Here is a 57,671-nt window from a genome sequence, read left to right as displayed (position 1 = left end):
CCTGCGCTATGTGCATATCGACATCGCGGGCAGTGGTGTTGACGGCGGCGACTGGCAACATGGCAAACCTTCAGCAGCTCCGGTCGCCAGTCTGGCTGCTGCCTATTTAGGTTAATCCGGAGTTTTGGCAGAACTCAGGCCGTCAGTTTGTGTCACGTACTGACGGCCAACGACTTTCCATTGAAATTGATTGTCGGCTGGGTTCTGTCTGTTTATGCTGTAGCCACATCCACATTATGGTCAGAGTCAGGTTAATGGACGAATGAGACTCCGCGAAACTCTTGTTATCTATATGTTTCCGTTGATGGTTTTGCCCACATTGGCGTTTGGCTATCTGGCATATCGATACAGTGAGTCATCATTTGCCCAGCAGGCGTTTATCAAAGTCGCCCAGCATCTGCAAATTCAGCAAAACAAACTCAACGTGTATCTGCGCAATCACCAGATGCATCTGCAGCATCTGAGTCAGACTGAGAGCACACTGGCGTTTTTGACAGAGCAGCCCGGCGCCGAAAAGTCACTGACAACCCAGCTGAAGCATTATCAGAAAGCATTCCCGGACGCTGAGCAAATCAGATTATTGCGCTTGAGCGGCGAACTGGTGTTTCAGTCGCCGGTCGCTGCAGCAAACTCTGTCGCGGCAGGCAGTCGTTTCCGCGCCGATTACTTTACGTCGTTACAAGGCATGATTGAAGATTCCGGTATATTTATCAGTCGGGAAAATGATCAGCAGGAGCTGAAAGTGATCCTGGCGCAGAAAATTTACCAGCTTGCCAACGATGCTAACGAAATCGACCGGCTTTGGGGATATTTAGTCGTCAACCTGAACACCGATGCATTGGATGAGATTGTCCAGAACCGCATGTTGACGTCGAATGTTAATTTGGTGGTCAGCGCGGGTGGCATCATTGCCTATGCGGACAAACCGAATCTGATCGGCAGTGCACTGGCACCCTCCAATTTCTCTCAAGTACAGCAATCAGTCGGTGCCGGTCAGTTACAGCACATTGTGTTACTCGGTAAACCGATGTTAGTGCTGGGAGCTGAGTTGCCCGGTAATTTTATGTTGGTCAGTGCTGTTGCCGAAACGGAGTTAATGGCAGTCTCTGAGTTCTTGCCGGTGTTGGTTTTTGTGCTCAGTATTCTGATTGCTATTGGCTTGCCATTGTTATGCTACTGGTTGTTAATTAAATATATTTTTGAACCGATCAAAGTACTGACGGAAGCCAAAACTGCAGTTGGCCGCGGCGATCTCAGCACCTTACTGACAGTAAAAAAACAAGATGAACTGGGTGACATGTTCGCGGCGTTTAATGTGATGGTGCGCCAGCTCCGGGTATACCGCGAGCGCGAACGCGCCTATAAACAGCAACTGGAAGAGAAAGTACAGAAGCGCACGCAGGATCTGGCACGCGCGAACAGCAATCTGGCCAGCGCTAACCAGCAACTGATCCTGGCCCGTGAGTCCGCTGAGCAGGCGAACCGGCTGAAAAGTGTATTCCTGGCCAATATGAGCCATGAGATCCGTACGCCGCTGACGGCCATTATCGGCTTCAGCGAACAGGCAATTATCGAACAAGATCATGAGCAAGTGACTGACTACCTGAAACGGGTGTTGCGCAGTGGTGACCATTTACTGAAGCTGATTAATGACATTCTGGATCTGTCGAAAATCGAAGCGGATAAGCTGGAGCTATCCTATGTCCAGTTTAACTTTCTGCAACTCATCGATGATATTTACCAACAAACGAAAAATCAGGCACAGGCCAAAGCGCTCGATTGTGTGCTTGAGCTGAACTATCCGTTGCCAGCGCAATTGCGTACCGATGAATTGCGCTTTCGGCAGGTATTGCTCAATCTGACCAGTAATGCGCTGAAATTTACCCAACGCGGCAAAATTATTATTCAGGTCAGTTACCAGTCCGGTGACGAGCTACTGGTGATCCGCATCAAAGACACCGGTATTGGCATGAGTGCCGAAGAGCTGACGAAGTTGTTTCAGCCTTTTGTCCAGGCCGATGCCACCGTGACGCGCAATTTTGGCGGTACTGGTTTAGGTCTGGTCATTTCGAAAAAACTGATGCAGCAAATGAACGGCGATATCCGTGCGGAGAGTGTCAAAGGGCTGGGTAGCTGTTTTGAAATTCTGATGCATTGTGAAACTCAGCAAGTCAGCCTGGTGGAACATTTTGAACCAAGCATTAATCCGGATGCAGTACAACCGGAATCTGACTGTCTGCCACAGCTGAAGATTTTGGTGGCAGAAGACAACACCGACAATCAGTTATTAGTCGCAGTATTACTACGCAAGATCAACGCTGAATTTACCATGGTAGCCAATGGCCATCAGGCGGTGCAAAAACTGTTGCTGGAAGATTTTGATTTGGTCTTTATGGATATGCAAATGCCGGAAATGGGGGGCGAAGAGGCCACGCGGTTAATCCGGCATGCCGGCATCGATGTGCCAATTATTGCATTGACCGCCAATGTGATGCGGGAAGATCATCAACGCTATCTCGAAGCGGGTTGTCAGGCGTTATTGGGTAAGCCGATAGTGCAGCACGACTTTTATGCGATGATCCGTAATTACACGCGCAAAGTACAGCAGCTGGAACAGGATTTAGCCGCTAAACTGGAGCAAGACCCGGCGATTATTGCTCTGAAGCAAGATTTTGCTGAACGTCTGCCGGCACAACTGGCGCAACTGGCGCAGTTGCAGCAAGACAATAATCTGGCGGGATTACAATATGAAGCCCATAGTCTGAAAGGCTGTGCCGGCAGTATGGGTTTTCCGGAGATCACTCAGTTGGCGGCTGAACTTGAATTGTCGGCAAAATCTCAGGATGCATTGGCCTGTCAGCTAATTATTCAGCGCATGCAGCACCAGCAGTTACAGGCGCCACACTGAAATAATGGAAGGTAGAATGACAGAGCATTTTCAGCTGCATCCGCAGCTGGCAGCTGATTCAGTATGGCTGGCTGATTGGCCTTTATGTCAGCTGCGACTGATAAATGACCAGCACTACCCCTGGTTTATCTTAGTGCCGCGGCGTGTCGGTGTGCGTGATGTAATCGATTTATCCGAGCTTGATCAGGACCAGTTGTGGCTGGAAAGTCGCACCCTGAGTATTTACCTCAAGACTGATTATCAGCCCGACAAACTGAATCTGGCGGCACTGGGCAATATGGTGCCGCAATTACATCTGCATCACATTGTCCGGTTTCAAAGTGACAAGAGCTGGCCAGCACCGGTCTGGGGAAAATTTCCGGCGCATCCATACAACACAACCGATCTGGCCGTATTACAACAAATCTGGTCGGAGCGTTCATCAGCAGCGAGGAATTTATATGTCAGCGGATAATGCATTATTGACGCTTCTGACCGAAAAACTGCGCAATAACGTGCTGGTGTTGCCAACGCTGCCAGAAATTGCTGTGCGGGTACGCCAGGCGGCAGATGATCCCGACATTAACCTGCATGCGATGGCAGAAGTGATCGCATTGGATCCGGCGCTCGCTGCACGGATGCTGAAGGTCGCCAACAGCGCCTTTTTAGGGCGCAGTATCAAGGTCAATACGTTAAATCAGGCGGTGACGCGGATCGGGTTGTTTCAGGTCAAAAATATTGCCACGGCTATGGCGCTTGAGCAGTTGTTTGTCAGCCAGCATCCGCAGGTGTTAGAACAAATGGCGGAACTATGGCGTGATACTATTGAAATTACCTGTATTTCGATGGCTTGCCTGAAGTTTTATCAGCAACAACATAAACATACGTCGCTGAACATGGACACTATGACGCTCGCAGCATTGGTGTATCAGATTGGCGCATTGCCGATCCTGAGCGAAGCTGAAAAATATCCGGCAGTATTTGCCGAACCGGCTTATTTACGTCATGCCATCCGGGATCTGTCGCCGAACATTGGCGTGGTGATCCTGCAAAGTTGGTCATTTGCCGATATTTTTGTCCGGGTGGTGCAGGATTGGGCAGGATTAGCGATGGCCGACCAACCTTGTTATACCGACTTTGTCCGGCTGGCTGCAATCGCCCGTCAGCAATATCCTCTGCGCAGCAGTGAGTCGCAGCTGTTAGACAGCTATTTACAGCAGGGGCTTATTCCAAAACGGGACTTTATGCACGAACCACAGATACAGCAGCATTATCAGGATGCAAAAACCATGTTTATGTAGTGGAATCGGCTGTCTGCAGCAGCGGACAGCCAGCCCTGCAGATTAGTTTTAGGCCTTAACCAGAGGTTGCACCTGGTCTTTAAATACTTGCAGCACCTGCGCCAGTTCATTGGCCATCACCAGCAAGTCAGCGTCAAGACGCAGTACCAAATCTTCCCAGCCCAGTTCGTCATTCTTGTTCGCCAGTAACTCTTCGAATTGCAGCTTTTTGATACTGCCGTCTTCACAGATCACCAGACTCAGCTGTTCCGGCTGCACCAGCTCTAGCTTAGTCACCAGCTTGTCTTCTAAGTGGCTTTGCACTTCGTCCGTCGTCAGCACGTGATTGCTGAAACGGACTTTGGCACCTTCTTCATCCGGTGCTTTTAACTCAGCGTCATGGCCAAGGCTAAAACCAGCGGGCAGCGCCTGATTGCTCAGCCATTGCTGCATCGATTGACTGAGCTGATTACTGTCAATCCACGGTACGGCTGGCAGCGATCCCAGCGCTTTGCGCAGTAGTGCCAGCAAATCTTCAGCGCGGCTGGCTGAGCTGGTGTTGACGATAAACCAGTTATTTTTTGCGTCATAGATCGCCTGAGTCACAGTCGAGCGGCTAAATGCCCGTGGCAACAAGGTCTGGATTAACTCTTCTTTCAGTGCCTGTTTTTCTTTGCGACCCAAAGGCCGGCCTTTTTCGGCCTCCAATGCATCTATTTTTGGCTGCAGCTCTTCATTGATCACGGCAGCCGGCAACACTTTTTCCTGCCGTTTCAACGCGAATACAAACAAGTGCTCGAGCTGGTGGGCGTATGATTTAATGCTTGGATGCAGCGGGAAGGTGAAGCCAAGTTTCAGTGCGTCCTGGCCCATACAAGGTGTGAATTTATGTTCCGCCAGCGCTGTATCTAGCTTTTCAATATTGAGGTTTAACGGTTCAGTAATTTGGTACACGCGCAGGGTTTTAAACCACATAGTCAGTCAGGTCCGGATCTCAGAAGACGGTCAGTATAACCGGAAAGTCCGGAGCGACAACCGGCAGACAGCACAAAGCGCACCTGCCGGATTGTCGATTGCTTAACGTTTAAGCACTTTTGGAAAGCGGATATGGTAGGCCAGACCCTGGCCTGGTTCGCTGCGGACCTGGATACTGCCGCCGAGGGTTTGGCGCACCAGGTTATAAGTAATGTGGGTGCCAAGTCCACTGCCGCCCTGATCACGTTTGGTGGTGAAAAACGGGTGGAATAACTTTTCCAGCTGCTCTGGTGTCAGGCCTTTACCATTGTCACTGTAATTAATGTCGACAATATTGCCTTCATCGATGACGGTGATATTGATGTTGCCTTCATCAATATCTTCAAAACCATGGATTAATGAATTCATCAGCAGGTTGGTAAAAATTTGCGAAATAGCACCGGCCGGGCAGCTCAGCACCAGGTTTTCCGGGCAATTGACTTCAATGTGATGTTTGGTCTTTTTGAAGTGCGGCTGCAGTGAGCGGATAATTTCTGTCAGATAATCCTGCAGCTGAATGGTGCGGATTGCTTCACTGGTCTGATCAACAGCAATTTGTTTGAAACTGGCAATCAGTTCTGAAGCGCGCACCAAATTGGCGTTCAATAATTCAGTGCCTTGTTTGGCTTCTTCAATAAAATGTTCCAATGCCTTGGGCGACAGGCTCTTTTCCTGATACGCGTGTTCCAGCGCTGCCAGCTTTTCAGCGAGGAAACTGGTGGCAGTGACACCAATGCCTACCGGCGTGTTCACTTCGTGCGTGATACCTGCAACTAAACCACCTAAAGCGGCCATTTTTTCCGACTGTACCAGTCGGTCTTGCGCCTGGCGTAAATCATTGACCAGTTTTTCCAGCTCGGTTTGTTTGTTGCGCAGGGCATCTTCAGTGTGGCGCCGGCGTTCAATTTCTTCACGCAGTGCCTGCTGTTTCACTTCGAGTTCTTGCTTTTGCTGTTGCAGATCCATCATCGCCTGACTCAGGCCTGACGTCTTCCGCGCCACTTCCTGTTCTAATATCAGGTTATGCTGGTCAAGCTTTTCGTTGCTTTGCAGCAGCTGCTTTTGCGTACTTTCCAGCTGGCCTTTGTAATCCTGCACCCGCGCGATCAGCCGGTTAAAGGCATCCGCCATTACCGCGAGTTCATTGGTGTCACCGTGCTGGATCTCGACTTTGGTATCTTCGAGGTTATCCAGCTCAAGATCTTCAATCTGCTGCGTTAATTCGGCAAGCGGTAAAGTGAGTTGTTTACGAAAGGCAATTAAAAACAGGATGATCAGAAATGTGGTTTTTAACACTGCGTTGCCGATCAGGAAATAAATACCGACTTTGATCCGGTCCAGCACTATGGTCCGGCTGGAGAATAAAGTTACATCACCCACTTGGGTGGCCCGGCCGGAGAATTCAAAAATCAGCGGAAAGGTATAGCCAAACAAGCCGCTTTGTTGCTCTGTCAGCCGCACCCCTTCTTTGACCAGCTGATTGCTGTAGCGCTCGCTGATGTCGACATACTGGCCGAGCTGCGTGATCACCGCGCCGCTGTCATCGCGCACAATAATGCCTTCAATCGATGGGATAGCTAACAGGCCGTCAGCAATAATCAGCGCTTGTTGGGTGTTCAGTTCCCAGATGGCGCGGGTAAGTGAGCCAGAGATGGTCTGTTGTAAGGTCGCCAGCTCACCGTTAATATGATTTTTGGTGTTGAAGTACTCGGCTACGATCTGGCCCAGCGTTACAACAAAGGTCAGGATGAAATAAACTGACAGCACTTTGGTCAGCAGCTTGCGCGAAAGACTTTTTTGTTGCATCTGACATCCTGTGAGTTCTGAACGCGCTGCTGCTTGTCGCAGAGTGCTTACCAGCACATGCTATAAAATTAGCTAAAAAAAACAATAATTAAAATACTTTACTACAGAATTTGTCCCTGTGTGTGCAGGTTGTAGTATCAGTAATGCGTGTAGCCGTCTGAAGCAGGCCAACTATAGTTCAAATCAGCCCGGTAGGAGAGCAGGGCGTTGGCAAATAGCTTCAACTCATTTTACACAGTGCGATGATCGGATGTTGCAATCAAAGGGGCAAGTGGTTATATTTTGCCCGTAACTTCAAATAATTATTAGAAATTCAGAGGCAGTTCTGCATGGCTTTGCCAGTCCTGATTTGTGACGATTCAATTTTAGCCCGCAAGCAAGTGAGAAAGAGTCTGCCAGAGTCTTTTGATGCCGAGTTCCAGACTGCCGGCAATGGCCTTGAAGCGCTGGCTGTGTTACGCAGCCAGGAAATCGGCTTGGTATTTCTGGATCTGACGATGCCTGAACTGGATGGTGTTGGTGTACTTGAGGCGATCAAAGCCGAAAGTATCGACTGCTTTGTCATCGTGATCTCAGCGGACATTCAACCGGAAATGCAAAAACGGGTGATGGAACTTGGTGCACTGGCGTTTGTACAAAAACCTGTGAACGAAGACAAGATCAATGGCGTACTGAAACAGTATGGTTTCATATGAATAATCTGGGCTTCAGCGAAGAGCAGCGCGATTGCCTGCAGGAAATCATCAACGTGGCGATGGGATTGGCCAGTGATAAGCTGGCGCGTTTCCTCAATACTTTTGTTCATTTGCAAGTACCTTCGATTGCCCTCGTTGGCGCTATGCACATCCCGGCTGAGTTCGAAAACCGCTATCAGGATGCTGAAGCGGCGCTGGTCAGCCAGGGCTTCTTTGGTAATGAAGGCGTACGCGGTGAAGCGATTGTGCTGTATAAAATGGAAAACGCACACAAAATCTCGGCGCTGCTGGGTTATGAGCCAGGGGACGTTTCAGAGATTGAGATGTTAACCGACATCAGCTCGATTTTGACGACGACCTTCTTAAACGGTTTAGCCAGCCAGATTGAAAACAGTTTGTCATATTCAGCGCCCAGAATACTGTCATCGCGGCATGGCAATGTCGCGGATGTACTGAAAAATACCTCGTTTCATTGGGAGCATGCGTTAAAAGTAGATATCAGTTATCAGCTGATTGATCATTCCTTTAATTGCGACATGATTCTGTTAATCCCGGGCGAAGCCGTGACCAATATCAAACATATCCTGGATCGGATCCTGGAAGCCTACTGATGTCGCATGCGATGTTGAGCAGTCCTATTCTCGCCGCCCTGAACAGCGGCGTGATTGTTATTGACGATGAATACAATATTCAGTACCTGAATGCATTTATCGAAAGACACGGCAACCTGCAGTTGGCCGGCGTGCTGGGTAAGTCGCTGTTCAGCGTGTTTGCCGACTTACCCGAAGCCTGGCTCAAACGTAAGCTGATGAGTGTGCTGGATTTAAAGACTCCGGCCTTTAGCAGCTGGGAACAACGTCAGTATATTTTTAAACTGCCTCATCTGCGGCCTATCACCAGCAGCAGCCAGTACATGGCACAGAATTGCACTATGCTGCCGCTGGAAACTGGTCAACATGAGCAACCATTGATTTGTATCCTGATTGAAGATGCCACCGATGCATTTGTTTATCAGCAGCATCTGAGCCGCACACTGATTGAACTGGAAAAAGCTAACCGGCAGGATGGTCTGACGAAAGTACAGAACCGCCGGTACTGGGAAGAGCAGCTGAAGCAAGAAATACATCGGGCGCAGCGTTATCAGCATTCGCTGAGTCTGATTTTGTTTGATTTAGATAAATTTAAAGATCTGAATGACAAATATGGCCATTTGGGCGGCGATTTTGTCTTGGTCGAGTTGTCGTCTTTTATCAGCAGCCTGTTACGTGATTCAGATTTATTCGGTCGCTATGGTGGCGAAGAGTTTGGCATTATCCTGCCTGATACAGGTCTGGAAGGCGCGGAAGAAGTTGCCGAGCGGATTTGCCGCGCAGTGGCGGACTATCCAATGTTATTTAATCAGCAAACCATCCGCACGACGCTGAGCATCGGCGTCGCTGAATTTGTGCCGAAGCAACATTTCCTGCATGATGATTTAATTCGTTGCGCTGACATGGCGTTGTACAATGCCAAACGTTCAGGCCGGAATCGGGTATGCTGTTATCAGGCCGGTGAAACCGATTATCACAAGAAGGCTAACTGACTTTATTTTGAACATATAGATTGACAGACGTCTAAAACAATGCGCATATAAGAACGCATGAAATATACCAATAATATCAATACAACCACCACGATTATTACCACCAGCCCTGCGGGGTAGGAGGTCGGCGGCGTATTGTCTTGATAAAAGGCCCGTGACCTCAACAGTCACGGGCCTTTTGCGTTTTATCTGAGGAGCAAAAAATGCGGGTGCTTAAGTTTGGGGGTTCGTCGTTAGCGTCGGTGGCGCGGTTTCTGGAAGTTGCGGCAATTGTGCGGTCGCAGCCACAGACCGAGCCGGTGGGACTGGTATTATCGGCGCCGCATGGCGTGACCAATTTATTGGTGGAACTGACTGACCTGGCCTTTCTCGGCACCGGTTATCAGGATGCTTTGCAAAGCTGGCGGCAGCGCTTGCAGAAAATGCAGGCGGATGCTGCGGCAGTGATTGATAGTGCCGCGCAGCAACGCCTGCATGCTGTGGTTGCAGCACAAGACGCGACGCTCAGCAACAGACTACAGGGTGTCGAGTTGCTGCACTATTGCCCGGATCATATCAAGGCACAGTTACTGGGGCTTGGTGAGCAATTCAGTGTGGCATTGATGACCGAGTTGCTGTTGGCGCAACAAGTCAAAGCGGTATTGCTCGATTCAGTGCTATGCGTAAAAAGCCAGGGAGATTATCTGAATGCGGTGGCGGATGTCGCAGCTTCAGAAATTGCCCTCGGCGCTGCGGTGAAAAAGCAGGCCGCGCAAGTTTATGTCTTAGCTGGTTTTGTCTCGAGTAATGCGCAGGGCGAACTTTGTCTGCTTGGCCGCAATGGTTCTGACTACTCGGCCGCCATCGTGGCCGCAGCGTTGCGGGCATCGGTCTGTGAGATTTGGACCGACGTAGATGGTGTTTACAGTGCAGATCCGCGCCAGGTGAAAAATGCCAAGCTGATTGACCATTTGTCTTATGACGAAGCGATGGAATTATCCTATTTCGGTGCCAAAGTGCTGCACCCGAAAACGATTGGGCCGCTGGCGCGTTATCAAATCCCTTGTTACATCAAAAATACGCTGAATCCACAAGCGCCAGGCAGTTGTATCGACAATCAAAACAGCGGTGACAGCCTGGTCAAAGGCATTTCCAGCCTGGAACATCTGGCGCTCATCACAGTATCTGGCCCAGGCCTTAAAGGCGTTGTGGGGATGGCTTCGCGGATTTTCGCCACGATGGCGCGCGAGCAGGTGTCGGTGAATTTAATCACTCAGTCGTCCAGTGAATTCAGTATCAGTTTCTGTGTGGCACAGCTGGATTTAACAGCCGCCAAACGCGCGCTGGAAGCCGAATTCGAACTGGAATTGCAGGGCAAGCTGCTGCGACCGTTGTCTATCCAGACCGATATGGCGATTGTCAGCCTGGTTGGCGATGGCATGCGCCAGCACCGCGGTGTAGCGGCCAAGTTTTTTGCTTCTTTGTCACAGGCGCGGGTCAACGTCGTCGCCATTGCGCAGGACTCCAGTGAACGCTCTATCTCAGCCGTGGTTGAACAGCAAAGTTGCCAGAATGCAGTGAAAGTCTGTCACGAAAACTTCTTCAGCCACGTGCCCAGTATCGACGTGTTTCTGGTCGGTTGTGGCGTGGTCGGCAGCGAATTATTAGCGCAGTTTGAACGTCAGCAGCAGTTCCTGCAAAACCGCAATGTGCGTTTGAGTGTGTATGGTATCGCCAATTCGCGGCAGTTATTGTTAAACGGTCAGGGCATCGATTTAGCCAAATGGCAGGACGATATGGCCACTGCGACCGCGCAATTCTCGCTGGCGGCTCTGGATAAATTTGTGCAGGAACATCACCTGACCAACCCGGTGCTGATCGACTGCACCAGTTCAGAAGCCATCGCGGCCCAGTACAGTCAGTTCCTGGCGGCCGGTTTCCATGTGGTCACGCCGAATAAAAAGGCCAACACGGCGAGCCTCGATTATTACCGCGAACTGCGTCAGGTCGCGCAGCGCAATCGCCGCCGTTTCCTGTATGAAACCACGGTCGGCGCCGGATTGCCGGTCATCGACACGCTGCAGGGCTTATTAAATGCTGGTGACGAATTGGTAGCCTTTGAAGGGATTTTGTCCGGTAGCCTCAGTTACTTGTTCGGCGAGCTGGAAAAAGGTCTGCCATTGTCTGAAGTTACCGCGAAGGCAAAAGCGATGGGCTTTACCGAGCCGGATCCACGCGATGATTTATCCGGCATGGATGTGGCGCGTAAGCTGCTCATCATGGCGCGTGAAGCCGGTCTGGAACTGGATTTGGCTGATGTCACTGTCGAAGGTGTATTGCCGGCTGATTTTGCGCCCGGTACTGATGTAGCCACTTTTATGGCCAAATTACCGGAGCTTGATGCCTGGTACGCCGACAAAGTCGCGGCGGCGCAGGCGGATGGCAAAGTGCTGCGGTTTATCGGTGAAATCGCCGACGGTCAGTGCAAAGTCGCGGTCAAAGCCTTAGATCTGGACCATCCGCTCGCCAAGGTCAAAGATGGTGAAAATGCGCTCGCGATCCACACCCGTTATTACCAGCCAATTCCGTTTGTGCTGCGTGGTTACGGCGCCGGAGCCGCAGTCACCGCGGCCGGTGTGTTTGGCGATGTGATGCGCACATTAGGCTGGCAGCAGGAGGTTTAAGCATGAAGTCGTATTTTGCGCCGGCCTCCACCGGGAATTTTTCGGTTGGGTTTGATTTATTGGGCGCAGCCTTTGAAGCAGTAGACGGTACATTGTTAGGGGATGAGTTACAGATCCTCGGCGAAGCCGAAGCGATGTCGCTGGAACTGGCGGGCCGTTATGTCCACCAGTTACCGGGCGACAGCAATGATAATCTGGTACTGACCAGTTTTTATGCCTTTGAGCAAAAAGTCGGCCGGGAGTTGCCCCGGCTGAAACTGCGGCTGGTCAAGCATTTGCCGGTTGGCAGCGGGCTGGGTTCCAGCGCCTGTTCGATTGTGGTGGCTTGTTATGCTTTTAATGACTATTTCGGCAAGCCGTTGTCAGACCGCGAACTGCTGGAACTGACTGCCGTCTGTGAAGGCGGCGTCAGCGGTGGCGTGCATTATGACAACGTCGCGCCGTCCTTGCATGGCGGCTTGCAATTGATGCTGCCGGAAAGCCCGTTGTTATATCGCAAATTGCCATGGTTTTCTCATTGGCAGGTGGTGTTGAGTTATCCGGGTACAGTGCTGTCGACCAAAGCGGCGCGCGCAGTGTTACCGCAGCAACTGACGTTAAAGCACAGCATTCAGTTTGCCGGCACCGTGGCGCGTTTTGTTGCTGCTTTGTATAGCGAAGATGAAGTCGAGGCTTTTGCGGCGCTTAAAGATGTGGTCGCGGAGCCGGCGCGCACGCCGCTGATCCCGGAATTACCGGCTATTCGCGCGGCACTGATGGCAGAGGGGATTGGTCATGTCGGCATTTCCGGCGCAGGCCCAACCTTGTTTGCGCTGTGTAGCACACCAGAACAAGCCGAATTCGCCCGGGATTATCTCAGGGCACACTATGAAAAAAATGCCGATGCGATGACGCATATCTGCCGGTTATCAAAGGCTGGTACACGCGCGTTGTAAAAAGACACTTGAACAATGAATTCAATGATTTAAGAGCAATGCTCCAGGAAATATTATGTTGTTAAGAAATATCAAAGTACCGGCCCAGCAGGTCAGTTTTTTAGACGCGGTGCGGATTGGCCTCGGTGAACAACAAGGTTTGTTTTTCCCGGCCAGTTGGCCAAAAATCGACGTCGACGCGCTGTTGGCGATGCCTTTTGCCAAACGCAGTGCGCATTTATTGCATGCGCTGATCGGGGATGAATTACCGCTGGCCGAGCTGGAACAAATGCTTGGCGAAGCTTTTTATTTCCCGGCGCCGGTGGCGTCGGTGACTGAAGAGATTGGTTGTCTCGAACTGTTCCATGGTCCGACACTGGCATTTAAAGACTTTGGTGGTCGCTTTATGGCGCGCGCGCTGCTCGCTGCGCAGCAACGTTCCAATGTCAGCCGCACGACTATCGTGACCGCTACTTCGGGCGACACCGGTGCAGCGGTTGCACACGCGTTTTATCGCCAACCGGGTGTGCAGGTGGTGATCCTGTTTCCGAAAGGCAAGATCTCGGTGTTGCAGGAAAAACTGTTCACGACGCTCGGCGATAATATCCACACGCTGGCCGTTGATGGTGATTTTGACCAGTGCCAGGCGCTGGTGAAAGAAGTGTTTAACGACCGCGACCTGGTTGGCCGGCTCAATATCAACTCCGCTAACTCGATTAACATCAGCCGGTTATTTGCCCAGGTTTGTTATTACTTCGAAGCCGTGGCGCAGTTAACGCCGGCCCAGCGCGAACAGCTGGTGATCTCAGTACCCAGCGGCAATTTTGGTAACCTGACGGCAGGGCTCATTGCCAAAACATTGGGCCTGCCGATTAAACGGATGATCGCAGCCACCAACGCCAACGACACAGTGCCGCGTTATTGGCAAAGCGGGCAGTGGCAGGTCAATAAAACAGTCGCCACTTTATCCAATGCGATGGATGTCAGTGCGCCGAATAACTGGCCACGGGTCGAAGATTTGCTGGCGCAAGGCGTGATCGAGAGATCGGCACTGGCTACGCAGGTGGTGGATGAAGAAGATACCCAGCTCGGTGTGCGCCAGTTATCACAACTGGGTTATTTGTCTGAGCCGCACGCGGCGGTGGCTTATCGCGCATTAAAACGCGAATTGCAGCCGGGTGAATATGGTCTGTTTCTGGGCACCGCGCATCCGGCTAAGTTTAAGGAATCGGTAGAAAATATCCTCGGCAACCCAATTGCGTTACCGCCTGCATTAGCGGCCGTCGCCGGTGAACCAAGTTTAGCGGGCGATCTGCCGGCCGATTTTGTAGAATTGCGCAAAGTGTTGTTAAGTCTGGAGTAAAAAGTGCAGTTGTCCTGGCAAGATGTGATTGGCGCGGAAAAAACGCAGCCGTATTTTCAGCAGACCGTTGAGGCAGTCAAACAGGCGCGGGCCGCCGGTACTGTGATTTATCCGCCGGAAGCCGATGTGTTTAACGCCTTTCGGTATACCGGCTTTGACCAGCTGAAAATCGTCATTATCGGTCAGGACCCATACCATGGACCGAATCAGGCGCATGGTTTGTGTTTCTCGGTGCGCCCCGGTGTTGCGGTGCCACCGAGTCTAAAAAACATCTACAAAGAGTTGGCGCTGGAATTTCCGGATTTTGTGATCCCGACACATGGGAATCTGGAAAGCTGGGCGCGCCAGGGCGTATTGCTGCTCAACACTGTATTAACGGTGGTGGCGAACGAACCCAACTCGCATCGTCATTTGGGCTGGGAAACCTTTACTGACAACGTGATTAAAGCCATCAGTGCCAAAGCAAAAGAACCAGTGGTGTTTTTGCTGTGGGGATCGCCTGCCATCAAAAAACAGCAATTGATTGACGGCAGCCGCCATCACATTCTGACCGCGCCGCACCCATCGCCATTATCGGCTTATCGTGGCTTTTTAGGCTGCGGCCATTTTGCCAAAGCTAATGCGTTATTGGCAGAAATGGGTAAAACGCCGGTGGATTGGCAGGTGTAAGGGATAGGTAACGGTGCATTACAAGCCATCCGCAACTTGGCTGCGCCGTTTAATTTGTTCTCTGCAGCCAACGCAGCAATAAAAAACCGGAGTTACCTCCGGTTTTTAACAGGCAAATCAGCGAGCGCTGTGTGAGCAATGTTCCAAAGTAAAAAGCCCAACCTGTGAAGGTCGGGCTCTTTACGTTAAATCAGTTGTTCAAACAGGTCGTCTTCTAAGCTCCAGTCGATATCTTCGAGCTCTTTTTTCAGACGCTGCCGCTCCTTCACGGCTTCGATCTCGCGCCATTTGCGCTTCACCGGCCGGCTTTTCGCGGCTGGTCGTTCCAACATAGTCAGTAAGTCGTCAAAGCTTTCCATACTTCACCTCGCTACATTGTTGTTGTTATTTTCAACAAAATTGATACCACATTTTTTGACAAAATAAAATACATTGATGACAGAAAAATGAAGCGCAGATGAAGCAAAAAATGCAGAGCGAACAATCAATTGAGGTCGTATGCCAGTCCGCGGATCTGACTGGCAATAAAGCTCTTTAATGCGTGGTCGTGCAGGCGCTGGCGGAGTACTGATCCTGGCGACGCAATGTCGTTTTGCTGCCGTTGCTTTCACGGATCACGATAGTGTCGACGCTGACACTGACAATTGGATTGGCGTCGGCAAAAGGGTCGACACTGCCTTCGGTAAACCAGACTAGTTTGTCCTGCCACAGGCCCCAATAGCCGCGATAATCCCGGGTAGTGCCACCGGATGCGTCTGTCACTGTGTAGCGGCCATTGGCATCCAGACGGCTGATGTAGCTGGTCTGGCTCATCAGTTCATTGTGTTGTGACCAAGTGCCAATGAAACGGCAATCAAGTTCGGGTAGATCTGCCATTGGGATACATTGGCCCAGTTGCGTTGGCCAGTCAGACGCATCAGTTTGAGTACTCAGCCGCTGCTGCAATTTTGAAATACAACTTTCGCTGAGTGGGCTGACTTCACCGCTGAAGGTGGTGTGTTGCACTTTTTGACCAACACCTGCCCCGAATACCACAAGCACAGTGATACGGATCGCCCATTGCAATACGGGCGCGGGTTCGTGACGCCGCGACAACATCCGGTAATACAGGCCAAGCAATAATAAGAGTCCCAGACCCGGGTAAAACAGCGGTGCCAGAGCCAGCGCGAGCTGCTGCCAGCGTGGCCATACCCAGTGTGTTGCTGGGCCGGTGTTGGCACTGCCGTGCGCTTTTGCTGCGACCTGTTGCGCTTGTCTGACCGGAACAGTGGCTGCTGGTGCGGCCAGCGGTGTAACCGCGGCACAGCTAGCCTGAAACCAACGGGATACATCAGTGCGGCGCCAGCCGTCGTAACCAACCAGCAACAGGCTATCATCGACACGTTTGGCCAGCACGGCGTGGTCCACCGCATATCGTTCTGGCAGACGTTGGACCTTGCCGGTACCGGGGTTAAACAGCACAAACTGTTGCTGCGCAAAACTCAGCCAGCAGCCGCCGGACAATTCGACCGCGTCGCGGCCCATCGGTGAGTCCATAAAAATGTAAGCCCATTGCTGCCGGGACGCCGACCACTGCCATTTTGGGATATTGCCTGATGGGTTACGTTCGAGAAATTTGGCCCCAAGCGCATCGGCGGCGCGCGAAGCGCCGGTGCTTTTGTCTCCCAGTGATAACACAGGCGCAGCTAAGCGTACTGCCACGCCGTTGATCAATTCGCCATGACGCTGATAAGGCACCTGGGGCGACCAGCGCCGGGTTTGCAGATCAAATAACTGAGCCTGTTGTGGGTTGATCATCAAAGCAGGACTGCCATCGTCCAGCGCAGCGAGGGCAAATTCGCTGCTGTCTGTGACGGCAAAAGTACCACAGGCCTGCCAGAGGGTCTGGCTGTTGTCGCTGCTCAGATAACAACGCAGCTCGGTTTGGTTGCTGGCGGGCAGATATGCTTGCAGCAGTAGCATGATCTGCTGGTCAGGCAACTGCAGTAGCTGTGCCGGACTTGCCAGACGCGCTGCCGGCGCCGGTAACACTTGCCAGTGTTGCGTGTCACTGCGCCAGATCTGTAAGCGCAGTTGATTGCTTGTCTGTTGCAGTGCCTGCAGCACATCGCCGTTGGCCAGCGCGAGCAGGCCCGATGCAGTCTGCGCTGATGCCGGCAACTGAAAATCGGTAACGAATTGCCAATGGGCTTTTTGCCTGAGAGGGGGCGGCGGCATTGTGGTTGCCGCGGTGTCGCCGGTGGACTGAGTCCCGTCCAGGTTAAAGTCGGTTAATTTTGCGCTATAAGGTGCAGTGAAACTGACGGCATACACTTCATCAAGCCCGCCCAGCCAATCGGCTTCCACTTCTGGCGACGGCAGTGCTTGCCAGCTTTGGCTGCCAGGCGCGAGATAATAATCCGCCACGATCAAACCGCCATTGCCGAGAGCAAACCAGGATATGGCGCCAAATAAGCGTTCATCCTGCCAGATATCTTGCGGATGGGGCGGTAACCATTCAAATGCCAAATCCTGCTGCCGCCAGCGCAGCAGCGTCTGGCCGTTTGGTCCGCGCTGCTTAAACAACAGGTCACCGTTGCTGCTGGTGATTGGTGTGGTTCGCCAATCGGAAAACTGAAAGCGGCTGCCGTCTTGTGCCAAAATGCCGGGAACCGCAGCAATGGTCTGCGCGCTGATCCGCCATAACCAGATTTGGTCATTGGCTGTACCGGCTCCCTGCCAGCCATAATTGATGTCCTCGTCAAAGGCAGGGCACAGTGTTGTTGCCTGCTTTTCCTGCCCGGGCTGCGCTGCATTTGCCTGGCGCATTTGCCCGGCACAGTCTGGCTCTGCAATATATGTGGCCCAATGACCGGCCAACAGCGCAACCGAACCATCTTCGCGTAGTTGCCAAAATGCGCCAGCCGGCAGTGGTTGGGCAGGGGGCTGCAGTGGATCTGCCGAATAACTGCTGGCCGGTGCCTGATATGACTGAATTTGTCCCGTAGCCGGTTCAAACCGGACGGCCCGAAAGCGGGTGTATTCTGTGATGTTGTACTCGTTGGCAGCGACGAAAAGCACAGAGCCATCCGGCTGCAAGCGCGCCTGTACTCGCTCGTCTGCGGCAAATTCAAGATTGGGCAGCTGTTGCCAGGTCAGATGCTCCGGGTCGAACAGCTCAACATGGTGACGTGCGCTTTGGCGGGCACTGCCGTTACTGTCACTGATACCACCATAAAGCAGCACCCGGCCATCCGGTAACACGACCGCTTCGCTGTTAAAATGCGCTGACAAAGTCGGGGCTGTTTTTTGCCAACGTCCGGTGCGTGGGTCCACCACTTCACTAAATGTGGTGGCCACGGATGTACCGGTCAGGCCCCCGCCGGCAACTAATAACCGGCCATCCGGCAGCTGGGCGACTGTGCTGCCGTTAGGGGAAACGCTGCGATCACCGCGCGGATAATGGCTGTAACTTTGTATTGCCGTAGCCGGCCGATCACTGGGTTTGTCTTGCAGTGCTAGCTGATATAAGGCGTCATTGCTGGCGAGTAGCCAGTGACCGTCCGGCTGCGCCTGCACTGACCAATTGCTACGTTGATTCGGTACAGGCTGGCTGAAAACCTGCTGCCAGTGCTCGCCATCCCAACGCAGTAACAACGGATTGGGTTGGTCATCGGCTGTATAACCGCCGGATAGCAATAACTCACCATGAAGGTTTTGCGTCAGATGACCGGCGGCAATGGGCAGCATCAGCGGCGGCAGTTCGGCGAAACCGTCTTTGATCTCGCGTAACAACAGGGTTTGCAGCAGCGGCTGCTGCTGCGCATTGCGGCCACCGGCGATCAGCAAACCGAACCGGGTTTGCAAGGCCGTATGATCAAACACTGCTTGCGGCAAGTCCGGCCCTTGTCGCCACTTTGGTTCACCGGATCGATACAGCCAGGTATCGCGCAGTGGTTGTAAATCAGCTCCCAACCCCCCTGCGACCAGGATCTGGCCATCGGGTAAACGCGTGGTGCTGTGTAAAGCCCGGGCAACCGGTAAAGGCGGCAGCAGAGTCACACGCTGGTCTTGCCATAATTCGACGCTGGCGAGCATACGCAGCTGCGGCAATTCCCGGTGCGCCGGTTGGCGGATGGCGGGGTCGACTCCGCCAATCAGCAACACGCTGTCATCGGGCAATGTGGTGCTGGTATGCAGCAATCGCGGCTGATGCAGCTGGCCAACCGGTTGCCATTGCTGACCATCTGCGGCATTTGTATCGTACAACCACAAGGCGGGATAGCCTTGATGCTGCTGAGCGGTTTTAGGACAAACACCGCCAGATAGTAAGATACGTCCGTCGCTTAATACGCTGACTTGCTGACGCCTTGGCGTCGCGATCACAGGTTCTGTCGGGCAGGTTGCAGCGGCGGTAAGATAAGTCAGTGGTTTGTCTGGGGTAAAAAGTACGGCGTTATCTTCCGGGGTGTCTAGCACCTGCCATAACTCAGCAGCAGACCAGGCTGGTGCTAAGTCTGCGCTGTAAACCTAGCCGTCAGTCAGGGGCAGCAGTTTGCCACCACCATTGATTGACAAGTTTTGCAGCGGGGTCAGGGTGACGCTGGCCAGTGACGGCCAACACCAGCAGGCGATCAGCAGAAGAATGAACTGTAAAATAAATTTTGCCAGAGACATAAGCGAAGGAATTGAACTATGACAGTTCAAGCTAGCATGTTACCGGTCCTTCGGCTATCAGCAGAATCGGAACAAATAAAGCAAAATAAGGCAAAAAGGTCTGCGGCATTTCGCTGCAGACCTGATGCGATCATGAGCCCTGTTTAAACCCGGTGATCAACTGCTCGGTAGAGCTGTCAAAGGCATGACTGGCAGTACCTGATAACACCTGATAAATCGGTGTCGATAGCTGCTTGCCAAGCTCAACGCCCCACTGATCAAATGAGTTGATATTCCACAGCACCCCTTGCACAAAGACTTTGTGCTCATACAGCGCGATCAGGGCACCAAGGTAGTACGGCGACAACTCTGGCAGCAGCAGCGTATTACTGGGTTTGTTGCCAGGTGATGCTTTATGCGGCGCCAGGAATTCAGCCTGTGCCTCAGAGCCACCTTGTGCCAGTACTTCGGCTTTGGCTTCGGCAATGGTTTTGCCCTGCATCAAGGCTTGTGACTGGGCAAAACAATGCGCCGCCAGGCGGTGATGATGGTCGGTCAGGTCATGTGAAACTTTCACCGGCAGAATAAAGTCAGCCGGCACCGCTAAAGCACTTTGGTGCAGCAGCTGATGGTAGGCATGTTGACCGTTGGTCCCGGCATCGCCCCAAATCACCGGAGCTGTAGCATCGGTAAGTGGTGCGCCATTGACGTCGACACTTTTGCCGTTACTTTCCATATCCAGCTGCTGTACATAAGACGGCAGCAAACGCAGATAATGGCTATATGGCAATAACGCCTGCGCCTGACAACCCAGACCATTGATATACCAGACCCCCAGCAGCGCCAGAATCACCGGTAAATTCTGCTCCAGCGGTGCATCACGGAAGTGAGCATCCATGTCGCGGGCACCAGACAACAGGTTCTCAAACTGTGCGACGCCAAGCGTCAGGCATAATGGGAAACCAATGGCAGACCACAATGAATAACGGCCACCAACCCAGTCCCACATCGGCAGGATATGCGATGCATCGATGCCAAATTCGGCAGCCGCTTTAATATTGGAAGAGGTGGCCCAGAAATGCTGCGCTATCGCGGCTTTATCGGCACCCTGATCAAGGAACCACTGACGCACAGCTAACGCATTTTGCTTGGTTTCTTCGGTACCAAATGATTTGGACGCGACAAACACCAGCGTCGTTGCAGGCTTGAGCGGTTTCACTACATCACTGACGACGGCGCCATCGATATTGCCGGCAAAATGCACTTTGACCGGGCTGTTGTTATAAGGTGTCAGAGCTTCCAGCGCCATCTGCGGGCCTAATAACGAACCACCGATACCAATCCAGACTAAATCGGTAATAGGCTCGCCCTGATAGCCGAGGTACTGCCGGTTATTCAGTTGTTCTACCAGCGCATACATCTGCGCGCGGCAGGCGGCGATTTGGGCCTGCAGATCTTCACCGTCCAGCTGCAATGGCTGGTCAGCCGGCGCGCGCAGCGCGACATGCCAGACCGAGCGGTCTTCGGTGTTATTAATTCTGTCGCCGGCAAACATTGCAGCCTGTTTCGCCTGTAGCGGGCTTTGTGCGGCAACAGCAAGCAATTGTTGCCAAATCCCTTGTGTGATCAGGTTTTTCGAATAATCCAGCGTGATGCCGAGCGCTTTGGCAGTAAAACGCTGTGCGCGCTGTGGGTCTTCAGCAAATTCCTGACGCAGGTTCAGCGGGGCTTTGGCAAGTGCTGCCAGTTCGCTCCAGACTGCAGACGACATAATAAACTCCTGTTAAAAGCGCCACGCTTACGCAAGCGCGGCTGTGATCACTTGTTCCAGCTTGCGCTGGTCAATGGCAAATTTACGGATGCCTTCGGCCAGTTTTTCCGTGGCCATCGCATCTTCGTTCAGTGCCCAGCGGAATGCCTGTTCAGTCAATTCGGCCGGCTTGGCCGTCGTGACGCCCTGGTCTTGCAGATGCACCACCAGCTCGCCACTTTGTTTATTCAGCTCATCGAGCAGTGCAGGTGCAATAGTCAGACGGTCACAACCGGCCAGCGCCAACACTTCGCCAACGTTACGGAAGCTGGCACCCATCACGATGGTGTTATGACCATGTTGTTTGAAATAACGGTAAATTTCACGTACGGAAATCACGCCCGGATCGGTTTCGGCGTCATAGCTCAAACCTGTGCTGGCTTTGTACCAATCCAGAATACGGCCAACAAATGGCGAAATTAAGAATACACCGGCTTCAGCGCAGGCACGGGCCTGGCACAGATGAAACAACAAGGTCAGATTACATTGAATGCCTTCTTGTTCCAGCTGACGGGCGGCCTGAATGCCTTCCCAGGTGGAGGCGATTTTGATCAGGATTTTATCTTTGCCAATGCCATTTTCCTGATACAGCGCGACCAACTGATGCGCTTTGGCGATCGTGGCTTGCGTATCGAAGCTTAAACGCGCATCCACTTCGGTTGAGACCCGGCCTGGCACCAGTTTGCTGATAGCGGTCCCGACATCGACGGCAAACTTGTCGCCGGCGATACTGATCTGCTCTGCCTGATCGGCCGTTTTGCTTTTGGCATAGCTGGCGGCAGCTGCGAGCAGTGGTTTAGCGAATTCCAAAGCGCTGGCGTTCAGTAATAAAGATGGGTTGGTGGTGGCATCGACCGGACGGAATTGTTCGATGGCGTTCAGATCTCCGCTGTCAACGACGACAGTGGTGACCGCTTTGAGTTGTTCGAGGAGTGTTGTCATATTGTTATTTAACCATTTTTAGTCGCAGTTTCAGCATCAATGCTGCTTAAAAGCGTGATTATGTAGGAATATTACAACAGAAAGTGTGTTAAATCACAGAATTCTGCTGAGGTTATTGCTGATTTTTTGTCACATTACTATAGTTGGTTCCAGTCGGTTATTCCGGCTTCGCACGGGAGTCAGCGCCATGTAAGGCTGTTTGGTCGCAATTTGTTAAGGCAGTGCAGCATTTGAATCCCAGATTTTACAAATCGAAAAAAGTACTGATAGTAGACGACTGTGATCCGGTCCGGGCGTCGATTAAAGGCATGCTACAAAAAATTGGTTTCGAACATATTGCAGCCGCCGCAGATGCTAATGCGGCCATCGCCAATTGTACTGAAATGCAATATGACTTCATCTTATCCGATTTCAACCTCGGTGAGGGCAAAGACGGTTATCAGCTGTTTGAAGCGCTGAAACATCTGCGGCTGCTCAAGCCAGGTTGTTGTTTTATCATTATCAGTGCAGAGAGCCAACGCCAGATCGTGCATGGTGTGATCGAACTGCAACCCGACACCTATCTGCTGAAACCATTTTCTTTTGTGCAGCTGGAAAAGCGCCTGATGCGTGCTTTTGAAATCAAAAATTCGTTGCATCAGGTCTATAAAGAAATCGCTGAAGAGAAGTTTATCGAAGCGGCGAACTCTTGTGAACTGGTGGTGAAAAATGATCCGGATTATGCGGTGTACGCGTTGCGGCTGCGCGGCGAGTTGCTGCTGGAAATTGAGTATTATCAGGCCGCCGAACAGTTGTATATCACCATTCTGGCGCGACGTGATTATGCCTGGGCCAAGCTCGGCCTGGCGATTGCCCGGTTTTGTCAGCAGCGCTGGCTGGAAGCAGAATTTGAACTGCGTGAACTCAGTAAGATGGATGAGACGCGCATAGAAGCACTGGACTGGTTGTCGCGGCTGTTTCTGAAACGTCAGTTGTATAAAGACGCCTACGACACACTAAATGAAGTCACCAAACTGTCGCCAAAAAACTATCAGCGGCAAAAAGCCTTGGCGAATCTGGCGAATATCAATGGTTTAAAAGAAGATGCTGTCAAAATTTATGCCCGGCTGCAGCAAGCGGCCCGTTATTCGATCTTTGACACTCCCGACAACTTTTTGAATTACGCCCGTGCCATTCTGGAGCAGACCAAAGACGCGAATAAACTGGAACAAACCCGTCACTTCAAAAAAATCGATGAGATCCTGGCCAGTATCGGCAAGCGGTTTGCGCTGGAATCCTATCTGCATGAAGAAATGGCTGTGCGGGCCAGAGTCGCAGTATTGCGTGGCAATATCGACGAAGCCAGAGAACTGCTTGCAAAAAGTGATGCCGCCCAAACGGGCAAACCTTTGACTGCAGAAGCTTGCCTGGATAAAGCCAAAGCTTATTTTGAGGCCGGAAATTTGTCGCGCAGCGACGAATTTATGCAACAACTGGATGCGATGGCGGAACATGATGATTTACTGGCTAATACCCTGACTGTGTTGATCCAGACGGAACACAAAGCCCATGACAATTTGCGTGAAGAAATCAAAACTCTGAATAATGATGGTTTAGATGCCTATCAGAATGGTTATTATGGCCGTGCGCTGGAGTTTTTTAACAAAGCTTTTGACTACATGCCTTACAACCCAAGTCTGGCGCTGAACTTATTGCAGACCATCAGCAAAATTGGTGGTGTGACCAAAGAAACCGCCCGACTGGCGCGCCGTTGTGTTGAGATCCTGGAGCAGAGTGAGTTGAATGAAGGCAACACCAAACGGTTTGCGGCAGTGATGAAAGAGCTGAACTCGCTGTTGCAACTGGCCTGATCGCAGCTTATAGTCGCGCCCGCTGTTTTACCTTCAGGAATGTGCACCGATGTTGATGGTTATTTCTCCGGCAAAAGATCTGGATTTTTCCCCGTTATCGCGCCAAATGCCGTTGACTCAAGCTGATTTTCTGGCCGATGCAGCTGAATTAACCGCCGTTTGCCGCACCCTCACGCCGGCCGACCTGAGTCAGCTGATGCATATCAGTGACAAACTTGCCGGTCTGAATGCGGCCCGTTTTAGCAGCTGGCAGTTACCATTTACGCCGGACAATGCCAAAGCGGCGCTGTTCGCTTTTAATGGTGATGTCTATCAGGGCCTGCAGGCGCAGAGCCTGACTGATCCGCAGCTGGATTATGCCCAGCAGCATTTGCGGATCCTCAGTGGTTTGTATGGTGTATTGCGGCCACTGGACCTGATGCAGCCCTACCGGCTGGAAATGGGCACCAGCCTGACCAATCCCCGTGGCAAAGACCTGTACCAGTTCTGGGGCAGTCAAATCACCGAAAACTTAAATCAGCAACTGGAACAGTTGAATGCGCCATTTTTACTGAATCTGGCGTCACAGGAATATTTTAAAGCGGTGAAGCCTAAGTTGTTGGCAAAACCGCTGATCAACGTGCAGTTTAAAGATCAGAAAAATGGTCAGTACAAAATCATCAGTTTTTTTGCCAAAAAAGCCCGTGGGCTGATGGCGCGCTATGTGATTGAACAGCAAGCAGATTCAGTAGAAGCCCTGCAGCAGTTTAATCTGGCAGGTTACCGCTTCAGCCCGGAACTGTCCAAAACCCATGAGCTGACCTTTTTGCGTGCGGAAGCCGACGCTGGTTAACCGCCGCAGTTTTGATCTGTTGTAATTAAGCCAGACGCCCTAGGGCGTGTTGACGTTTGGTGATTAAGTTTTGTTCGAGTTGGTGGCGCTTTGGGCGCGAAACGAGGCGCGTGGCATAGTGATTCTATGTGAGCAACGAGTGACAAAGCCCAAAGCGTCACCAAACGAACCCGTAGGGCAGCGTTTGGCAGCTCTTTCTGCGGCGTTAGTGCTCGTTTGAGTAGAATAACTACACGGCTCTCGCACTGCCTTGCATAAAAAGCTGCCAAACTGCTGCAAAAACAAACACCAAACGCCAACACGCCCTAGTCCGTGACCGGTCAGTTTTGCTAAAATACTAGACTGACCTTCTCTGAGAATCCGTTATGAAATTTCCCGGCCGCCGTAAACTGAAGCATTATTTCCCGGTGTCTTCGCCAAAACCACAGTTACCAAGTTTTGAAGTGAGACCCGAGCTGGATACATATGTCGTCGGCCTGGATCAGACGATCGTGGATGTAGTGGCGAATGTCAGCGACGAATTTCTGCAGAAATACGGCATTGGCAAGGGTTTGTCTAATCTGGTGGAACACGGCAAAGCCGATCAGATTTATCAGGAACTGGTGCAAAGTGCGGCCATTTCTGATCACTTCGCCGGTGGCACCATCGGTAATACCATTCACAACTACTCAGTGCTGGCGGATGACAAATCGGTGTTATTGGGCGTGATGTCGGCCAATATCGCGCTGGGTTCGCCGGCTTATCATTATCTCTGCCATACCAGCAGCAAAGTCGATATGAACCATTTGCATGGTGTTGCCGGCGATATTGGTCGTGGTATTACCATGATCACGCCGGATGGCGAACGCACATTCGTGATAGATCCAGGCGCAATGGATGAACTGAGTGCCGACGCGATCCCGGAAGATATTATCGCCAAAGCTGCAGCGCTGGTTTTAAGCGCTTATCCGCTGCGCGCCAGCGGCCAGCCAATCCAGCAGGCGATGCTGCGCACGCTGGAACTGGCCAAGCGCCATGGTGTGCCGGTGGTGATGAGCCTGGGAACTAAACATCTGGTCGAAGAGCACCGCGAACTGATCCTCAGCACAGTGCGGGATTACGTCGACATGCTGGCGATGAATGAACTGGAAGCGGCAGCGCTGACCGGTATCACAGATCCATTGCAGGCAGCTGAAGCCGCTTTGGATCTCACTGATATGGTACTGGTGACGGCCGGGCCGGAAGGCTTGTATCTGTGTGGTTATACCGATGCCAGCGCGCGCCGGGAAACCACCAATCCGATTAAATCCGGTGCTTTACCGGATTACAACGAATTTGAATTCAGCCGGCCGATGCAGAAAAAACACTGTGTGGACCCGATGAAGGTGTATTCACACATTGATCCTTATCTCGGCGGGCCAGAGCGGATTAAAAATACCAATGGGGCCGGTGATGGCGCGTTAGCGGCCATTTTGCATGATATTGCCGCCAATCATTTTCATCGCCATGCCTTACCGCTGTCGAGCAAACACGAACAAAGTTACCTGGCCTACTCGTCGTTCGCGCAAATCTGTAAATATGCCAACCGCGTCAGCTACGCCATTCTGAACCAAAGTGCACCGCGTTTATCGCGGGGCTTGCCGGAAAAAGAAGACAGTCTGGAAGAAGCCTACTGGGAACGCTGAGTTCCCGTCCTTCTTATTGCTACAGGCAAGACCGGTAACCGCACCTTGCCTTGTATTGACCGCATGGATCTGTACAGGATGCCGCCGCTCTTTATACTTGGCTGATTTTTCGGCGCAGGCCGCCGAAGTAACCTGTTTTTATTCATGGATATTGCATGCCCGTTTTGAAATTCCCTTTATTTATCTCGTTGCTGCTTGCTGGTCTACCGGCAACACTGTTCGCGGCTGAGCCGCTGTCGATCCCGCGTGTAGCGCCGGCCATTGTGATTGATGCGGATCTGAGCGAACCACAGTGGCAACAAGCCCGTGAAATGCCGATTATTTATGACACCAAACCAGGTGAAAACACGCCGGCGCCAGTAAAAACCATGGCGCGGGTGATGGAAGATGGTGAATATTTTTACATCAGCTTTGTCGCCGAAGATCCGGATCCAAGCCAAATCCGCGCCTATTACCGCGACCGCGACAAGATGTGGGATGACGACAGCGTTGGCATCAAACTCGACACCTACAATGACAGCAAACTGGCTTATCAGTTTTTTATCAATGCCTTGGGTGTACAGGGTGATGCAATTGAAAATGAAATCACCAAGATGGAAAGTGACGCCTGGGATGGGATCTGGCAAAGCGCCGGTAAAATCACCGCGACCGGTTATCAGATTGAAGTTGCGATCCCGCTACGATTGCTGAATTTTAACGACCGGCTCGACATGCAGCGCTGGAAATTGGAATTATTGAGATTCTATCCACGCGATGTGCGGCATCGTTTATCCACCAATAAAATTGAACGCGAAGATCCGTGCTGGATTTGCCAGATGCAGACCATTGAGGGTTTCGAAGGTGCCCGTCAGGGCAATCATTTTACCCTGGTGCCGTCTTTGGTGATGGGCGTGGAGCAGCAACGTGAAGTGCAGCCGCAGCAAAATAGCGACTGGAAAAGCGATCGGAATATCGAACCGAGCCTGGATCTGAAGTGGGGCATCACACCGGATATCAGCCTGAACGCCACGTTAAATCCGGATTTTTCGCAGATTGAAGCGGACGAAGCCCAAGTGTCGATGAACGATACTTTTGCGCTGTTCTTTGACGAAAAACGGCCATTTTTCCTCGATAACGCCGATTATTTCAGCTCACCGCTGGATTTGGTGTATACGCGCAATGTGTCGTCGCCGGATGCCGGCCTGAAGCTAACCGGCCGCGTTGATCAGCAATCGTTTGCCATTTTTGCCGCCAATGATAAAGACACCACATTTATTCTGCCGGGCAATATCAGCTCAGACGTCGGTTATATCAATGCGAAAAGCGATAACGCGGTGTTACGTTATCGGTTTGATCTGGACCCAAAATTATCGCTGGGCTGGATCAGCACGCTCAGAAGCAGTGAGGATTACCACAACTATGTGCATGGCGTGGATTTGAAATATCAGGCGACAGCGCAGGATAAAGTCATTGCGCAGTTACTGCACAGTGACAGTGCCTATCCGCTGGCACTGGCGGCACAGTTTGAAGGCGAAGCGAAGTTGCGCCTCGGTGACGATCTGTCTGGTGTCGGTCAATATCTGGCGTATGAGCATGAAAGCCGCAGTTTTGCCTGGTACAGCCGTTATCTGGGCTACAGCGATGGCTTCCGTGCCGATATGGGCTATATGCCACAGACTGACTGGAATAAGCAGGTGCATGGGGCGTCGTATCAGTGGTTCTCTGATTCACAGTGGTGGAACAATATTGAGCTGCGCGGTGATTGGGATATCAGCCATAGCCAAGCGGGTGAGTTGTTAGAGAAAGAAGCGGAAGCGGAATTGATTGTCCATGGCCCGCTGCAATCTGAAGTCTCGCTGATGCTGACGGAGCGCGACAGGGTCGGCAGCCGGCTTGATGGCAGTCGTCTGGTGGTCGACGCCAATACCCAGCTGTTTACCGAACAAACTATTGGTACTTTTGCTTTGGTACAACCCTGGTCCGGTGTTTATATCGAAGTGGAAACGGAAGTAGGCGACAAGCTGGATTTTCGCAATAACCGCTTGGGCGAAGGGCTGGAAGTTGCACCGGAGATCCGCTGGAATGCCAATATCCATGCGCAGGTCGCACTGCGCCACACCTACCGCACCCTCGATGCTGATCACGCTGAAGTGTTCACTGCCAATCTGACCGACTTACGTCTGAGTTATCAGTTCTCGGTGCGCAGTTTCGTGCGTCTGGCGCTGATTTATTCAGATATCACGCAAAACCCGCTGAATAATCAGGGTGTTGTGACTGAGCGTGAGAAAAACCTTGGTACGCAGTTACTGTACAGCTATAAGCTGAATCCACAGACTCTGTTTTTTGCCGGTTACAGCGATCACGCGTACAGCGATGATGAGATCCAACAACTGACTAGGGACGACCGCTCGGTATTCCTCAAGTTCAGTTACGCCTGGATGCTTTAAGAAGCGCTGAGCATTCAGCGCTTCTTAAAGAAAAAGCCGCGAGAGTTTCGCGGCTTATTTTCTCACTAAGAGTGGTTATTTGGCTTTGGCAGCTTTTTTCAACGCCTTTTTCTTCGCGACTGATTTTGGTTTTTTAGTTTTGGTCGAAGGTTTGGCTTCTTTGTGTTTTGGCCGCAGGCTTTCAATCACGCGGCGTTTCAGTGCGGTCTCGGTGTAGCGCTCGACTTTACCGACCATATCAATGTCATGGGCTTCAACCAGAGAGATCGCGATGCCTTTTTTGCCGGCACGGCCGGTACGGCCAATGCGGTGCACATACACATCGGCGGTGCGGGGCATATCAAAGTTGATCACATGGCTGATGTCATCGATATCGAGGCCACGCGCGGCCACGTCAGTTGCCAGTAAAATCCGCACCAGCCCTTTGCTAAAACGCGATACGGCCAGCAGGCGTTTGTCCTGCGGCATTTCGCCTTGTAACCAGCAGGTTTTTAAACCGACGGATTCCAGTTGGCCGGCAAGGCTGGCCAGGCGTTCGCGGGTTTTGATAAACACAATGACTTTAGTCATTTCCGGTTGCTGTAATAAATGCGTCAACAGGGCGAGCTTGTGATCCGCGTCGTCGGCCAGGTGGATCCATTGCTGGATTTTGGCTTTTTCCCGGCGTGGCGACTCGGCTTCAACGGTAACCGGCTCTTTTAGTGCGCGTTTGGCAAAACGTTCAATCGCCACGCCTTCCAGCGTCGCAGAAAACAGCATGGTCTGGCGGCGGCGTTTGGCGTCGCTGATGATGCGATCCATCTCGGCGACAAAGCCCATGTCCAGCATCCGGTCGGCTTCGTCGAGGATCAACACTTCCACTTCGTCGGCCTGGAAGCTTTCTTCGTTCATATACTCGATCAGCCGGCCAGGCGTCGCGACCAGAATATCGTTATTTTTTTCCAGCGTATCTTTGTGGCTGCCGTAGTTTATGCCGCCGGTGATCACGCCGCAATTCAGTGTGGTGTGTTTGGTCAGAATTTGCAGTTGTTCAAAGATCTGAAAGGCCAGCTCGCGGGTTGGCGTCATGATCAGCGCACGGGCAAAACCCGGTTCACGGCGCGGGAAATCAATCAGGTATTGCAGGGCTGGTAATAAAAACGCCAGGGTCTTGCCAGTCCCGGTCGGCGCGCTGGCCAGAATGTCGCGGCCTTCAAGGCCAACCGGAATGGCCTGTTGCTGAATCGTAGTCGGTTTTTCAAAACTGGCTTCAGTTAAAGCGCGGGCCAGCGCAGGGTCCAGATCAAAATCAGCAAAACGGAGGATCTCATCCGGGCTCGTCAGGTCAGTCACAGTCAAATACCTTCTGGGTTAACTTAGGCGGAGCGACGCTGTACTGACAGCTGAGGCATCCGTTACACTGCAGTTTTTGCGCGGGGCGCTATGGCTGCAGGCTTTCGTTGTAAACAATTTTTTGTATCACATCAGCACTGTGCGATGAAAGTCGGCACAGATGCATTGCTATTAGGCGCATGGTCGTCGGTGCCAGCCACCGGGGATTGCCTCGATATTGGCTGTGGCAGCGGCGTGCTGAGCCTGATGCTGGCGCAGCGTACGGGACCAAAGCAACTGATCGACGCGGTAGAACTGGATGCCGCCGCAGCGGCCGAAGCCCGGCAAAATGCCGCGGCCAGTCCCTGGTCCAGTCGGATCCGGGTGATAGAACGGGATATTTTAACCTATCCCGGCAGCGCTGACCACTTGGCAGCGCGTTGCTATCAGCAGATCCTGTCAAATCCGCCGTATTTCACCGCGGCTTTAACCAATCCTGACCGGCAAAAACAACTGGCCCGGCACAATGACCAGCTGCCTTTTGCCGGCTTATTGCAGACTGCGGCAAAGCTGTTGGCACCCCAAGCCCTTTTCAGTCTGATTTTACCGACAGCAGAAGCGGACCGGTTGATCGCGTTGGCGCTCGGCACAGACTGGCATTTATGGCGGGTGCAGCAAGTGCGCAGCCAACCGGATAAAGCGCCGTCGCGCACTTTACTGGAGCTTGGACGCCACCCGACGGCGACTGTGAATTTGCCGGAGTTGCTGATCCGCGATCAGCAAGGGCAATATAGTCCGGCTTACCGGCAGTTGCTGGCGGACTTTTACCTGAATTTCTAAGGGCTCCTGATGACCACTGCGTTACCACTTACACAGGCAGAATTATTGCAGTTACTGCTGGCGCGACAAGGGCTGAGCAAACCGCTTAGTGGCCGCAGCGGTGTCCTGCAGACCATCGGGCAGCTTGGTTATGTGCAGATTGATTCGATCAACGTGGTGGAGCGGGCGCATCATCATGTGCTGTTTAGCCGGGTGAAAAATTACCAGCCGCAGTGGCTGGATGAGTTATTGCAGCAAAAACAGATTTTTGAATACTGGTCCCATGCTGCCGCTTTTTTACCGATGCGTGATTTTCGCTTCAGCCTGTATCGAAAAGCCCAATTGCAACAGGGCCAGAAGCACTGGTTTGCCCCGGATCATCAGCAGATGCAGGAAGTGCGGGCGCGGATCCGCGCCGAAGGGCCATTAAAAGCGGCCGACTTTGCCAAAACCACTGAAGCCAGTGGCCCCTGGTGGGACTGGCAACCGGCGAAAAAAGCGCTGGAACAGTTGTTTATGCAAGGCGAGCTGATGGTGGCGCGTCGCGAACGATTTCAAAAAGTGTTGGATTTAACTGAGCGGGTGTTGCCCTCAGGCATTGATTGCCGGGTGCCGGATGAACAGGAATATGCCGGCCATTTGATTGAGCGGTTTTTGCAATCACACGCCATTGGTACTGCTGCACAAATCAGTTATTTACGACCGGGAATGAAAGCACCGGTGACAACACTGCTCAAGGAGCTGGCCCATAGCGGCGTGCTGCAGAGTTTTTTGTTCCAGGGGCAGCTTTATTATGGCCAAACCGGCCAGTGGCAAATACCAGCAAAAGCCACTGCAGTGTATTTGCTCAATCCGTTTGATAACCTGCTGATCCAGCGCCAACGTTTGCAGCATTGGTTTGGCGCCGATTATCAGCTGGAAGTGTATGTCCCGGCGGAAAAACGTCAGTTTGGTTATTACAGCTTGCCGATCTTTTATGGGGCTGCTTATGCGGGACTGGTCGATGTCAAAGCACAGCGAAACGAACAACGCTTATTGTTGCAACATTTACAGCTGGATAAACAATGGCTCAGCAAAAGTCGCTTTTGCCAGCAGTTTGCCAAAGCGTTGCAGGCCTATGCCCATTTTAATGGCTGTACAGAAGTGGTACTGGTGCGGGCAGAAAGTAAACTAACCGATTGGTTTGACATAGAAATCAGCCCGCTACTGCGACACAGTGCGGGCTGATGTTCTGCGCTAAAAAATATAGGCTATTAGCTGGCGCTGCGTGCCTTGATGGCTTCCAGTACCGGAGATGCCGCGAAACCATTGCTTTGCGCCCATTCAACATCACCTAAAGCGGCAACCTGACTGCCTGGCAGCTGTTTAACGATGAATTCGGCAACATCGGCAGAATTTTTCTTAATCGCAAAGCGGATCAATGGTAAGCCATCACATTGGATGCCGTCATAAACGTTTTTGATACGGATACGGTTGTCTGACAGCGTCTTACGAATACTGTTTTTATCGTTCGCCGCAACATAAGCACACAGAGACTGCGCGATTTGGTCATCAGCACTGGCTGGAGCGATTGCGAACAGTGGGCTTACAACGACAGCGATTACAGACAGTGTTTTAAAGTTCATCGTTAACTCCGGTGCCATCAGGCAATTTACAAGTCAGGGGGATACGATGAAAGGCAAGCAGAGAGTCTGCAAAGACGCAAAACAAAGCAGTGTTTTGCCAATCTTCATCCCGGTGATGGTGGGATGGCAGCCCGGCTATCATAGGTAACTGATTACCCTTAGACCCGAAGCATTGCGTGAGCAGTCTTTCAACTGTCTTGCCTTTCGATGCGCGCATTTTATGCACAATATTCTGAGCGTGCAAGGACTATTTTAACATTTGTGCACTTTTTCCCGCCAAGACTGGTCTGAGCAGAATCAGACAGTTAGGTGAATTTTATGCGGGAAATCAGCAAAAATGCGCCTTGCAGCACAATTATGGCCGCAACTCAGCGATTTCAGCCATGATCTGCGCAGACCATTGCAGCAGTCGCGCATCACTGAGGTCATACTGATTTTCGTCATCCAGTGCGAGGCCGACAAACCATTCACCGTCCGGCGTGACCGCTTTGGATTTATCAAACTGGTATCCGTCGGTTGACCAAAAACCAATCCTTTGACAATTCTGCTCAGCAATGGCGTCACTGAGCATGCCCATCGCGTCAACAAACCATTCGGTGTAACCAATCTGATCGCCCATGCCATAAATCGCGACGATTTTTCCGCCGAGATCTACGCCGCTGATGTCGTCCCAGTGCGCTTCCCAGTCTTCCTGTAACTCACCGAAATCCCAGGTGGAGATGCCCAGAATCAGCACATCAAAATCCTGCATCTGCACGAGTGGCTGCTGTTTGATATTGTGCAGTGATACACTGCAGCCAGCAGGCATGGCCGGATCTGACTCCAGGAACACTTTGAGCTTTTCGGCAGTCATTTCGGTGTAACAGGTGGTAGAACCGTAGAATATGGCAATGTTCATCTTTCAAACCCTGAGTCGAAGCTATGGCAGCAGAAGTGTCCGGCGATATGACTGGCTGCAGCAAGGCGGCGATTGTAGCAGAGCGTGCACCTGCACCCAAGTGTCGTCGGGAGTGGCTTAAATGGCCGATGCGCGGAAAAAAGTCCGGTTGTTGAGTGAGCCCGCAGAGGGGCAGATCAGTCAGTTTCTCGATGATCTGTGGCTCAGCGATGGCGTCAGCCGCCATACGCTGAGTGCCTATGGCACTGATTTGCGTCAGTTTGCTTTGTTTGCTGAGCAACAAGGTCAGTTGATTACCCAGGCAGATCAAGCGCTGTTGGAATTATACCTGGCCAGCCGTTATGACCGGGGCTTGTCGCCACGCAGCACGGCGCGGGCGCTCAGCAGTCTGCGCCGGTTTTTTCAGACGCTGCATCAGCGCGGCGCGATAGCGCAGAATCCTTTATCCGGCGTATTAAATCCAAAATTAGGTCAGTCACTGCCGAAGACATTGTCCGAGTCGGATGTCACTGCGCTGCTGGCGGCGCCGGATTTAAACGAGGCGATCCAGTTTCGGGATAAAGTGATGCTGGAGGTGCTGTATGCCTCTGGTTTACGTGTAACGGAGCTGGTCAGCCTGACGTTACATCAGGTTAATCCACGGCAGGGCGTGTTACGGGTATTCGGTAAAGGTTCCAAAGAACGGCTGGTGCCTTTTGGTGAAGACGCGGCCGACTGGCTGCAACGTTATCTGGCGCATGGCCGGCCTTTATTGCTGAGCGAACCGTCGGATGTATTGTTTCCAAGTCAACGAGGTGTACAAATGACGCGACAGACGTTCTGGCACCGGATTAAGTTTTATGCCAAAGTGGCCGGCATCAGCGCAGAGTTATCACCGCACACGCTTCGGCACGCTTTTGCGACGCACCTGTTGAACCATGGTGCAGATCTGCGGGTCGTACAGCTGTTACTGGGTCACAGTGACCTGTCGACGACACAGATTTATACCCATGTCGCACAGCTGCGGTTACAACAGTTACATCAGATACATCATCCGCGTGGATGAACAAGGAATTTGTTATGAAAAAAATCATCGCCGCTTTATGTCTGGCATTCCCGGCGGCGCCGATTGTCGCAGCCACAACCGCCGCGCCGGCCGTATTAAAAGCCGATCAACAATTACAGCAACGGATGGCCGAATTAGGCCTGAAGCCAACGTCAGTAGCCAATGCGCCGGTTCCCGGTTTGTTACAGGTGTTCACTGATCGTGGTTTGTTTTTCGCAAGTTCAGACGGCCAGTATCTAATTCAGGGCGAAGTATTTGATTTAAAAAATAAAGTACACGTCAATGAAGAAGTGATGAAGCCGATGCGGCTGGCCGGTATCAACAAAATGACGCCATCCGCCATTGAATTTAAAGCGAAAAATGAGAAATTCGTCGTAACGGTATTTACCGATACTGATTGCGGTTATTGCCGCAAACTGCACAGCGAAATCCAGGATTATCTGGACGCCGGCATCAGCATCCATTACCTGGCCTATCCACGCGGTGGTGAAAACAGCCAGACGTTCAGCACATTGGAATCGATTTGGTGTTCCAAAGACAAACAGGGCGCCATGAGCAAAGCCAAAGGCGGCAGCGAAGTGTCGGTCGCCAAATGTGACAACAATGTCGCGGCGCAATATCACCTCGGGCAAAGCTTTGGTATCAGCGGCACACCAGCCATCGTACTGCCGGATGGATCGTTAATCCCTGGCTATCAACCTGCCGCTGCGCTGGCTGCGACCCTGACGCAACTGGCGAAACGATAAGCCTGATGACCCTTGCCAAAACCCTGCAACAACGGCCGGTGCTGACACCGGCCGCTTTTTCTTTGCCGGTGCATCCGGTACTCCAGCGCCTGTATGCCCATCGCGGCATCAGCGATAATCACGAGTTAGCGCGCAGCGCACAACAACTGTTGCCGTATCAGCTGCTAAAAGGCATACCGGCCGCCGTGGCATTGTTGCTGGAGGCCCGCGCGGCGCAACAACGCATTCTGATCGTCGGCGATTTTGATGCCGACGGCGCCACCAGCACAGCTACTTTATTGGCTGGGTTGCGTGCGCTTGGCTTTGCCAATGTCGATTTTCTGGTGCCGAACCGCTTTGAATATGGTTATGGCCTGTCGGTCGAGATGGCCGAACTGGCGCTGAAGCATGGCGCCGAACTCATCGTCACCGTCGATAACGGTATCTCAGCCATCGAAGGTGTGGCACGCGCCAAAGCTGCCGGTGTGCGGGTACTGGTTACTGACCATCACCTGGCCGGTAACGAACTGCCGGACGCCGACGCTATCGTCAATCCAAATCAGCCCGGTTGTGAATTCCCCAGTAAAGCGCTGGCCGGCGTTGGCGTGGCGTTTTACCTGCTGTTGGCGCTGCGCGCAGCACTGCGCGAGCAAGGCGCTTTTGCTGCGATGGCAGAGCCAAATCTGGCAGATTTGCTGGATTTAGTCGCGCTCGGCACTGTTGCGGATGTGGTCCCACTTGATCACAACAACCGTATTCTGGTGCATCAGGGTTTGCAGCGTATTCGCAGTGGCAAAGTCCGCCCAGGCATTCAGGCGTTGATCGACGTGGCCAATCGCAAAGCGGCCAAGCTAACTGCGCAGGATTTTGGTTTTGCCCTGGCACCGCGCTTAAATGCGGCCGGGCGGCTGGATGATATGTCGATTGGCATTGCCTGTTTATTATCGCCAGATATCAATAACGCACGGCGGCTGGCCGCTGAGCTCGACAGTCTGAATCTGGAACGGCGTGAAATCGAACAGGGTATGCAAACCGAAGCGATGGCAGCGCTGAGCCGGTTATCGTTAAAAAGTACTGATTTACCGTCTTGTCTGTGCCTGTACCAGCACGACTGGCATCAGGGGGTGATTGGTATTCTGGCCGGCCGCGTCAAAGAAGCCTGGCACAGACCCGTGATTGCCTTTGCCCGCGGTGACAATGGCGAGCTGAAAGGCTCGGCGCGTTCCGTTGCCGGTGTGCATATGCGTGATTTACTCGAAGCGGTGTCGACGGCTGAACCAGGTCTGATTAAAAAATTTGGTGGACATGCGATGGCCGCCGGGCTCACCATCGCCGAAGCGCAGTATGACGTGTTTGTGCAGGCTTTAAGCAAGCAGGCCAGCCGTTTTATCCAGCCGGAACATTTAACTGCGGTGGTTTTCAGTGACGGCGAATTACAGCCGCAGGAACTCGATATTGGCCTCGCACAGTTGCTGCAAAATGCTGGCCCCTGGGGCCAAGCCTTTCCGGAGCCGGTGTTTCACGGCCGCTTTAAACTGGTACAACAACGCTTACTGGCCGAAAAACACCTGAAAATGATGTTACAGGGTTCAGACGGCAAACTGTTTGATGCGATTTGGTTTAACGCAGATATTAAGAGCTGGCCAAACCCACAAATTCAGCAGGTGGAACTGGCGTATCAGTTGGATATCAATGAGTTCCGTGATCAGCAAAACCTACAGTTGCTGGTGCGGCATCTTTGGCCGGCCTGAACCAACCCTTTGCCACAACAACAGCCATCCGGAAAGCCGCAAAAGGCTGCACCTGCAGCCGAATTTTTGCTACAATCGGCGCCTATTTTTTCAGGCGCCTTGCAAAATCATGTTTGAAGTCAATCCAGTTTATAACAGTATCAAAGACTTAGCTGAACGCACCAACGTGCTTCGGGGGTATCTTTGACTACGATGCAAAGAAAGAAAAGTTAGAAGAAGTCTCCCGCGAGCTCGAAGATTCTGCGGTCTGGAACAATCCGGAGAAAGCGCAGGCGCTGGGTAAAGAGCGTTCGGCGCTCGAACAAATCGTCAGCACCATCGACAAACTGGACCAGGGCCTGGAAGATGTGGCCGGTCTGGTTGAGCTGGCGGTGGAAGCGGAAGACGAAGAGACTTTTGTTGAAGCGCAGACTGAACTGGCCGACCTCGAAGCCCAGCTGGCGAAACTGGAATTCCGCCGCATGTTCTCCGGCAAACATGATCCGGACAACTGCTTCCTCGATATTCAATCCGGTTCTGGCGGTACTGAAGCCCAGGACTGGGCCAGCATGTTGATGCGGATGTATCTGCGCTGGGGCGAAGCCAAAGGTTTTAGCCCGGAACTGTACGAAGTCACCGACGGTGACGTCGCCGGCATCAAAGGCTGTACTATCAAATTTACCGGCGAATATGCCTACGGCTGGTTACGCACTGAAACCGGCGTCCATCGCTTAGTGCGTAAAAGCCCGTTTGACTCTGGTAACCGCCGTCATACCTCATTTGCTTCAGTGTTTGTGTCGCCGGAAATTGACGACGACATCGAAATTGAAATCAATCCGTCGGACCTGCGCATCGATACATACCGGGCTTCAGGCGCCGGTGGTCAGCACGTTAACAGAACCGACTCAGCGGTGCGGATCACCCACTTACCGACCAATATCGTGGTGCAGTGTCAGAACGACCGTTCGCAGCACAAAAACCGTGACAACGCCTTTAAGCAATTACGCGCCAAACTCTATGAGTTTGAATTGCAAAAACAAAATGCTGAAAAACAAGCACTGGAAGATACCAAGTCGGATATCGGCTGGGGCAGTCAGATCCGCTCTTATGTGCTCGATGATTCGCGCATCAAAGATTTGCGTACCGGCGTGGAAACCCGCAACACCCAGTCGGTATTGGACGGTGATCTCGACAAATTTATCGAAGCCAGCTTAAAAGCCGGTTTGTAATTTTCGCTTAACATCAGGAAACAGCTATGTCAGAACAAAATACGCCGCTCGAAGAACATCAGGACGTCAATAAGCTGATCGCTGAGCGAAAACATAAGCTGGCCGGATTACGTGAACTGGGCAATGCCTTTCCAAACGATTTCCGCCGCGATGCCACTTCAGACCAGATCCTGGCGCAGTATGAGCATCTGAGCAAAGAAGAGCTGGAAGAGAAAAAGATCCGCGTGACGGTGGCCGGTCGCATGATGCTGCGCCGCATCATGGGTAAAGCCAGCTTCACCACCATTCAGGACGTTGGTGGCAAAATCCAACTGTATGTCGCGCGCGACAGCCTGGCGGAAAACGTCTACAACGAAGGCTTTAAGAAGTGGGACTTGGGTGACATCGTCGGTGGCAGCGGCACGCTGTTTAAAACCCAGACCGGCGAACTGACCGTCTGGCTCGATGAGATCCGTTTACTGACCAAAGCGCTGCGGCCGTTACCGGACAAATTCCACGGTTTAACCGATCAGGAAGCCTGTTACCGTCAGCGTTATTTGGACCTGATTGTTAACGAGCAGTCGCGCAAGACCTTTTTAATCCGTTCAAAAACAGTGGCGTACATTCGCCAGTTTTTTAACAGCAAAGGCTTTTTAGAAGTAGAAACCCCAATGCTGCAGAGCATTCCGGGTGGTGCTTCAGCCCGTCCGTTTGAAACGCACCACAATGCGCTGGATATGCAAATGTTCCTGCGCATCGCACCAGAGCTGTACTTAAAGCGCTTAGTGGTTGGTGGTTTTGAAAAAGTATTTGAACTGAACCGTAACTTCCGCAACGAAGGCGTGTCTACGCGGCATAACCCTGAGTTCACTATGCTGGAATTCTACTGGGCTTATGCCGATTTCAATGACCTGATGGACCTGACCGAGGAACTGTTCCGTGGTTTGGCGCAGTCGGTACTGGGTACCACTGAAGTGCCATATCAGGGCCATATCTTCGACTTTGGTAAGCCATTTGCGCGCATGTCAGTGACTGAATCTATTCTGCACTACAACCCTGAAGTGAAGCTGGAACAGCTCACCACGCGCGAAGCGGTGGCCACGCTGGCGAAGTCTTTAGGCATTGAAGTGAAAGCCAACTACGGTCACGGCCGTATCCTGATGGAAGTGTTTGATGAGCTGGTCGAAACCAAGCTGTTACAACCGACTTTCATCACTGAATACCCAGCCGAGATTTCGCCTTTGGCGCGCCGCAACGACGATAACCCAGAGATCACCGACCGCTTTGAGTTCTTCATCGGTGGCCGTGAACTGGGCAATGGCTTCAGCGAGCTGAACGATGCTGAAGATCAGGCCGAACGTTTCCGCGAGCAAGTCGCGCAAAAAGAAGCCGGCGATGACGAAGCCATGTACTACGACGAAGATTTCGTCACTGCACTGGAACACGGTTTACCACCAACCGCAGGTCAGGGCATTGGCATCGATCGTCTGGTGATGTTACTGGCTGACGCGCCAAGCATCCGCGACGTGATCCTGTTCCCGCACATGCGTCATACCGATAAACACGGCAGCTAAGCTGTTGATGTGATGGAAAAACCACCTTCGGGTGGTTTTTTTATTCGCAACCATCCCTGGCGCCTTCTACTGAAAGTGCCGGAATGTGCCCAGGCTGTGTAAAAACTGCGATTTCACCAACAACTATCCATTTGGGTGGTTCTAAAGCACCCGAATGGCCACTATCACGTTTATCAGGTTGAGATGCTGATTTCAGCTTGCAGTATGAAGCCGATTAAAAACAGTGAGGTTTGACTCTTGCTGCTGATTTTTAATGAGGTATGGCTAATTGACTTTAACTCTGCTTGACGGCCGCCATTAAACCGACAGTTCCTAGTATGCTCATCATCCGTTTCAGGTTGTAAGCGAGCACACTGAGGCTGATTTCGGTACTCACATTTTTGAGTCGTTTGGTTAAAAAGTGCGTCGCTCCCATCCACATTTTAATCGTGCCAAACGGGTGCTCAACGCTCTGTTTCCTTATCACAGGGAATTCCGGATTTTCGTCCAACCGTTTTTGCATGTCATCAATAATAGATTCATGTATCCATCTTCTAATCCGACGAGGGTCTTTCTTTGATGTCGTGCATTGAGAGCGAATTACGCACTCATTGCACGCTAAATTGTTGAAATAAATATCCTGTTCGACGCCTTTATCCATTGCCATCATTCGCTTTTGTAAGCTTTTCCCCGCAGGGCAAATGTATACATCACTAACGTTGTCGTACTTGAAGAGTGACTTGTTAAAAATGCCTTTGATCTCCGAGCCAGAAGTATCAATTTGTGGCACATTCGCCGTAATGCCTTGATCATACGCATTTTTGATATCAATTCGACTGAAGTAGCCTTTGTCGGCCAACACCGTAATAGATTTTTTTCCTATAGCCTTTTGAATTTGCTTAGCGACTAATGTCAGTTGACCTCGGTCTGTTGTCATGACGATGTCGTGGCAAACGATGAAGTGGTGTTTGGTATCGACCGCCGTTTGCACGTTGTAGCAGACCTGCCTTTCCATGTGGTGTGTTTTCATCAAGCGTGCATCAGGATCCGTCTGTGATATCTGCTTATCCGGATGCTCATTCACTTGTTTTTCGAGTGCTTGCAGCTCAACTAAACGCTGTTTTAGCCATGCTAATTTCGATACTGCGACGGTCGGCTCAGACTCTTTTTCGTACTCATCTTTGGCATCCATTTGGCTTAAATATTTCTCGATGCTTTTTTCAACTCGCTCGATATGAAACTGCACTTTATTGGGGGTGTAATTTTTAGATTTGTTATTTACAGCTTTGAATTTACTGCCATCGATAGCGAATACGGCATCATCAAACATATTGAGCTGTCGGCATAATTCAACGAACTTATGGCAGACATTTTTAATGCCTTTGCCATTTTCCTTTCTGAAGTTTGCAATCGTCTTAAAGTCGGGAGATAGGCGTTCAAGCAACCACATTAACTCGACATTGCGGTGGCATTCCTTTTCCAGTCGCCGAGAAGATTGAATTCGATTTAAATATCCGTAAATGTAGAGCTTTAGCATTGTTGCGGGGTGATAGCCTGGACGACCAGTTAACTTGGGATTCACGCTTTCAAAACCCAAGTCGAGTAAATCTAGATGATCAACAAAGACATCAATCACTCGCACTGGATTATCTTCGCTGACAAAGTCGTCCATGAGCTCTGGAAAGAGTGTTGATTGATGCCTTGATTGACCCGCAATATGGTGCGACATGTCAGCATCCCCCCTGGCTGTGTTTACCATCTGATGATACTGAACTTGGTTTTGATATTGGATCGATAGCTAAGACCAATAGATCATAAGTACCTCGTACTTAGACCAAAAGGTGATCAAGGGTTTTTACACAACCTGTGCCAATAGCGGACATTTATATTGTGTAGGGGTAGGCTGGTCGTCACACGATTGTCCCTACCCGCAGTTCGAGAAATTCGGGTAGGCGCAAGGCCTACCCCTACAGATCATTGCACATCCGCAAGGTGGCACCAAACGAAGTGCGGCGCACCGGGTATGGTATTTCTGCAATTCGCTCATAGCCTTCGATACAACCTCTGCACCAAACCCAGCATCGGCAACACAAACACATCAATAAAACACGAATAGGAGTAATTCCCATTTGCAAATGAGAATAGATCTCGTTACCATGACGCCCGAAAACTACAGAAGCCGTACCGGCTGTATTTATAGGGACCTGACGATGTCGTTCATTCAATCGAAAAAACACAACCAACCTTTCCCGGCCGCTCTGGCCTCGGCGCTGATGCTGGCAATGCCGGCTGCTTATGCACAGGACACCGGCAAGCTGGCAGAAGTCGAAGTTAAAGGCAGCACGATTTCAACCGAGCTGATTGCCGAGAAAGCCAGCTCCGCGAAGCAAGTAAAACCGTTGGTGGATACTCCGCAGACTATTGTGGTATTGAAGAAAGAGTTGTTCCAACAGCAGCAGGCCAACTCGCTGTCTGACATCTTGCGCAATACCCCGGGTATCACCATGTTGATGGGCGAAAACGGCAACACCGCGACCGGTGACTCGATTTTTATGCGTGGTTTTGATACGCAAAACAGTATTTATATCGACGGCATCCGCGATTTAGGCACTATCAGCCGCGACACTTTTAACACTGAACAAGTGGAAATCGCCAAAGGCCCGGCCGGCGTGGATAACGGCCGCGGCGCATCTTCCGGTTATATCAATATGAGCAGCAAAGCGGCGACACTGGATAGTTTTATCACCGGCAACGCGACCATTGGTTCAGGTTCACACAAACGTGTCAGCGCCGACGTGAACCAGACGCTGGCTATCGACAACGCCGCTATCCGTGTCAATTTACTGCGCCAAGACAGCGGTGTTCCGGGTCGTGATGTGGTCGAAAACAATATCACAGGGATCGCCACTTCGCTGGCGTTTGGCCTGAACACTGAAACCCGCACCACGCTGAACCTGCTGCATGTGCAGCAAGACAATGTTCCGGACGGTGGCGTGCCGACTATTGGTCTGGAAGGCTTTTACAGTGCCGCTATTGCCACAGCATTCCCAAATAACACGGCACCGGCTTTTGGCAAAGTGGACCGCGAAAGTTACTACGGCAGCAAAAACGATTTTGACCATGTGGTGGCCGACATGCTGACACTGAAGGTTGAACATGATTTTTCTGACAACGTGAAACTGCAAAACACCAGCCGTTACGGTGTGTCGTCGCAGGACTATATCCTGACCGGCATCAATACCGGCAACGGCATCACAGTGCCGGCAGCGACCAAAAATGATTTGAACACCTGGACAGTGAACCGTAACCGTCAGGGCAAAGATCAGCAAAACCAGCTGCTGATTAACCAGACCAACCTGAATGCCACGCTGCAGCAAGGCAGTCTGACGCACAACATTGCATCTGGCATCGAATTTAGCTTTGAAAGCCAGCTGAACTACACGCTGGGCTTACCGACCGGCACGACTCAGGTCAACGCTAATTTGTACAACCCATCGACCGCTGACGTGTTCGCATTACCAGTCCGAACCGGCGCAAAAACCGACGGTAATACCAGCACAGCAGCTTTATACATGCTGGATACCATCGATTTAACGCCAGAGTGGCAGGTCAGTGCCGGTGTGCGTGCTGAGCACTACAACACTGATACAAACCTCATCACAGTACAGGGCACGGCAACACCGCAGACTGTTCCTGTAGGCACACTGGTCGCTTCTGAAGCGCGCAAGTCTGACAATCTGCTGAGTTACAAAGTGGGTGCCAACTATAAGCCAACAGAAAATGGCTCTGTATATCTGTCCTACGCCACGTCACAATTGCCACCAGGCGGCACTAACTTCTCGCTGAGCACGGCTGCAACGAACCAGAATAATCCGATGCTGGAACCGCAAAAAGGCACTAATCTGGAACTGGGCACCAAGTGGCAGTTACTGGATAAAAACCTGTTTGCGACCGCCGCCTTGTTTGAAACCGTCAATAAAAACGAACTGGTGCGCGATGACCTGAACACTTACGTACCGGTCGGTGAAAAAACCGTGCGGGGTCTGGAGCTGGCGTTGGTAGGCTCTCCATTACAGAACTTTGAACTGAACGCTGGTATCGCGCTGATGAACCCGAAAATCACCCGTGGTGCTTTGTACAGCAGTGCGCCAACCGATGGTGGTGTGATCCAGTGGACACCAAAAACGACGTTCACGGTTTGGGGAACTTATACGCTGGAAAAACTGAAACTGGGTGGTGGCGCCCGTTATATGGATTCTGTCGCCCGCTCCAACACGACAAACCTGGTGGCAGCAACAAGCTCGATGTTGGAAGTGCCAGATTATTGGGTGGTTGATGCGATGGCAACCTATGAGGTCAATCCGTCTGTGACAGTGCAATTTAACCTGTATAACCTGCTGGACGAAGAATACGTGCAGTCGCTGAATAACGGCGGTGGTCGTTATCACCAGGGCGCACCGCGTTCGGCCAAGCTGGGTGTGAACTTTGCGTTTTAAACCGACCGAAGTTAAATAGTACATAGGCAGCCCAGTGGGCTGCCTGTTCGCATTGAGGTAACTGATGTTATTACATATTCCCGCAGTTCTGACCAAAGCTGAAGTGGCTGAGTTTCGCCAGTTGCTGGCGCAAAGCCATTGGACCGATGGCCGCGCCACAGTCGGGCCGCAAGGCGCTTTGGTCAAACATAACCGCCAGTTACCGGTTGACAGCCCGCTGGCGCGCGAGTTGGGCGCGTTGATTTTACAGCGTTTGTATCAACATCCGCAGTTTTTATCGGCCGCGTTGCCGCTGCGCACTGTGCCGCCATTATTTAACGCTTACAGCGGCGGCGAGCATTATGGCCTGCATGTCGATGGCGCCATCCGGATCTTACCAGGCAGTACCTTGAGTTTGCGCACGGACGTCTCGTCGACGTTGTTTTTATCGGAACCGGACGAATATGACGGCGGCGAGCTGCAGGTCATCGACACTTACGGCGAACATCAGGTCAAACTGCCGGCCGGTGATTTGATTTTGTATCCGTCGACCAGTTTGCATCAGGTATTGCCGGTCACGCGTGGTGAGCGGGTTTGCAGTTTTTTCTGGAGCCAGAGCCAGATCCGCGACGACGCCAAACGCGCTTTGTTGTATTCGCTCGATCAGCAAATCCAAAGTCTGCGTCAGCAATTAGGTGACAGCAGCGAAGTGCTGGCGCTGACCGGGCATTATCATAATTTACTGCGGATGTGGGCTGAGCTCTGACGCTGGCCCCGATGCCGAAATATTCGACACACTTTGTAAAGGTATTTCACTGGGCGTGAGTGACGCCCTTTGGCATGCTGTACTGGTCTTACTTCGCCAGGAACAGAGCGGCCATGCTAAAAATTACAAATTTATCCAAAACTTACGATAACGGTGTCAAAGCGCTGCAAGACGTCAGTCTGCAAATTCCGAAAGGCATGTATGGACTGTTAGGCCCGAACGGCGCCGGTAAATCCAGTCTGATGCGTACTATCGCGACCCTACAGGCGGCCGATAGCGGCAGCATTCAGTTTGGCAATATTGATGTGTTGAAAGACCCGAACGCCTTGCGCCAGACGCTGGGGTATCTGCCACAGGACTTTCAGGTCTATCCGCGCATCAGTGCCTTTGATTTGCTTGAACATCTGGCGGTTTTAAAAGGTCTGAATGAGAAAAGATCCCGCCGTGAAACCGTGGAAGCCTTACTGGCACACACTAATCTGTATCAACACAAAGACAAAGCGGTCAGTAGCTTTTCTGGCGGTATGCGCCAGCGTTTTGGCATTGCGCAGGCGCTGCTTGGCGATCCCAAACTGTTGATTGTTGATGAACCAACCGCGGGTCTGGACCCGGAAGAACGCAACCGGTTTCATAACCTGTTAGTCAGCCTTGGTGAAGACAAAGTCATTATTCTGTCGACGCATATCGTTGATGACGTCGCCGAGCTTTGTCCACAAATGGCAGTGCTGGCGGGCGGGCAAATCTTATTAACCGGCAACCCGCTGACCTTAGTTGATGAGTTGCAGGGCCAGGTCTGGACCAAAACGGTCAGTCAGGCTGAGGCGCTGGAACTAGAACAACAATTACCGGTGATCTCTAAACGCCTGTTTGCCGGCCGGACAGTGTTGAATGTATTTGCTATCAGCCAACCAGCAGGGTTCAGCCCTTGTGCGGCTAATCTGGAAGACGTGTATTTCTCTTGTTTGCATCAGGCGCGTCAGCGCCAGTCTGCGTGAGGACGCCATCATGTTCCTGCAGATGATCCGGTTTGAATGGCGCTATTATCAGCGTCAACCGTCGTTTTATGTCACCGCGTTGTTGTTCTTCCTGCTGGCGTTTTTTGCCACCGCGTCGGATAACGTGCAGATCGGCGGTGGTGGGGTCGGCGAAGTCTGGGCCAATGGGCCTTTTGTCGTGACCCGCACTGTCAGCGTCATGCTGATTTTTGCCATGTTTCTGGTGGTAAATTTTGTCAGCAGTACAGCGCTGCGTAACCATACCCACCTGATGGAAGAGCTGGTTTGTACCAAACCGGTGCCGCCGCTGCCATATCAGCTTGGCCGTTTTATCGGTGCTTATGCGGTGGTGGCGGTGGTGTTTGCCATGGTGCCGCTCGGCACACTGCTGGGTTCGTTAATGCCCTGGGTCGACCAGGAACGATTTGGCCCGACGGTGCTGAGTTATTACCTCGATGCCTATCTGATTTTTGCCTTGCCGACTTTGTTTGTGTTATCGGCGCTGTTTTATACCATCGCCAACAAATTCAAGTCGATGCAGGCGATGTATCTGATCGCAGTGGTGGTGTTTGTGTTGTATCTGATCTCTGGCAGTTTTGCCCAGACGCCGGATTTCCGCACGCTGGCGGCGTTGCTGGACCCCTTTGGGCTGCGTTCCTTTGCCGACGTATCGCGTTACTGGACCATCGCTGAGAAAAATACCCTGCAAGTCAGTTTCAGTGGGGTTTTGCTGCAAAACCGGTTGCTGTGGGTGGCGGTGGGTCTGCTGTTACTGGCCGCTTTTGGTGGTTTGTTCCGGCCGCTGGCGCTGACCGCCAAAGCCCGTGCCGGTAAAGCCAAAGCCGCACTGGCAGTGCCGGTGTTTGACATGCAGCAGTTGCAAACCAAAGCACAAGCTCCGTCGGCGCTGGCACAATTCGCCGTGCGTCTGCGGTTTGAGCTGAAACAGGTCCTGTTCAGCGCGCCGTTTTTTATCCTGCTGCTGATTTGTGTGTTTAACCTGCTGGCGCCGCTATTTGCCCCACAACGCTTTTACGGCACATCCGACTGGCCGCTGACGCAGACGATGATAGAACTGATTGTCGATTCCGGTGGACTGTTGCTGGTGCTGATCCTGACTTATTACTGTGCCGAAGTAGTCTGGCGTGAACGTACTCAGGGCATTGGCGATATTATCGATGCCACGCCGGTCAGTAACATCGTATTGTGGCTGTCAAAAATACTGGCCGTCGGCAGCGCCATGCTGCTGATGTATGCCGTGTTTGCACTGACCACTGTGATTTATCAGCTGCTCAAAGGCTTCGATGATTTGGATGCGATGCAGTATCTGGTACGGCTCGGCTATTTTAACTTCCTGCCGTTTATGCTGACTGTGGTGCTGGCGTTTTTAATTCAGGTATTAAGCCCGAACAAATATGTTGGTATGGGCGTGTTTGTACTGTATTTCATTCTGACGCAGGTGCTGGATGCCTGGGGTTTTAATCACCGCATGTGGCATTTTGCCGCGTCACCAGCGGCGCCGTTTTCTGATCTGAACCGGTTTGGCTGGACCTTAACCAGCCATAGCTGGTACATGCTGTATTGGACCGGTTTTACCGCCATCTTATTTGTGCTGGGCTTTGGCATGTTCCAGCGCGGGCCTGCCCAAAGCCTGGCCGTGCGGTTTTCTCAGCTGCGCTATCAGATCGGTGCTACCGGTCAGCTGGTGATCCTGACTGGCAGCCTGATATTTGTCGGCAGCGGCAGCTGGATTTATTACAACACCCGTGTGCTGAACCAATACGACAGTGCCGAGCAGCAAAAAGATTTACAGGCCGATTATGAAAAAGCCTATAAAGCCGGTGCGGATGATCCCATTCTGGTCGCCAGTAAAGTGGAAGCTTTTGTTGATATTTATCCGGCCGAGCGACGCGTTGATGCCCGTATCGAACAACAGCTGGTGAACAAATTCGATAAACCGGTAACGAAAATGCTGGTGAACTGGCCGAAATACACCCGCACGCTGGAGATCATCGCGCCGGGCGCCAGTTTAGGGCCGCGTGACAATCGCCTTGGCACGGCCTGGCTGGAATTCAGCACGCCGGTGCAGCCCGGCGCCAGTATTGCGATGACGGTGAAACTGAGTCGCACCAATCCGGGCTTCCAGGACGATGATATTGATGTGGCTGTGGTCGAAAACGGCACATTTATCAACAACATGGATTTATTGCCGCAGTTTGGTTATAGCGCAGGCTTTGAGCTGGTCGACCGGCATGAACGCAGTAAACGCGGTTTGCCACCGGTACAGCGCGCGCACAAACTGGAAGACAGCAGCCGTTATCACGAAAGCGGGTTTGGCCGAGCCGAAGATTTCATTGATTTCAGTGCGACGGTCTCAACGGCGGCCGATCAGACCGCATTAGCGCCGGGTTATCTGAAAAAACACTGGCAACAGGATGGCCGCAGTTATTTCCGCTATGAAATGAATGCACCGATGTTTAACTTCTACTCATTCCTGTCGGCCCGGCTGGCGGTGAAAAAGCAGGATTATCAGGGCGTGTCGCTGGAGGTTTATTACCACCCGCAACATCACTGGAACATCGATCGGATGATGTTATCGATGCAGGATTCACTGGCTTACTTCAACACAGCCTTCTCGCCGTATCAGCATCAGCAGATGCGTATTATTGAGTTCCCGGGCTATCGTGATTTTGCCCAGTCCTTTGCCAATACGGTGCCGTACTCAGAAGGCATTGGTTTTATCAATGACTTACGCAACCAAGACAGCATCGATATGCCGTATTACGTCACCGCACACGAGATGGCACATCAGTGGTGGGGCCATCAGGTCGGTACCGCCAATGTGCAGGGCAGTGCCGTGATCCCGGAAACTCTGGCGCAATACAGCGCGCTCAGGGTGATGGAAACCAAATATGGTCAGGCTAAACTGCGCAAGTTCCTGAAGTACGAACTGGATCGTTATTTACGCGGCCGTACCGAAGAGCAAGTCGAAGAGCAGCCGCTGCTGCGCGCGGAAGGCCAGGGTTATATTCATTATCGCAAAGGCTCTATTGTGATGATGGCGATCAAAGATCGTATTGGTGCGGCGCGCGTGGATGCCAATCTGAAAGCGTTTTTGCAGGAATTTCAGTACAAACAAACGCCGTATCCGACCACTTTGGATCTGATGCGGCATTTAACGGCGGGTGTCAGTCCTGACGATAAAACCTTTATTGAACAGCAGTTTAATCAAATCACTTTATATGATCTGCGCTTGCTGGAGCTGAATAAAACCGAGCTGCCGGATGGCCGCTTACAGCTGGACCTGACGATCCAGGCGGCCCGTCTCAGTGCCGACGGCAAAGGCGTTGAAACAGAGCTGCCACTGGATGAGGCTATCGATATTGGCGCTTTCAGTGCCGATCCGGATGAATTTGCCGCCGACAATCAGCTGTTGTATTTAGAAAAGCACCGGCTGAAATCGGGTAAGCAGCAAGTCAGGGTTGTGGTCCCTAAAGGCACCACTTATATCGGTGTTGATCCGCTGATTAAGCTGATTGACCGTGATGCGGCGGATAATATCCGTAAGCTGTAAGCTGTAAGTTGTTGTAGTAACAACAAACCCGCCAGTTGGCGGGTTTGTTTATTCAGGTACACGACAAACGCATCAGCGCGCTGTGATGGGCGAAGTTGCCCTGTTATTTGCTGGCTTTTGCTGCCAGCTGTTGCGCTTCGAGCTCTTGCCAGGCTTTGCTGCCCCACAGCGGTACTGTGGTCAGTGAGTGTTTGTCACTGCCGGCACTTTCTTTGGTCGAGTACGACAGATATACCAGCGTTCTGTTATCAGCATCAAAAATTCGTCTGATTTTCAGATGTTTAAACAAAATGCTTTTTGATGCGGTGAAAATGACTTCGCCGGATTTGGATTTGTCGATTTTACTCAGCATCTGCGCGGTGATTTCACCGGTCTGGCGACAGGCGATCGACATATCAGACGGATCTGCCAGCGATAAATCGGCTTCAACATGACTGATATGGCAGGTAACGCCGGGGATCGCCGGGTCGTTAAAAGTCTGAATTTTAATGTCTTTGGTGGTAAACAGTCCAAGGCTGACGTCGCCGACTTCTTTCGGTGAACAGGCCGTCAGCGTGGACAGAGCCAGCACTAAACCAAGCAGGCGCGGGGAAAAATTCATAGTCACTCCTTTTTATGAACAGTATTTTTTATCTCATCAGGCACGGGCCAGACCGGGTTGGTTGGCTGCACCTGTGTGTTGAATATTTGCTAGGAACCGCTATTTACCACTTCGCATAGTGATCTTCAGCCAGCCCCAGACAATTCTGCAACTGCAACAGCTGGCCATCGCGTAAACGCACTGTACCATTGTAATGGCCGACATATTGGCGGAAATTACTGGCTAGTATTCCAAGCTGCAGTTTTTCCTGCCGGCAAAAATCGGCGCTAAAGGTTAAATCGACTTCGCCACATAATGTCGTGACACGCCACGGCGTGTTTTGACCGCGATCAAATTCAAACCGGGCCGGACTTAAATGCTGGATCTGGCCGTCATACCACAAAGCATTTTCAGTGAGGCCGGTTTCATTGACACCAGCGGCCAAGTTCAGACCAAAAGCGTGGCCATGTTGCAATGTGTTGATGGAGCTCCAGCGCCAGCTGGTTTCGCGGCGCATAAAGCCAGCGGAGAAATCGATGCCGCCGCGCGCACTTTGTACATCAAGCGCCTGACCGTCTAACAGCAAGCTGCCACTGACGCGCAGTGCGTTGTTTTTTTCTGTATAGGTCCAGCCGTTGTAGCCGGTCGGGGCGGCCAGAGCCATTGGTGGTTGCTGGTCAAAATCCAGTCGCAGATCTGCGGTCAGTCCACCAGCCTGCACCCGTAAAGTCCAGCCGGTTGCTGCGCAGTCTATCTGCCATTGCGTCGAACCTTTGCCCATTTTCGCTGCGCCCTGTTGCGGGGAGTCGCTGAGTAAACAGCCAAAACCTAATGGCGCCAACAACGAAAATTCCCGGGTCGGCTTGCCCTGCTGATACAGATAAGCAAAGCCGGAGCAGACGTAACGCACATCGGCAATCGCCACAGCCAGCAGCCAGTCGGGGCCGCTGACACAGACAAACTGAAACTGCTTATAGGCAAAATGCTGAGCCAGACGGCTGACCGGTTTGTCCATCACCGAGTGCAGTCTGAAGGCGGCAACGTTAAGGTTGGCAACGGACGCGTCAAACAGGCCTTGCTGCAGCTTGCCATGATGGTCAATCAGCGTCGCAGGGGCAGGGCTGACAATGGGCTGGTAACGCAGAGACGGGGACATCGGTTTTATCCGGCAGTGATGATGTCTGGTTTATAACAGTTTTTTCTGGTCTGACCAAGCGGGTCATCTGTGGGATTTTGTTTTGCAGGTCATTGCGGCAATGGGAAGGAAGATAGCGGGCCGCCGCGAATTGGCCGCCCGCCGGAATGCTTAGTCGTGACCGGAATGACCGTCCATGCCGTGTGCATGACCGTGTGCCAGTTCATCAGCAGTGGCATCGCGCACCACTAATACTTCGACTTCAAACGTCAGGTCAATGCCAGACAGCGGATGATTGCCGTCGACAACCACTTCTTCATCAGTCACATCCAGCACAATCACGGATTGTTCGTGACCATCCGGGCCTGCGGCGCGAAAACGCATACCAACAGCCACGTCCATGCCTTCAAACAGTGCGCGTGGTACTGACTGTGTCAGCTCGTCGTGACGCTCGCCATAGGCATCGGCAGCGGCGATTGCGATTGTGAATTTATCACCGGCCTGTTTGCCAGTCAGCGCTTGCTCCAGACCACTGATCAGTGAACCAGTGCCGTGGATAAACACCAAAGGCTCGGCGCCAAAAGAGCTGTCGAGTTCGTTGCCATTGGCATCGCTGACGCTGTAGTGCATGGCGACGACTTTATTTTGTTGAATAGTCATGAGGACCTCAGGGGGTGATTGAATAAGGTAAAGGTTGTAATTGTAAGCTGACATCCGGCTCTGTCGCCAGTCGGAAATGGTCGGTTGCGCTGATATCATTCGGTAAAACGGCCAGCAGTTGCAGCTGCCCCTGAATGTTCACCGCATTCACCACTACACCGCTGCGCCGCCAGTTCTGCTCCAGTTGGATCTCGAGATCGCTGCCGGCGACCGGCGTATGGTCGGTGTCGGCCTGCAACAGGTACATCGCACGTTTATTTTTGCCGAGGTATTTCATCCGCGCCACCATTTCCTGGCCCATATAGCAGCCTTTGGTGAAGCTGATGGCATCTAAAGCCTGCAGGTTCAGCTGCTGCGGCACATATTCACCCAGTAATGGCTGTTCCAGATAAGGGATACCGTGCGCGATATGCTGTGCCAGCCAGCGCGTTGGCGCCGCCATCAATGCCTGCTGTTGCTGCCACAGGGCTTTGGCCTCATCAATCGCCAGCACCAGTAAAAAGTGATCGGCTGCCAGGCCTAATAAGTAACCACCTGCGATGGCTTGTTGCTGGCCAATCGCCGGTTGCGGGTAACCCAGCTGGCTGAGCAGAGCGGCACTGTCGGCACCGCCGATGCCGAAGACGGCATATTGATCCTGCACTTCAGTGAAACTGATTTTGGCAAAGACACCGTATTTTTTCAGTTGGAGTAGTGATGCCTGCAGTTCGTCACGAAATGCCAGCCACAGTAAATCGTCGCCGGCTTGCAATAAGTGGAAGGTGCTCCACATTTTGCCTTTGGCATCACAGTGCGCACCTCGCAGGAAACGTTCAGCACTGACTTGTGTGACGTCACAGGTGACCTGACCCTGCAGAAACTTTTGTTGATCGGCGCCGCTGATTTTCAGTAAATGAAATGCAGGCAGCGGGCTGATAAAGGCCGACGACAGATTATTTGACAGCTGAGCCAGTTGCTCAGCGCTCATCCAGAAACTTTGCATAAAACCGCCGGGCTCCCGACCAAAACCGTTCACAATGGCCAGATCATTGGGCGTTCCCGGCAAAAGCACAACCCCTGGCCGGATTTTTTGTTAGAATTTGGCTTCGGGCTGCACAGCAGTTCAACGCAGTAAATACAGGAATGTTATGACCACATTAATGATTAAACCAAGATTACGCTGGGCCTGCCGTCGTGGCATGCTCGAGCTGGATGTGTTACTGGCGCCGTTTGTTGAACACGGTTATGACGCCCTGACAGAGCCGGAAAAACACATTTTTGAGCGCTTGCTGGCGTGTGATGATCCGGACCTGTTTGCCTGGTTTATGGGGCATGCGCAAGCGCCGGATCCACAGTTACAGGCACTGGTACAGGTGATCCTGAATCGGGTTCGGGTGTAACCAATGCAATGCCGGCAACTTGCTTTGCAGACTTCTGCCTGGCCACGCCGGTTATGCTGGATGATGTTGATGCTGGCGTTATGGTTCGCCTGGTCTGGCTCCGGCTGGTTTGCATCTGCGACCGCGCCCTGGTGGCTGCCATGCGGTTGGTTGCCGGTATTTTATTTGTTATATGCGGCAACTGAACCGGCTCCAGACTTAGTACTAAGCCTGGAGCCAGCGTTACAGCTGCGCCGTTATAGCACCGCAGAGCCGCCGGTGCTGCAGGCCGAAGGCGGGCAATTGCTCGCACACAGTCTGATTTGCTGGCTCGGTGTCTGGTTGGTCTGGCAGACAGCTGACGGCCAGATCAGGCGTTGCTGGCTATTTCGTGATGCATTTTCCGAAAGTGATTTTCGTACGCTGGCCCGCACCCTGTGCCAATTGCGTTGGCAGCAACGCCAGTTGCAATCCACCGCACAGCTGCGCGATGTATCACAATGGTAGCGTTAATCGCTGTATAGGGCCGTCGCCGCACTGCAGCATCTATTCTTTTCCGCGCAAGGAGCTGTTATGAGTTTTGTTGAACTGGTCGGTTATATTCCGGCGATTATTTTTCCGGTTGCGACCTTAATGCAGCTGTTCCATCTGCTGCGCACCAAAGAATCGGCCGGTGTGCCGGCGCTGACCTGGGCCGCTTTTGCGCTTGGCAACATCAGTCTGTATATCTATGCGGAAAAATACTTTGAGTTGCAGTCCATCCTTGGTCAACTGGCGACTGCTGCGTTGCAGATTTACGTGGTGATGCTAATACTGAAATACCGGAAAAAACCGGCGGTCGCTACTGACAGCGCAACGCCGCTCTAGGCATTAGGGTCACAACAAAAAAGCCGGAACTGAATTCCGGCTTTTTTGTGCAACAGGTACTGAGATCACTCGGGTTTTAAAATCGTCGGGCTGCTGTGTGCCGCCTGCTCCGGATAATCCAGCGTGTAGTGCAGGCCGCGGCTTTCTTTGCGGCGCATTGCGCTTTTGATAATGAGTTCCGCCACCATGGTCAGATTGCGCAGCTCCAACAGATTATTGCTGACCCGGAAATGCCGGTAGTATTCCTGAATTTCGCGTTGCAGCAGTTCAACCCGGTGTAACGCCCGTTCCAGCCGTTTGGTGGTACGGACAATGCCAACAAAGTCCCACATAAACATCCGCAGTTCGTGCCAGTTATGGGTGATCACTACTTCTTCATCCGAGTTACTGACCCGGCTTTCATCCCAGGCCGGCAGCTCTGGTGTGGCCGTTGAAGTTGGCCATTGTTGCAGGATATTGCGCGCCGCACTTTGCGCAAACACGACACATTCCAGCAGTGAATTACTGGCCATCCGGTTAGCGCCGTGCAGACCGGTATAAGCCACTTCGCCAATCGCATACAGATTCGGGATATCGGTTTGGCCGTTCAGGTTGGTCATCACGCCGCCGCAGGTGTAATGCGCAGCCGGCACTACCGGGATCGGCTGTTTCGTGATGTCGATACCAACACTTAAGCATTTGGCATAAATCGTCGGGAAGTGTTCGATGATAAAATCTTTTGGCTGGTGGCTAATGTCCAGGTAAACACAGGCGACGCCCAGGCGTTTCATTTCAAAGTCGATGGCGCGGGCGACAATATCCCGCGGCGCCAACTCGGCACGCTCATCAAAGTCCGGCATAAAACGTGTGCCATCAGGCCGTTTTAAATAAGCGCCTTCGCCACGCATCGCTTCAGTAATCAGATAATTCTGCGCGTCGGGGTGATACAGACTGGTAGGGTGGAACTGATTAAATTCCATGTTGGCGACACGGCAACCGGCGCGCCACGCCATTGCAATGCCATCGCCCGAGGCGACATCCGGATTGGATGTATACAGATACACTTTGCTGGCTCCACCGGTCGCCAGAGCAACAAAGCGGGCGGCAATCACTTCGACCTGCTCGTTGTCGCGATTCCAGACATAAGCGCCGTGACACTTATTGCCTTCGATGCCGAGTTTGGTATCGGTGATGAGGTCGATGGCGTTGTAGTTCTCCAGCAAGCGGATATTGGGATGGCGGCGCACCTGATCGACCAGTGTGATCTGGACCGCACGGCCGGTCGCATCCGCTGCGTGTAAAATCCGCCGGTGACTGTGGCCACCTTCGCGGGTCAGGTGATACTTCAACACACCATCGTCATCGCGATACTGGTCAAATGGCACACCTTGTTCAATCAACCATTCCATCGCGGTTTTGGCGTTTTCAGCAGTAAACTGCACGGCCGCATCTTCACAAAGGCCGGCGCCGGCAATCAGGGTGTCGTTGACGTGTGAAGCAATACTGTCGTTTTCGTCGAACACTGCGGCAATACCACCTTGCGCATATAAGGTCGAACCTTCGCGCAGCGGGCCTTTACTCAGCACTATGACATTTAAATCTTGCGCAAGCTGCAGCGCCAGGCTCAGGCCTGCTGCGCCACTGCCGACAATTAAAACGTCACAGCGATGTTCTTTTTGATGATGCATGCGATACACTTACCCGACAAAAAACAGGATCTTAATCAGATCTGTTGCCTTTTAGCCGCCGTTCGGACGGCCTGCAGAATGCAAATGATCTGAACGAAAAACGCCTTTTTATGCCAAAAAACAGCATGGCGATCATTTTATTGTAACTTTTTTATCGGTGAAACCGAACTTTTTCCGCAGCCCTTCATCTGAGTGAGTACGCTTGAGAAGAGCCAATGACATTTTAAAGCAGTAATGAGACAGGGGAATGGCTCCCAGATGAGCGAGCAAGAATTAGATTGGCAGATTGTCCAACGGGTGCAACAAGGGGATAAAGCTGCTTTTAATTTGCTGGTCAGAAAATATCAGCACAGATTGGCGAACTTAATCTCAAGGTATGTCTCTAATCACGGCGATGTGGCTGATGTGGCACAAGATGCTTTCATCAAAGCGTACCGGGCACTGCCCGGATTTCGTGGCGACAGCGCCTTTTATACCTGGTTGTACCGGATCGCTGTAAACAGCGCTAAAAATTACCTGGTTGCCAACGGCCGCAAGCCGCCGTCAACTGATGTCGATGCTGAAGATGCCGAATCTTATGAAGGCAGTGACGCATTAAAAGTACAGGACTCGCCGGAAAAGTTATTACTGACCGAAGAGATCCGTCAGGTGGTGTTCGATACCATCGAAAAGTTACCGGAAGAATTACGCACGGCGATTACCTTACGTGAGTTGGATGGGCTGAGTTATGAAGAGATTGCTGAAGTGATGGGTTGTCCGATTGGCACCGTCCGCAGCCGTATTTTCAGGGCCCGCGAAGCGATAGATACCCAGTTGAAGCCACTTATTGGCTGATTTATCAACGAAGACAGGAATTAGTATGTCGTCTGAACATCAAGAATGGCTTTCTGCAGCCAGTGACAATCAAAGCGTCAGTGCGCAGCAGCTCGATTCGTTATTGTCTGATCCTGATCTGCAGGCCAGCTGGTTGCGTTACCAATTAGCTGGTACTGTGCTGAGGCAGGAGCTGACACCTCAACTCGATATTCACTTCGCCGATCGGTTCTCGGCAGTGCTGGAACAGGAAGAAGCTCACCAATTAGTGGCGGAAACTGTGCCAGTGTTGCAACCAGTGGCTGCTAATGCAGTGACCGGCTCGCAACCTGCGGCTAACCAGGGCTGGTGGAAAATGCTGATGCAGGGCGCTATTGCGGCCAGTGTCGCACTCGTCGCTGTAGTCGGTGTGCAACAAACGCAACAAAAACCGGATGATGCGCTCACCACACCACTACCGGTATTGCAAACCAGCCCAATCGGTGGTGTCGCGGCGCCGGTCAGTCTGAGTCAGACCTCAGTTGAATCGCGTTTTACGCCGCAGCAACAGCAGCTGCAGCTGGAACAGCAACGTCGTCTGCAGGAACTGATGCAGGCCCGTCAACAACAAATCCGACTGATGGAACAGGCTGCTGCGCAGCAGGCGAAAAACGCTGCCGCGGACGAGGGTAAAGGTCAGCAGCAGTGAGATTGAGCCGGGGAAGTTGGTTAGGCAGGCTGTCCGTCAGCCTGTTATTGGCAGTGTGCAGTCTGTCGGCGCAAGCCGACGACTGGCAACAATTCGAACGGACCCAACAAGCGGTCCGTAAATTCAATTTTGACGTGTCTTTTGTCC

47 protein-coding genes and 1 riboswitch (2 of these 48 only partly in view) are annotated in these 57,671 nt (G+C 52.1%); of the genes, 32 read left to right on the top strand and 15 right to left on the bottom strand.

Features of this window, described 5'->3' with window-relative positions; genetic code table 11:
• The 4 genes from ATY27_RS16365 to ATY27_RS16350 form a co-directional block, all read left to right on the top strand.
• Window positions 1–115, top strand: partial view of a leucyl aminopeptidase family protein gene (locus ATY27_RS16365; protein ID WP_208931672.1) — the 3' portion only. 1,424 nt of this gene lie to the left of the window's left edge; 115 of the gene's 1,539 nt are visible here — the last part of the coding sequence; its start codon lies off the left edge, out of view; it ends in the stop codon at window positions 113–115.
• Window positions 116–292: 177 nt separating this feature from the next.
• The gene (locus tag ATY27_RS16360) at window positions 293–2,908 is read left to right on the top strand and encodes an ATP-binding protein (RefSeq protein WP_244151343.1); all 2,616 of its coding nucleotides are present in this window, start codon (window positions 293–295) and stop codon (window positions 2,906–2,908) included.
• 16 nt (window positions 2,909–2,924) lie between these two features.
• Window positions 2,925–3,362, top strand: coding sequence for an HIT domain-containing protein (locus tag ATY27_RS16355; protein ID WP_208931670.1), 438 nt, complete (start codon window positions 2,925–2,927; stop codon window positions 3,360–3,362).
• Window positions 3,349–4,188: an HDOD domain-containing protein gene (locus ATY27_RS16350; RefSeq protein WP_208931669.1), complete on the top strand. Its 840-nt coding sequence runs from the start codon at window positions 3,349–3,351 to the stop codon at window positions 4,186–4,188. Before ATY27_RS16355 ends, ATY27_RS16350 begins: the two co-directional genes overlap by 14 nt.
• A 48-nt stretch (window positions 4,189–4,236) precedes the next feature.
• Here ATY27_RS16350 and ATY27_RS16345 read toward each other — a convergent pair whose 3' ends face one another.
• On the bottom strand, window positions 4,237–5,142 hold the full coding sequence (locus tag ATY27_RS16345; RefSeq protein ID WP_208931668.1) for a recombination-associated protein RdgC: 906 nt from the start codon (window positions 5,140–5,142) through the stop codon (window positions 4,237–4,239).
• 102 nt (window positions 5,143–5,244) lie between these two features.
• Window positions 5,245–6,987, bottom strand: a complete 1,743-nt coding sequence (locus ATY27_RS16340) for an ATP-binding protein (RefSeq protein WP_208931667.1) — start codon at window positions 6,985–6,987, stop codon at window positions 5,245–5,247.
• A gap of 329 nt (window positions 6,988–7,316) precedes the next feature.
• On the opposite strand from ATY27_RS16340, the gene ATY27_RS16335 reads away from it, so the two are divergent.
• The 7 genes from ATY27_RS16335 to ung all read left to right on the top strand — a co-directional run bounded on the left by ATY27_RS16335 (window position 7,317) and on the right by ung (window position 14,873).
• Window positions 7,317–7,682, top strand: coding sequence for a response regulator (locus ATY27_RS16335; protein ID WP_208931666.1), 366 nt, complete (start codon window positions 7,317–7,319; stop codon window positions 7,680–7,682).
• The gene (locus tag ATY27_RS16330) at window positions 7,679–8,293 is read left to right on the top strand and encodes a chemotaxis protein (RefSeq protein WP_208931665.1); all 615 of its coding nucleotides are present in this window, start codon (window positions 7,679–7,681) and stop codon (window positions 8,291–8,293) included. Before ATY27_RS16335 ends, ATY27_RS16330 begins: the two co-directional genes overlap by 4 nt.
• Window positions 8,293–9,264 (top strand): diguanylate cyclase, encoded by a 972-nt coding sequence (locus ATY27_RS16325; protein WP_208931664.1) that lies wholly within the window; start codon window positions 8,293–8,295, stop codon window positions 9,262–9,264. Before ATY27_RS16330 ends, ATY27_RS16325 begins: the two co-directional genes overlap by 1 nt.
• Window positions 9,265–9,467: 203 nt before the next feature.
• Window positions 9,468–11,927, top strand: a complete 2,460-nt coding sequence (thrA, locus tag ATY27_RS16320) for a bifunctional aspartate kinase/homoserine dehydrogenase I (protein ID WP_208931663.1) — start codon at window positions 9,468–9,470, stop codon at window positions 11,925–11,927.
• 2 nt (window positions 11,928–11,929) lie between these two features.
• On the top strand, window positions 11,930–12,862 hold the full coding sequence (gene thrB, locus ATY27_RS16315) for a homoserine kinase (RefSeq protein WP_208931662.1): 933 nt from the start codon (window positions 11,930–11,932) through the stop codon (window positions 12,860–12,862).
• 55 nt (window positions 12,863–12,917) lie between these two features.
• Entirely contained in the window at window positions 12,918–14,204 is a 1,287-nt protein-coding gene (gene thrC, locus ATY27_RS16310; protein ID WP_208931661.1) for a threonine synthase, read from the top strand.
• A 3-nt stretch (window positions 14,205–14,207) separates the two neighbouring features.
• The gene (gene ung, locus ATY27_RS16305) at window positions 14,208–14,873 is read left to right on the top strand and encodes a uracil-DNA glycosylase (protein ID WP_208931660.1); all 666 of its coding nucleotides are present in this window, start codon (window positions 14,208–14,210) and stop codon (window positions 14,871–14,873) included.
• Window positions 14,874–15,058: 185 nt separating this feature from the next.
• On the opposite strand, the gene ATY27_RS16300 is transcribed toward ung, so the two are convergent.
• From ATY27_RS16300 to tal, 4 genes are all read right to left on the bottom strand, one after another.
• Complete coding sequence (locus ATY27_RS16300; RefSeq protein ID WP_208931659.1) at window positions 15,059–15,232, bottom strand: DUF3545 family protein; 174 nt, start codon at window positions 15,230–15,232, stop codon at window positions 15,059–15,061.
• 175 nt (window positions 15,233–15,407) lie between these two features.
• Entirely contained in the window at window positions 15,408–19,331 is a 3,924-nt protein-coding gene (locus ATY27_RS16295) for a kelch repeat-containing protein (protein WP_208931658.1), read from the bottom strand.
• Window positions 19,332–19,659: 328 nt separating this feature from the next.
• Window positions 19,660–21,279 (bottom strand): glucose-6-phosphate isomerase, encoded by a 1,620-nt coding sequence (gene pgi, locus ATY27_RS16290; RefSeq protein ID WP_208931657.1) that lies wholly within the window; start codon window positions 21,277–21,279, stop codon window positions 19,660–19,662.
• A gap of 27 nt (window positions 21,280–21,306) precedes the next feature.
• On the bottom strand, window positions 21,307–22,260 hold the full coding sequence (tal, locus tag ATY27_RS16285; RefSeq protein WP_208931656.1) for a transaldolase: 954 nt from the start codon (window positions 22,258–22,260) through the stop codon (window positions 21,307–21,309).
• Window positions 22,261–22,490: 230 nt separating this feature from the next.
• Between tal and ATY27_RS16280 the strand changes: the two genes are divergently transcribed.
• From ATY27_RS16280 to ATY27_RS16265, 4 genes are all read left to right on the top strand, one after another.
• On the top strand, window positions 22,491–24,110 hold the full coding sequence (locus ATY27_RS16280; protein WP_208931655.1) for a response regulator: 1,620 nt from the start codon (window positions 22,491–22,493) through the stop codon (window positions 24,108–24,110).
• Window positions 24,111–24,159: 49 nt separating this feature from the next.
• Window positions 24,160–24,942, top strand: coding sequence for a peroxide stress protein YaaA (gene yaaA, locus ATY27_RS16275; RefSeq protein ID WP_208931654.1), 783 nt, complete (start codon window positions 24,160–24,162; stop codon window positions 24,940–24,942).
• 365 nt (window positions 24,943–25,307) lie between these two features.
• The gene (locus ATY27_RS16270) at window positions 25,308–26,606 is read left to right on the top strand and encodes an inosine/guanosine kinase (RefSeq protein WP_208931653.1); all 1,299 of its coding nucleotides are present in this window, start codon (window positions 25,308–25,310) and stop codon (window positions 26,604–26,606) included.
• Window positions 26,607–26,761: 155 nt separating this feature from the next.
• Window positions 26,762–29,032, top strand: a complete 2,271-nt coding sequence (locus ATY27_RS16265; RefSeq protein WP_208931652.1) for a carbohydrate binding family 9 domain-containing protein — start codon at window positions 26,762–26,764, stop codon at window positions 29,030–29,032.
• Window positions 29,033–29,107: 75 nt separating this feature from the next.
• Here the strand turns inward: ATY27_RS16265 and srmB are convergent, their stop codons facing one another.
• Complete coding sequence (srmB, locus tag ATY27_RS16260) at window positions 29,108–30,364, bottom strand: ATP-dependent RNA helicase SrmB (RefSeq protein WP_244151342.1); 1,257 nt, start codon at window positions 30,362–30,364, stop codon at window positions 29,108–29,110.
• Between the two features lie 144 nt (window positions 30,365–30,508).
• On the opposite strand from srmB, the gene ATY27_RS16255 reads away from it, so the two are divergent.
• Together ATY27_RS16255 and ATY27_RS16250 are read left to right on the top strand one after the other, a co-directional pair.
• Window positions 30,509–31,183 (top strand): methyltransferase, encoded by a 675-nt coding sequence (locus ATY27_RS16255; protein WP_244151341.1) that lies wholly within the window; start codon window positions 30,509–30,511, stop codon window positions 31,181–31,183.
• 9 nt (window positions 31,184–31,192) lie between these two features.
• On the top strand, window positions 31,193–32,389 hold the full coding sequence (locus tag ATY27_RS16250; protein ID WP_208931650.1) for a crosslink repair DNA glycosylase YcaQ family protein: 1,197 nt from the start codon (window positions 31,193–31,195) through the stop codon (window positions 32,387–32,389).
• 26 nt (window positions 32,390–32,415) lie between these two features.
• On the opposite strand, the gene ATY27_RS16245 is transcribed toward ATY27_RS16250, so the two are convergent.
• Window positions 32,416–32,787 carry a DUF3718 domain-containing protein gene (locus ATY27_RS16245; protein WP_208931649.1) on the bottom strand — a complete coding sequence of 124 codons (372 nt, stop codon included), beginning with the start codon at window positions 32,785–32,787 and terminating at the stop codon, window positions 32,416–32,418.
• 122 nt (window positions 32,788–32,909) lie between these two features.
• Window positions 32,910–32,999, bottom strand: a riboswitch (cyclic di-GMP riboswitch).
• A 143-nt stretch (window positions 33,000–33,142) separates the two neighbouring features.
• Window positions 33,143–33,685 (bottom strand): flavodoxin FldB, encoded by a 543-nt coding sequence (fldB, locus tag ATY27_RS16240; RefSeq protein WP_208931648.1) that lies wholly within the window; start codon window positions 33,683–33,685, stop codon window positions 33,143–33,145.
• Window positions 33,686–33,806: 121 nt separating this feature from the next.
• Here fldB and xerD point away from each other — a divergent pair, with 121 nt between their 5' ends.
• From xerD to lysS, 5 genes are all read left to right on the top strand, one after another.
• Window positions 33,807–34,730, top strand: coding sequence for a site-specific tyrosine recombinase XerD (xerD, locus tag ATY27_RS16235; RefSeq protein WP_208931647.1), 924 nt, complete (start codon window positions 33,807–33,809; stop codon window positions 34,728–34,730).
• 14 nt (window positions 34,731–34,744) lie between these two features.
• Window positions 34,745–35,476 (top strand): bifunctional protein-disulfide isomerase/oxidoreductase DsbC, encoded by a 732-nt coding sequence (dsbC, locus tag ATY27_RS16230; protein ID WP_208931646.1) that lies wholly within the window; start codon window positions 34,745–34,747, stop codon window positions 35,474–35,476.
• A gap of 5 nt (window positions 35,477–35,481) precedes the next feature.
• Window positions 35,482–37,206: a single-stranded-DNA-specific exonuclease RecJ gene (gene recJ, locus ATY27_RS16225; RefSeq protein WP_208931645.1), complete on the top strand. Its 1,725-nt coding sequence runs from the start codon at window positions 35,482–35,484 to the stop codon at window positions 37,204–37,206.
• Window positions 37,207–37,315: 109 nt separating this feature from the next.
• Window positions 37,316–38,414 (top strand): peptide chain release factor 2 gene (gene prfB, locus ATY27_RS16220; RefSeq protein WP_208931644.1). Its coding sequence is split into 2 segments (ribosomal slippage): window positions 37,316–37,390 and window positions 37,392–38,414, totalling 1,098 coding nucleotides; the frame shifts between segments, so codons are not numbered across the junction.
• A gap of 26 nt (window positions 38,415–38,440) precedes the next feature.
• Window positions 38,441–39,967, top strand: a complete 1,527-nt coding sequence (lysS, locus tag ATY27_RS16215) for a lysine--tRNA ligase (protein WP_208931643.1) — start codon at window positions 38,441–38,443, stop codon at window positions 39,965–39,967.
• A 274-nt stretch (window positions 39,968–40,241) separates the two neighbouring features.
• Here the strand turns inward: lysS and ATY27_RS16210 are convergent, their stop codons facing one another.
• The gene (locus tag ATY27_RS16210) at window positions 40,242–41,675 is read right to left on the bottom strand and encodes an IS1182 family transposase (RefSeq protein ID WP_208931642.1); all 1,434 of its coding nucleotides are present in this window, start codon (window positions 41,673–41,675) and stop codon (window positions 40,242–40,244) included.
• Between the two features lie 481 nt (window positions 41,676–42,156).
• Between ATY27_RS16210 and ATY27_RS16205 the strand changes: the two genes are divergently transcribed.
• The 4 genes from ATY27_RS16205 (at window position 42,157) to ATY27_RS16190 (ending at window position 49,756) form a co-directional block, all read left to right on the top strand.
• Window positions 42,157–44,442, top strand: coding sequence for a catecholate siderophore receptor Fiu (locus tag ATY27_RS16205; protein ID WP_208931641.1), 2,286 nt, complete (start codon window positions 42,157–42,159; stop codon window positions 44,440–44,442).
• 64 nt (window positions 44,443–44,506) lie between these two features.
• Window positions 44,507–45,187 (top strand): Fe2+-dependent dioxygenase, encoded by a 681-nt coding sequence (locus ATY27_RS16200; RefSeq protein ID WP_208931640.1) that lies wholly within the window; start codon window positions 44,507–44,509, stop codon window positions 45,185–45,187.
• Between the two features lie 113 nt (window positions 45,188–45,300).
• Window positions 45,301–46,182 carry an ABC transporter ATP-binding protein gene (locus ATY27_RS16195; protein WP_208931639.1) on the top strand — a complete coding sequence of 294 codons (882 nt, stop codon included), beginning with the start codon at window positions 45,301–45,303 and terminating at the stop codon, window positions 46,180–46,182.
• A gap of 10 nt (window positions 46,183–46,192) precedes the next feature.
• Window positions 46,193–49,756, top strand: a complete 3,564-nt coding sequence (locus tag ATY27_RS16190; RefSeq protein ID WP_208931638.1) for a M1 family aminopeptidase — start codon at window positions 46,193–46,195, stop codon at window positions 49,754–49,756.
• A gap of 103 nt (window positions 49,757–49,859) precedes the next feature.
• On the opposite strand, the gene ATY27_RS16185 is transcribed toward ATY27_RS16190, so the two are convergent.
• The 4 genes from ATY27_RS16185 to ygfZ form a co-directional block, all read right to left on the bottom strand.
• Window positions 49,860–50,357, bottom strand: coding sequence for a CreA family protein (locus tag ATY27_RS16185; RefSeq protein ID WP_208931637.1), 498 nt, complete (start codon window positions 50,355–50,357; stop codon window positions 49,860–49,862).
• A 103-nt stretch (window positions 50,358–50,460) separates the two neighbouring features.
• Complete coding sequence (locus ATY27_RS16180) at window positions 50,461–51,492, bottom strand: DUF2804 domain-containing protein (RefSeq protein ID WP_208931636.1); 1,032 nt, start codon at window positions 51,490–51,492, stop codon at window positions 50,461–50,463.
• 150 nt (window positions 51,493–51,642) lie between these two features.
• Complete coding sequence (locus ATY27_RS16175) at window positions 51,643–52,131, bottom strand: peptidylprolyl isomerase (RefSeq protein ID WP_208931635.1); 489 nt, start codon at window positions 52,129–52,131, stop codon at window positions 51,643–51,645.
• A gap of 7 nt (window positions 52,132–52,138) precedes the next feature.
• On the bottom strand, window positions 52,139–53,113 hold the full coding sequence (ygfZ, locus tag ATY27_RS16170; RefSeq protein WP_208931634.1) for a tRNA-modifying protein YgfZ: 975 nt from the start codon (window positions 53,111–53,113) through the stop codon (window positions 52,139–52,141).
• Window positions 53,114–53,258: 145 nt separating this feature from the next.
• Between ygfZ and ATY27_RS16165 the strand changes: the two genes are divergently transcribed.
• The 3 genes from ATY27_RS16165 (at window position 53,259) to ATY27_RS16155 (ending at window position 54,356) form a co-directional block, all read left to right on the top strand.
• The gene (locus ATY27_RS16165) at window positions 53,259–53,510 is read left to right on the top strand and encodes a succinate dehydrogenase assembly factor 2 (RefSeq protein ID WP_208931633.1); all 252 of its coding nucleotides are present in this window, start codon (window positions 53,259–53,261) and stop codon (window positions 53,508–53,510) included.
• 3 nt (window positions 53,511–53,513) lie between these two features.
• Window positions 53,514–53,996: a hypothetical protein gene (locus ATY27_RS16160; protein ID WP_208931632.1), complete on the top strand. Its 483-nt coding sequence runs from the start codon at window positions 53,514–53,516 to the stop codon at window positions 53,994–53,996.
• A 66-nt stretch (window positions 53,997–54,062) separates the two neighbouring features.
• Entirely contained in the window at window positions 54,063–54,356 is a 294-nt protein-coding gene (locus ATY27_RS16155; RefSeq protein WP_208931631.1) for a hypothetical protein, read from the top strand.
• Between the two features lie 65 nt (window positions 54,357–54,421).
• Here the strand turns inward: ATY27_RS16155 and nadB are convergent, their stop codons facing one another.
• Window positions 54,422–56,023 (bottom strand): L-aspartate oxidase, encoded by a 1,602-nt coding sequence (nadB, locus tag ATY27_RS16150; protein ID WP_208931630.1) that lies wholly within the window; start codon window positions 56,021–56,023, stop codon window positions 54,422–54,424.
• Between the two features lie 258 nt (window positions 56,024–56,281).
• Between nadB and rpoE the strand changes: the two genes are divergently transcribed.
• The 3 genes in view from rpoE to ATY27_RS16135 are tightly spaced (at most 25 nt apart) and all read left to right on the top strand, a layout consistent with a single transcriptional unit that may run on beyond the window.
• The gene (rpoE, locus tag ATY27_RS16145) at window positions 56,282–56,857 is read left to right on the top strand and encodes an RNA polymerase sigma factor RpoE (protein ID WP_208931629.1); all 576 of its coding nucleotides are present in this window, start codon (window positions 56,282–56,284) and stop codon (window positions 56,855–56,857) included.
• A 25-nt stretch (window positions 56,858–56,882) separates the two neighbouring features.
• Complete coding sequence (locus tag ATY27_RS16140) at window positions 56,883–57,524, top strand: RseA family anti-sigma factor (RefSeq protein ID WP_208931628.1); 642 nt, start codon at window positions 56,883–56,885, stop codon at window positions 57,522–57,524.
• Between the two features lie 2 nt (window positions 57,525–57,526).
• Window positions 57,527–57,671: the start of a MucB/RseB C-terminal domain-containing protein gene (locus tag ATY27_RS16135; RefSeq protein WP_244151340.1), read on the top strand. Its footprint extends 812 nt past the window's final position; only the first 145 of its 957 coding nucleotides appear in the window; it begins with the start codon at window positions 57,527–57,529; its stop codon lies off the right edge, out of view.

Source organism: Rheinheimera sp. F8 (assembly GCF_001518915.1).
The sequence above is the reverse complement of the archived record's forward strand: the minus strand, read 5'-3'. Positions and strand labels throughout refer to the sequence as shown.

Excerpts from the sequence above, each read along its gene's own strand:
- ATY27_RS16360 (WP_244151343.1), top strand. The coding sequence starts at position 293 with ATGTTTCCGTTGATGGTTTTGCCCACATTGGCGTTTGGCTATCTGGCA.
- ATY27_RS16355 (WP_208931670.1), top strand. The coding sequence starts at position 2,925 with ATGACAGAGCATTTTCAGCTGCATCCGCAGCTGGCAGCTGATTCAGTA.
- ATY27_RS16350 (WP_208931669.1), top strand. The coding sequence starts at position 3,349 with ATGTCAGCGGATAATGCATTATTGACGCTTCTGACCGAAAAACTGCGC.
- ATY27_RS16345 (WP_208931668.1), bottom strand. The coding sequence starts at position 5,142 with ATGTGGTTTAAAACCCTGCGCGTGTACCAAATTACTGAACCGTTAAAC.
- ATY27_RS16340 (WP_208931667.1), bottom strand. The coding sequence starts at position 6,987 with ATGCAACAAAAAAGTCTTTCGCGCAAGCTGCTGACCAAAGTGCTGTCA.
- ATY27_RS16335 (WP_208931666.1), top strand. The coding sequence starts at position 7,317 with ATGGCTTTGCCAGTCCTGATTTGTGACGATTCAATTTTAGCCCGCAAG.
- ATY27_RS16330 (WP_208931665.1), top strand. The coding sequence starts at position 7,679 with ATGAATAATCTGGGCTTCAGCGAAGAGCAGCGCGATTGCCTGCAGGAA.
- ATY27_RS16325 (WP_208931664.1), top strand. The coding sequence starts at position 8,293 with ATGTCGCATGCGATGTTGAGCAGTCCTATTCTCGCCGCCCTGAACAGC.
- thrA (WP_208931663.1), top strand. The coding sequence starts at position 9,468 with ATGCGGGTGCTTAAGTTTGGGGGTTCGTCGTTAGCGTCGGTGGCGCGG.
- thrB (WP_208931662.1), top strand. The coding sequence starts at position 11,930 with ATGAAGTCGTATTTTGCGCCGGCCTCCACCGGGAATTTTTCGGTTGGG.
- thrC (WP_208931661.1), top strand. The coding sequence starts at position 12,918 with ATGTTGTTAAGAAATATCAAAGTACCGGCCCAGCAGGTCAGTTTTTTA.
- ATY27_RS16300 (WP_208931659.1), bottom strand. The coding sequence starts at position 15,232 with ATGGAAAGCTTTGACGACTTACTGACTATGTTGGAACGACCAGCCGCG.
- pgi (WP_208931657.1), bottom strand. The coding sequence starts at position 21,279 with ATGTCGTCTGCAGTCTGGAGCGAACTGGCAGCACTTGCCAAAGCCCCG.
- tal (WP_208931656.1), bottom strand. The coding sequence starts at position 22,260 with ATGACAACACTCCTCGAACAACTCAAAGCGGTCACCACTGTCGTCGTT.
- yaaA (WP_208931654.1), top strand. The coding sequence starts at position 24,160 with ATGTTGATGGTTATTTCTCCGGCAAAAGATCTGGATTTTTCCCCGTTA.
- ATY27_RS16270 (WP_208931653.1), top strand. The coding sequence starts at position 25,308 with ATGAAATTTCCCGGCCGCCGTAAACTGAAGCATTATTTCCCGGTGTCT.
- ATY27_RS16265 (WP_208931652.1), top strand. The coding sequence starts at position 26,762 with ATGCCCGTTTTGAAATTCCCTTTATTTATCTCGTTGCTGCTTGCTGGT.
- ATY27_RS16255 (WP_244151341.1), top strand. The coding sequence starts at position 30,509 with ATGAAAGTCGGCACAGATGCATTGCTATTAGGCGCATGGTCGTCGGTG.
- ATY27_RS16250 (WP_208931650.1), top strand. The coding sequence starts at position 31,193 with ATGACCACTGCGTTACCACTTACACAGGCAGAATTATTGCAGTTACTG.
- ATY27_RS16245 (WP_208931649.1), bottom strand. The coding sequence starts at position 32,787 with ATGAACTTTAAAACACTGTCTGTAATCGCTGTCGTTGTAAGCCCACTG.
- fldB (WP_208931648.1), bottom strand. The coding sequence starts at position 33,685 with ATGAACATTGCCATATTCTACGGTTCTACCACCTGTTACACCGAAATG.
- xerD (WP_208931647.1), top strand. The coding sequence starts at position 33,807 with ATGGCCGATGCGCGGAAAAAAGTCCGGTTGTTGAGTGAGCCCGCAGAG.
- dsbC (WP_208931646.1), top strand. The coding sequence starts at position 34,745 with ATGAAAAAAATCATCGCCGCTTTATGTCTGGCATTCCCGGCGGCGCCG.
- recJ (WP_208931645.1), top strand. The coding sequence starts at position 35,482 with ATGACCCTTGCCAAAACCCTGCAACAACGGCCGGTGCTGACACCGGCC.
- lysS (WP_208931643.1), top strand. The coding sequence starts at position 38,441 with ATGTCAGAACAAAATACGCCGCTCGAAGAACATCAGGACGTCAATAAG.
- ATY27_RS16210 (WP_208931642.1), bottom strand. The coding sequence starts at position 41,675 with ATGTCGCACCATATTGCGGGTCAATCAAGGCATCAATCAACACTCTTT.
- ATY27_RS16205 (WP_208931641.1), top strand. The coding sequence starts at position 42,157 with ATGTCGTTCATTCAATCGAAAAAACACAACCAACCTTTCCCGGCCGCT.
- ATY27_RS16200 (WP_208931640.1), top strand. The coding sequence starts at position 44,507 with ATGTTATTACATATTCCCGCAGTTCTGACCAAAGCTGAAGTGGCTGAG.
- ATY27_RS16195 (WP_208931639.1), top strand. The coding sequence starts at position 45,301 with ATGCTAAAAATTACAAATTTATCCAAAACTTACGATAACGGTGTCAAA.
- ATY27_RS16190 (WP_208931638.1), top strand. The coding sequence starts at position 46,193 with ATGTTCCTGCAGATGATCCGGTTTGAATGGCGCTATTATCAGCGTCAA.
- ATY27_RS16185 (WP_208931637.1), bottom strand. The coding sequence starts at position 50,357 with ATGAATTTTTCCCCGCGCCTGCTTGGTTTAGTGCTGGCTCTGTCCACG.
- ATY27_RS16180 (WP_208931636.1), bottom strand. The coding sequence starts at position 51,492 with ATGTCCCCGTCTCTGCGTTACCAGCCCATTGTCAGCCCTGCCCCTGCG.
- ATY27_RS16175 (WP_208931635.1), bottom strand. The coding sequence starts at position 52,131 with ATGACTATTCAACAAAATAAAGTCGTCGCCATGCACTACAGCGTCAGC.
- ygfZ (WP_208931634.1), bottom strand. The coding sequence starts at position 53,113 with ATGCAAAGTTTCTGGATGAGCGCTGAGCAACTGGCTCAGCTGTCAAAT.
- ATY27_RS16165 (WP_208931633.1), top strand. The coding sequence starts at position 53,259 with ATGACCACATTAATGATTAAACCAAGATTACGCTGGGCCTGCCGTCGT.
- ATY27_RS16160 (WP_208931632.1), top strand. The coding sequence starts at position 53,514 with ATGCAATGCCGGCAACTTGCTTTGCAGACTTCTGCCTGGCCACGCCGG.
- ATY27_RS16155 (WP_208931631.1), top strand. The coding sequence starts at position 54,063 with ATGAGTTTTGTTGAACTGGTCGGTTATATTCCGGCGATTATTTTTCCG.
- nadB (WP_208931630.1), bottom strand. The coding sequence starts at position 56,023 with ATGCATCATCAAAAAGAACATCGCTGTGACGTTTTAATTGTCGGCAGT.
- rpoE (WP_208931629.1), top strand. The coding sequence starts at position 56,282 with ATGAGCGAGCAAGAATTAGATTGGCAGATTGTCCAACGGGTGCAACAA.
- ATY27_RS16140 (WP_208931628.1), top strand. The coding sequence starts at position 56,883 with ATGTCGTCTGAACATCAAGAATGGCTTTCTGCAGCCAGTGACAATCAA.